52 protein-coding genes (2 of these 52 running past the window's edge) are annotated in these 57,671 nt (G+C 52.7%); 38 read left to right on the top strand and 14 right to left on the bottom strand.

Features of this window, described 5'->3' with window-relative positions; all coding sequences use genetic code 11:
• Both glgA and BJU60_RS05780 read left to right on the top strand, forming a co-directional pair.
• A protein-coding gene (gene glgA / locus BJU60_RS05785) for a glycogen synthase GlgA (protein ID WP_070327885.1) crosses the window boundary here: on the top strand, nucleotides 1-229 show its 3' portion. It extends 1,205 nt beyond the left edge of the window; the window shows 229 of its 1,434 coding nt (coding positions 1,206-1,434); the start codon falls outside the window, past its left edge; its stop codon occupies nucleotides 227-229.
• 22 nt (nucleotides 230-251) lie between these two features.
• The gene (locus BJU60_RS05780) at nucleotides 252-2,684 is read left to right on the top strand and encodes a glycogen/starch/alpha-glucan phosphorylase (RefSeq protein WP_070327884.1); all 2,433 of its coding nucleotides are present in this window, start codon (nucleotides 252-254) and stop codon (nucleotides 2,682-2,684) included.
• Between the two features lie 13 nt (nucleotides 2,685-2,697).
• On the opposite strand, the gene BJU60_RS05775 is transcribed toward BJU60_RS05780, so the two are convergent.
• Nucleotides 2,698-3,516 carry a sulfurtransferase gene (locus BJU60_RS05775; protein ID WP_254281651.1) on the bottom strand — a complete coding sequence of 273 codons (819 nt, stop codon included), beginning with the start codon at nucleotides 3,514-3,516 and terminating at the stop codon, nucleotides 2,698-2,700.
• A 97-nt stretch (nucleotides 3,517-3,613) separates the two neighbouring features.
• On the opposite strand from BJU60_RS05775, the gene BJU60_RS05770 reads away from it, so the two are divergent.
• The 3 genes from BJU60_RS05770 (at nucleotide 3,614) to BJU60_RS05760 (ending at nucleotide 6,873) form a co-directional block, all read left to right on the top strand.
• Nucleotides 3,614-5,341: a phospho-sugar mutase gene (locus BJU60_RS05770; protein WP_070327882.1), complete on the top strand. Its 1,728-nt coding sequence runs from the start codon at nucleotides 3,614-3,616 to the stop codon at nucleotides 5,339-5,341.
• 126 nt (nucleotides 5,342-5,467) lie between these two features.
• Nucleotides 5,468-6,226 carry a transporter substrate-binding domain-containing protein gene (locus BJU60_RS05765; RefSeq protein ID WP_070327881.1) on the top strand — a complete coding sequence of 253 codons (759 nt, stop codon included), beginning with the start codon at nucleotides 5,468-5,470 and terminating at the stop codon, nucleotides 6,224-6,226.
• Nucleotides 6,223-6,873, top strand: coding sequence for an amino acid ABC transporter permease (locus tag BJU60_RS05760; RefSeq protein ID WP_016510211.1), 651 nt, complete (start codon nucleotides 6,223-6,225; stop codon nucleotides 6,871-6,873). Before BJU60_RS05765 ends, BJU60_RS05760 begins: the two co-directional genes overlap by 4 nt.
• 42 nt (nucleotides 6,874-6,915) lie before the next feature.
• Here BJU60_RS05760 and BJU60_RS05755 read toward each other — a convergent pair whose 3' ends face one another.
• Together BJU60_RS05755 and BJU60_RS05750 are read right to left on the bottom strand one after the other, a co-directional pair.
• The gene (locus BJU60_RS05755) at nucleotides 6,916-8,016 is read right to left on the bottom strand and encodes an ABC transporter ATP-binding protein (protein WP_070327880.1); all 1,101 of its coding nucleotides are present in this window, start codon (nucleotides 8,014-8,016) and stop codon (nucleotides 6,916-6,918) included.
• Between the two features lie 104 nt (nucleotides 8,017-8,120).
• Nucleotides 8,121-8,972 (bottom strand): PucR family transcriptional regulator, encoded by an 852-nt coding sequence (locus BJU60_RS05750; protein ID WP_070327879.1) that lies wholly within the window; start codon nucleotides 8,970-8,972, stop codon nucleotides 8,121-8,123.
• A 75-nt stretch (nucleotides 8,973-9,047) separates the two neighbouring features.
• Between BJU60_RS05750 and BJU60_RS05745 the strand changes: the two genes are divergently transcribed.
• The 4 genes from BJU60_RS05745 (at nucleotide 9,048) to BJU60_RS05730 (ending at nucleotide 13,003) form a co-directional block, all read left to right on the top strand.
• A complete protein-coding gene (locus BJU60_RS05745) occupies nucleotides 9,048-10,139 on the top strand; it encodes a DUF445 domain-containing protein (protein ID WP_070327980.1) in 1,092 nt (363 codons plus the stop codon).
• Nucleotides 10,140-10,176: 37 nt separating this feature from the next.
• Complete coding sequence (locus BJU60_RS05740; RefSeq protein ID WP_016510204.1) at nucleotides 10,177-10,548, top strand: YlbF family regulator; 372 nt, start codon at nucleotides 10,177-10,179, stop codon at nucleotides 10,546-10,548.
• A gap of 129 nt (nucleotides 10,549-10,677) precedes the next feature.
• Entirely contained in the window at nucleotides 10,678-12,453 is a 1,776-nt protein-coding gene (locus tag BJU60_RS05735) for an SLC13 family permease (RefSeq protein WP_070327878.1), read from the top strand.
• 61 nt (nucleotides 12,454-12,514) lie between these two features.
• Complete coding sequence (locus BJU60_RS05730) at nucleotides 12,515-13,003, top strand: hypothetical protein (RefSeq protein WP_141737220.1); 489 nt, start codon at nucleotides 12,515-12,517, stop codon at nucleotides 13,001-13,003.
• A 35-nt stretch (nucleotides 13,004-13,038) separates the two neighbouring features.
• Here BJU60_RS05730 and BJU60_RS05725 read toward each other — a convergent pair whose 3' ends face one another.
• From BJU60_RS05725 to BJU60_RS05715, 3 genes are read right to left on the bottom strand one after another with little or no spacing between them, the layout of a single operon-like run.
• Nucleotides 13,039-13,251: a YhzD family protein gene (locus tag BJU60_RS05725; RefSeq protein ID WP_254281656.1), complete on the bottom strand. Its 213-nt coding sequence runs from the start codon at nucleotides 13,249-13,251 to the stop codon at nucleotides 13,039-13,041.
• A gap of 45 nt (nucleotides 13,252-13,296) precedes the next feature.
• Complete coding sequence (gene dinB / locus BJU60_RS05720) at nucleotides 13,297-14,394, bottom strand: DNA polymerase IV (protein ID WP_070327875.1); 1,098 nt, start codon at nucleotides 14,392-14,394, stop codon at nucleotides 13,297-13,299.
• Nucleotides 14,395-14,448: 54 nt separating this feature from the next.
• A complete protein-coding gene (locus BJU60_RS05715; RefSeq protein WP_070327874.1) occupies nucleotides 14,449-15,360 on the bottom strand; it encodes a magnesium transporter CorA family protein in 912 nt (303 codons plus the stop codon).
• Between the two features lie 83 nt (nucleotides 15,361-15,443).
• On the opposite strand from BJU60_RS05715, the gene BJU60_RS05710 reads away from it, so the two are divergent.
• Entirely contained in the window at nucleotides 15,444-16,403 is a 960-nt protein-coding gene (locus BJU60_RS05710) for an HD domain-containing protein (RefSeq protein ID WP_070327873.1), read from the top strand.
• A gap of 36 nt (nucleotides 16,404-16,439) precedes the next feature.
• On the opposite strand, the gene BJU60_RS05705 is transcribed toward BJU60_RS05710, so the two are convergent.
• Nucleotides 16,440-17,441, bottom strand: coding sequence for a peptidylprolyl isomerase (locus tag BJU60_RS05705; RefSeq protein WP_070327872.1), 1,002 nt, complete (start codon nucleotides 17,439-17,441; stop codon nucleotides 16,440-16,442).
• A gap of 142 nt (nucleotides 17,442-17,583) precedes the next feature.
• Between BJU60_RS05705 and BJU60_RS05700 the strand changes: the two genes are divergently transcribed.
• The gene (locus BJU60_RS05700) at nucleotides 17,584-17,928 is read left to right on the top strand and encodes a DUF1878 family protein (protein WP_083274001.1); all 345 of its coding nucleotides are present in this window, start codon (nucleotides 17,584-17,586) and stop codon (nucleotides 17,926-17,928) included.
• Here BJU60_RS05700 and BJU60_RS05695 read toward each other — a convergent pair.
• Both BJU60_RS05695 and BJU60_RS05690 read right to left on the bottom strand, forming a co-directional pair.
• Nucleotides 17,915-18,478 carry an HTH-type transcriptional regulator Hpr gene (locus tag BJU60_RS05695; protein WP_070327870.1) on the bottom strand — a complete coding sequence of 188 codons (564 nt, stop codon included), beginning with the start codon at nucleotides 18,476-18,478 and terminating at the stop codon, nucleotides 17,915-17,917. The genes BJU60_RS05700 and BJU60_RS05695 overlap by 14 nt on opposite strands.
• A gap of 60 nt (nucleotides 18,479-18,538) precedes the next feature.
• Complete coding sequence (locus BJU60_RS05690; RefSeq protein WP_254281649.1) at nucleotides 18,539-18,895, bottom strand: hypothetical protein; 357 nt, start codon at nucleotides 18,893-18,895, stop codon at nucleotides 18,539-18,541.
• A 168-nt stretch (nucleotides 18,896-19,063) separates the two neighbouring features.
• On the opposite strand from BJU60_RS05690, the gene BJU60_RS05685 reads away from it, so the two are divergent.
• Nucleotides 19,064-19,399: a hypothetical protein gene (locus BJU60_RS05685; protein ID WP_070327869.1), complete on the top strand. Its 336-nt coding sequence runs from the start codon at nucleotides 19,064-19,066 to the stop codon at nucleotides 19,397-19,399.
• A 52-nt stretch (nucleotides 19,400-19,451) separates the two neighbouring features.
• Here the strand turns inward: BJU60_RS05685 and BJU60_RS05680 are convergent, their stop codons facing one another.
• Nucleotides 19,452-19,880 carry an HIT family protein gene (locus tag BJU60_RS05680; RefSeq protein WP_070327868.1) on the bottom strand — a complete coding sequence of 143 codons (429 nt, stop codon included), beginning with the start codon at nucleotides 19,878-19,880 and terminating at the stop codon, nucleotides 19,452-19,454.
• 132 nt (nucleotides 19,881-20,012) lie between these two features.
• On the opposite strand from BJU60_RS05680, the gene BJU60_RS05675 reads away from it, so the two are divergent.
• Nucleotides 20,013-21,065: a hypothetical protein gene (locus BJU60_RS05675; RefSeq protein WP_070327867.1), complete on the top strand. Its 1,053-nt coding sequence runs from the start codon at nucleotides 20,013-20,015 to the stop codon at nucleotides 21,063-21,065.
• A gap of 50 nt (nucleotides 21,066-21,115) precedes the next feature.
• On the opposite strand, the gene BJU60_RS05670 is transcribed toward BJU60_RS05675, so the two are convergent.
• Complete coding sequence (locus BJU60_RS05670; protein ID WP_070327866.1) at nucleotides 21,116-21,370, bottom strand: GlsB/YeaQ/YmgE family stress response membrane protein; 255 nt, start codon at nucleotides 21,368-21,370, stop codon at nucleotides 21,116-21,118.
• Between the two features lie 168 nt (nucleotides 21,371-21,538).
• Between BJU60_RS05670 and BJU60_RS05665 the strand changes: the two genes are divergently transcribed.
• Both BJU60_RS05665 and BJU60_RS05660 read left to right on the top strand, forming a co-directional pair.
• Nucleotides 21,539-22,276 (top strand): ABC transporter ATP-binding protein, encoded by a 738-nt coding sequence (locus BJU60_RS05665; protein ID WP_070327865.1) that lies wholly within the window; start codon nucleotides 21,539-21,541, stop codon nucleotides 22,274-22,276.
• A complete protein-coding gene (locus tag BJU60_RS05660; RefSeq protein ID WP_083274000.1) occupies nucleotides 22,273-23,403 on the top strand; it encodes an ABC transporter permease in 1,131 nt (376 codons plus the stop codon). Before BJU60_RS05665 ends, BJU60_RS05660 begins: the two co-directional genes overlap by 4 nt.
• A 48-nt stretch (nucleotides 23,404-23,451) precedes the next feature.
• Here BJU60_RS05660 and BJU60_RS05655 read toward each other — a convergent pair whose 3' ends face one another.
• Nucleotides 23,452-24,750 carry an ammonium transporter gene (locus tag BJU60_RS05655; protein ID WP_070327863.1) on the bottom strand — a complete coding sequence of 433 codons (1,299 nt, stop codon included), beginning with the start codon at nucleotides 24,748-24,750 and terminating at the stop codon, nucleotides 23,452-23,454.
• A 128-nt stretch (nucleotides 24,751-24,878) separates the two neighbouring features.
• Between BJU60_RS05655 and BJU60_RS05650 the strand changes: the two genes are divergently transcribed.
• From BJU60_RS05650 to BJU60_RS05580, 15 genes are all read left to right on the top strand, one after another.
• The gene (locus tag BJU60_RS05650; RefSeq protein WP_070327862.1) at nucleotides 24,879-25,184 is read left to right on the top strand and encodes a MerR family transcriptional regulator; all 306 of its coding nucleotides are present in this window, start codon (nucleotides 24,879-24,881) and stop codon (nucleotides 25,182-25,184) included.
• 116 nt (nucleotides 25,185-25,300) lie between these two features.
• Entirely contained in the window at nucleotides 25,301-26,350 is a 1,050-nt protein-coding gene (gene hemE / locus BJU60_RS05645) for a uroporphyrinogen decarboxylase (protein WP_070327861.1), read from the top strand.
• Entirely contained in the window at nucleotides 26,347-27,276 is a 930-nt protein-coding gene (gene hemH, locus BJU60_RS05640) for a ferrochelatase (RefSeq protein WP_070327860.1), read from the top strand. Before hemE ends, hemH begins: the two co-directional genes overlap by 4 nt.
• Nucleotides 27,269-28,654, top strand: a complete 1,386-nt coding sequence (hemG, locus tag BJU60_RS05635; protein WP_070327859.1) for a protoporphyrinogen oxidase — start codon at nucleotides 27,269-27,271, stop codon at nucleotides 28,652-28,654. Before hemH ends, hemG begins: the two co-directional genes overlap by 8 nt.
• A gap of 84 nt (nucleotides 28,655-28,738) precedes the next feature.
• A complete protein-coding gene (locus BJU60_RS05630) occupies nucleotides 28,739-29,632 on the top strand; it encodes a Cof-type HAD-IIB family hydrolase (RefSeq protein ID WP_070327858.1) in 894 nt (297 codons plus the stop codon).
• A gap of 71 nt (nucleotides 29,633-29,703) precedes the next feature.
• Nucleotides 29,704-30,693, top strand: a complete 990-nt coding sequence (locus BJU60_RS05625) for a lipoate--protein ligase (protein ID WP_070327857.1) — start codon at nucleotides 29,704-29,706, stop codon at nucleotides 30,691-30,693.
• A gap of 155 nt (nucleotides 30,694-30,848) precedes the next feature.
• Nucleotides 30,849-31,322 (top strand): PTS sugar transporter subunit IIA, encoded by a 474-nt coding sequence (locus BJU60_RS05620; RefSeq protein WP_254281648.1) that lies wholly within the window; start codon nucleotides 30,849-30,851, stop codon nucleotides 31,320-31,322.
• A gap of 103 nt (nucleotides 31,323-31,425) precedes the next feature.
• Nucleotides 31,426-32,970 (top strand): long-chain-fatty-acid--CoA ligase, encoded by a 1,545-nt coding sequence (locus BJU60_RS05615; RefSeq protein ID WP_070327855.1) that lies wholly within the window; start codon nucleotides 31,426-31,428, stop codon nucleotides 32,968-32,970.
• Nucleotides 32,971-33,066: 96 nt separating this feature from the next.
• Nucleotides 33,067-33,369, top strand: coding sequence for a metal-sensitive transcriptional regulator (locus tag BJU60_RS05610; RefSeq protein ID WP_070327854.1), 303 nt, complete (start codon nucleotides 33,067-33,069; stop codon nucleotides 33,367-33,369).
• A 12-nt stretch (nucleotides 33,370-33,381) separates the two neighbouring features.
• On the top strand, nucleotides 33,382-35,403 hold the full coding sequence (locus BJU60_RS05605) for a heavy metal translocating P-type ATPase (RefSeq protein WP_254281647.1): 2,022 nt from the start codon (nucleotides 33,382-33,384) through the stop codon (nucleotides 35,401-35,403).
• 322 nt (nucleotides 35,404-35,725) lie between these two features.
• Nucleotides 35,726-36,388: a response regulator transcription factor gene (locus BJU60_RS05600; protein ID WP_070327853.1), complete on the top strand. Its 663-nt coding sequence runs from the start codon at nucleotides 35,726-35,728 to the stop codon at nucleotides 36,386-36,388.
• A complete protein-coding gene (locus BJU60_RS05595) occupies nucleotides 36,385-37,764 on the top strand; it encodes a sensor histidine kinase (RefSeq protein ID WP_070327852.1) in 1,380 nt (459 codons plus the stop codon). Before BJU60_RS05600 ends, BJU60_RS05595 begins: the two co-directional genes overlap by 4 nt.
• Before the next feature lie 121 nt (nucleotides 37,765-37,885).
• Nucleotides 37,886-38,356: a competence protein ComK gene (locus BJU60_RS05590; protein WP_070327851.1), complete on the top strand. Its 471-nt coding sequence runs from the start codon at nucleotides 37,886-37,888 to the stop codon at nucleotides 38,354-38,356.
• A gap of 27 nt (nucleotides 38,357-38,383) precedes the next feature.
• Complete coding sequence (locus BJU60_RS05585) at nucleotides 38,384-41,512, top strand: efflux RND transporter permease subunit (RefSeq protein ID WP_438802335.1); 3,129 nt, start codon at nucleotides 38,384-38,386, stop codon at nucleotides 41,510-41,512.
• Between the two features lie 135 nt (nucleotides 41,513-41,647).
• Nucleotides 41,648-42,058, top strand: a complete 411-nt coding sequence (locus BJU60_RS05580) for a hypothetical protein (RefSeq protein WP_070327850.1) — start codon at nucleotides 41,648-41,650, stop codon at nucleotides 42,056-42,058.
• Nucleotides 42,059-42,082: 24 nt separating this feature from the next.
• Here the strand turns inward: BJU60_RS05580 and BJU60_RS05575 are convergent, their stop codons facing one another.
• Together BJU60_RS05575 and BJU60_RS05570 are read right to left on the bottom strand one after the other, a co-directional pair.
• A complete protein-coding gene (locus BJU60_RS05575) occupies nucleotides 42,083-42,436 on the bottom strand; it encodes a hypothetical protein (RefSeq protein ID WP_070327849.1) in 354 nt (117 codons plus the stop codon).
• A 55-nt stretch (nucleotides 42,437-42,491) separates the two neighbouring features.
• Nucleotides 42,492-42,872, bottom strand: a complete 381-nt coding sequence (locus BJU60_RS05570) for a truncated hemoglobin (protein ID WP_070327848.1) — start codon at nucleotides 42,870-42,872, stop codon at nucleotides 42,492-42,494.
• A 157-nt stretch (nucleotides 42,873-43,029) separates the two neighbouring features.
• Between BJU60_RS05570 and addB the strand changes: the two genes are divergently transcribed.
• From addB to BJU60_RS05530, 8 genes are all read left to right on the top strand, one after another.
• Complete coding sequence (gene addB, locus BJU60_RS05565) at nucleotides 43,030-46,470, top strand: helicase-exonuclease AddAB subunit AddB (RefSeq protein WP_070327847.1); 3,441 nt, start codon at nucleotides 43,030-43,032, stop codon at nucleotides 46,468-46,470.
• The gene (gene addA, locus BJU60_RS05560) at nucleotides 46,454-50,056 is read left to right on the top strand and encodes a helicase-exonuclease AddAB subunit AddA (RefSeq protein WP_070327846.1); all 3,603 of its coding nucleotides are present in this window, start codon (nucleotides 46,454-46,456) and stop codon (nucleotides 50,054-50,056) included. Before addB ends, addA begins: the two co-directional genes overlap by 17 nt.
• 114 nt (nucleotides 50,057-50,170) lie before the next feature.
• Nucleotides 50,171-50,533, top strand: a complete 363-nt coding sequence (locus BJU60_RS05555; protein ID WP_070327845.1) for a response regulator — start codon at nucleotides 50,171-50,173, stop codon at nucleotides 50,531-50,533.
• On the top strand, nucleotides 50,530-53,088 hold the full coding sequence (locus BJU60_RS05550) for a sensor histidine kinase (protein ID WP_083273999.1): 2,559 nt from the start codon (nucleotides 50,530-50,532) through the stop codon (nucleotides 53,086-53,088). The genes BJU60_RS05555 and BJU60_RS05550 overlap by 4 nt, the downstream gene beginning before the upstream one ends.
• A gap of 135 nt (nucleotides 53,089-53,223) precedes the next feature.
• A complete protein-coding gene (locus BJU60_RS05545) occupies nucleotides 53,224-53,604 on the top strand; it encodes a YisL family protein (protein ID WP_070327844.1) in 381 nt (126 codons plus the stop codon).
• A gap of 101 nt (nucleotides 53,605-53,705) precedes the next feature.
• A complete protein-coding gene (locus BJU60_RS05540; protein ID WP_070327843.1) occupies nucleotides 53,706-54,707 on the top strand; it encodes a class I SAM-dependent methyltransferase in 1,002 nt (333 codons plus the stop codon).
• A 104-nt stretch (nucleotides 54,708-54,811) separates the two neighbouring features.
• Nucleotides 54,812-56,305: a phytoene desaturase family protein gene (locus BJU60_RS05535; RefSeq protein WP_070327842.1), complete on the top strand. Its 1,494-nt coding sequence runs from the start codon at nucleotides 54,812-54,814 to the stop codon at nucleotides 56,303-56,305.
• Nucleotides 56,302-57,671 carry the 5' portion of a phytoene desaturase family protein gene (locus BJU60_RS05530; RefSeq protein WP_070327841.1) on the top strand. It continues 109 nt past the right edge of the window, so only the first 1,370 of its 1,479 coding nucleotides appear in the window; its start codon is at nucleotides 56,302-56,304; the stop codon falls past the right edge of the window. Before BJU60_RS05535 ends, BJU60_RS05530 begins: the two co-directional genes overlap by 4 nt.

Below are 57,671 nucleotides of genomic sequence, written 5' to 3'. Positions count from 1 at the left end.
CGGACTTCGAGACACGGTCAAACCTTACAATGATTACACGCAAGAAGGGACTGGATTCGGTTTCTTGAACTACAACGCTCACGAGATGCTCGCGACGATTGAAAAATCAATTCGTGTCTTCTACGAGGATAACACTTGGAATGCGCTCGTCCATCAAGCGATGACTTCGGACTTCAGCTGGAAACAATCCGCTAAGCAATACCGTGAGTTATATCACCTATTCGCATGACTGGAAGGAGATTTACACATATATGTTTACAGATAAACAGAGCTTCGTCACTTCGTTTCAAGAAAGATTCGTCGCCTTAAACGGGAAATCGTTTGATGAAGGGACCGAGCAGGAAGTGTATCAAACGTTGGCAACGATGGTGCGTGAACAAGCGATTCCGAAATGGATCAACACACGCGACAAGCAAGAAGCCAAACAGAGCAAGCAAGTCATCTATTTCTCGCTCGAGTTTTTGTTAGGCCGTTTCCTCTATAACAACTTACTCAGTATGGACGTTTTAGAAGTTGTCCAAGAAGGGTTGGAAGAACTCGGCTTTGATTTCACGGAAATCACGGAGTTCGAGCCGGAACCAGGGCTCGGTAACGGCGGTCTCGGCCGTCTGGCCGCTTGTTTCCTCGATTCGCTTGCCGCGCTCAGTCTGCCCGGTCACGGTAACGGGATTCGTTATCGTTACGGTTTGTTCAAACAAAAAATCGTCGACGGCTATCAAGTCGAGTTGCCGGACAACTGGCTCCGAAATGGGAATATGTGGGAGACGCGCCGTGCCGATCGTGCGGTTGACGTGAATTTTGGGGGCTGGATCGAGATGAAGCAGATCGGAGACCGTCTCCGTGTCGTTCATCATCCAGACGAAGTCGTACGCGCCGTTCCATACGATATGCCGGTCATCGGTTACAAGAACGACGTCGTGAACACGCTCCGGCTTTGGAATGCGGAGTCGCCATTTGATGACGAAGAGTATATGGAACGCACGAAAGGGTCGTACAAAGACTTGTTGAAACACAAGCAGTCGATTGCGACGATCTCGGAGTTCCTCTATCCGGACGACACGACGTATGAAGGAAAAGTGCTCCGTTTGAAACAACAGTACTTCTTCGTGTCAGCGGGTGTCCAATCGATGATTGCGTCTTACTTGCGACACAACAAATCACTCAAACATTTAGGCGACTACTACGCTGTCCACATTAACGATACCCACCCGGTCGTCGCAATCCCTGAACTGATGCGGATTTTGATGGATGATCACGGATATGGCTGGGATGAGGCGTGGCGCGTGACGAAGAGTGTCATGTCGTTCACAAACCATACACTTCTCGCCGAGGCACTTGAAAAGTGGCCGGTCGAGATGTACGAGCGTCTATTACCACGAATCTATCAAATCATTAATGAGATTAATACCCGGTTCTGTAAAGACGTGCTCGTCAATTATCCACACCTTGAACCGCATATGGGTGAGATTGCGATCGTCTCGAACAATTACATTAATATGGCAAACCTTGCCGTTGTCGGATCACATTCGACGAACGGGGTCGCCCGTATTCATACAGATATTTTAAAACAACGCGAGATGCGCCACTTGTATGAAATGTTCCCGCTTCGTTTCAATAACAAGACGAACGGCATCACGCATCGCCGTTGGCTCTTGAAATCAAATCCGCGTCTGTCGAACTTGATCACTGACGCAATCGGTCCGTCATGGATCGAGCACCCGAACGATCTTGAGAAGTTGATGGACGTCTCGAAAGATACGAGCTTCCAGGAGCAAGTGATGGAAGTGAAACAACAAAATAAACTCGACTTAGCGGCTTACATTCAAGATGAGACGGGAATCAGTGTCGACCCGAACTCGATTTTCGATGTTCAAGTCAAACGTCTGCATGCGTATAAGCGTCAGCTCATGAACGCGATGCATATTCACGCGCTCTATCAAAAGATTCAAGCAGACCCGACGTTCACGATGGTTCCACGAACGTTCATCTTCGGAGCGAAAGCGGCGCCAGGTTATTATTACGCGAAAGAAGTCATTCGCTACATCAATGCCCTCGCGTCGATGATTAACAACGACAAACGGGCGAGTCAGTTCATCAAGATCGTTTTCCTTGAGAACTATCGCGTCTCGATGGCCGAACGAATCTTCCCGGGCTCGGACGTTAGTGAACAGATCTCGACGGCGAGCTATGAGGCGTCAGGAACCGGAAACATGAAGTTCATGATGAACGGAGCGCTCACAATCGGCACGCTTGACGGGGCGAACATCGAGATTCGAGATGCGGTCGGTGACGACCATATCTTCATTTTCGGATTGACGCCGCAAGAAGTCATGAACTATAAAAAATTCGGCGGGTATCATGCGGCCGACATTTATCATGCCAACACCGAAGTACGTAACGTCGTCGACAGTCTCGTCAACGGGACGTTCGATAAGGTCGGAGAATATCAGTTCCAAGCGATCTTTGATTCGCTTCTCGTCTATAACGATGACTTCCTCGTCTTGAAAGACTTTATGTCCTACATGCAGGCACAGCGACGCGTCGATGAAGTGTTCGCAGATAAGGCGCGTTGGGCGGAAAGTTCAATCGTCAATACGGCCAAGTCTGGTATTTTCTCGAGCGACCGCACAATCACGGAATATGCGAACGCGGTTTGGAACATCAAGCCGACGAGTGTGAAATAAAAAAATCCACCCGTTATGGGTGGACCTTATTTTCTGGATAACTGATCCAGTCAGAGTATGAACCGGGATAGAGGCGGACATCGTCTTTACCGAGCGCGTGCAATGCCAAAATGTTCACGCAAGCGGTGACACCGCTGCCGCAATAAAAGATCGGGTTCGGGACATCGAGCACGTTGGCGTAAAGTTCGCGCAAATCGTGAAAGTCTTGAAGCGTCCCGAGCTCCGTGACGGCGTCTACATATGGGCAGAGCAGGGCGTTCGGGATATGCCCGGCTTTTTTATCGATCGGTTCGTGGCTTCCGTCGTAACGGTCGGCCGTTCTTGAGTCATACAGGTCGCCTGTTGTCGTTGCGGCGCGCACGTCTTCGATCGTGGCGATCATATCGTCGTGGAAATCAGGGACGTATGTCGAAGCAGGGTACGTCGGAATCTCGGTCGTTGTCTCACCAGAGTAAGTGATGCCGGCCTGGATTCCGCCTTCGAGCACGATGACGCGCTCATGGCCGGCCCACTTGAATAACCACCAAGCACGTGCGGCGTATGGAAAACCGTCGTCGTAAATAATGATCAAGTCGTCCTTTTGGATGCCGATGCGTCGGAGCGTCTCCGTCCACGCTTCTTTTGACGGGAGCGGGTGACGTCCGCCGTGAACGGACACAGGGCCTGACAAGTCTTCCATCAAGTCGAGATGGACGGCATTCGGGAGATGTCCTTGACGGTACACGTATTTTCCGTATGAAGCGTCGTTCAATGAATAGCGACAATCAATAAATCGGATTGAGTCCGTATGGACGATTTGTTTCAATTCTTGGGCACGCATAGTTGGAAACATAGTATCACCTCGAAGTTTCGTTACTCCCATCGTATACAAGATGGAACAAATTGGCGAGTACTTCGATTGAATTTGAACGTCGAAAGGGGAATTGACCATGGCATGGCAACAAACATATGAGCGTTGGAATCAATATGAGGAACTTGAACCTTATCTTCGGACCGAATTAGACGAGATGGCACAAAATGAGACGACACTCGAAGAGGCGTTTTATAAGACGCTTGAATTCGGAACGGGTGGTATGCGCGGTGAAATCGGACCAGGTGCCAATCGAATGAACGTCTATACGATTCGTAAAGCGGCGCAAGGGTTTGCCGACTTTATTTCGGCGTCAGGCGAGGAAGCGAAACGGCACGGAGTCGTCATCGCCCATGATCCACGTCACTACTCACCTGAATTCGCGCTCGAGGCGGCACGGACGTTTGCATCGAACGGGATCAAGACTTACTTGTTCCCGAGCTTACGGGCAACGCCAGAACTGTCATTCGCCGTCAGACACCTAGGCGCGTTTGGAGGAGTCGTCATCACGGCGAGTCATAACCCGCCTGAGTATAACGGCTTCAAAGTATATGGCGCCGACGGCGGGCAACTACCGCCGGCCGAGGCGGACGAGCTCGTGTCTTACGTCAACGCGATCGAGGACGAGTTAAGCATCCCGGTCCAAGACGAAGCAACGCTCCGCGCCGACGGGACACTCGTCAACGTCGATGCGTCTGTCGATGCGGCTTACATGGAAGCTCTTCAATCGATTCGAATCCATAAGGACGTCCCAACAGACGCCCTCCAAATCGTCTTCTCGCCCCTTCACGGGACGGGTCGCCGACCGGTCATGGAAGGACTCAAGGCGTATGGGTTTGACCATGTCACGATCGTCGAAGAACAAGCCGAACCAGACGGCGCGTTCCCGACGGTCAGTTCTCCGAACCCGGAAGAGCGGGCGGCGTTCAAGCTGGCGATGGAATATGGTGACCGTGTCAGCGCTGATTTGCTCATGGCGACCGACCCGGACGCCGACCGCGTCGGCTTCACCGTGCGTGACCGCGACGGGGAATGGTTCGTCTTGACAGGGAACCAGACCGGAGCGCTCTTGATGGATTACATTCTATCGCAAAAAGTCGAGACCGGTACGCTGCCAGCGAACGGATTCGTCGCGAAAACGATCGTCACGTCCGAACTTGGGGCGGCCATCGCCAAAGCGTATGGCGTGCATCTTGAGAACACGCTCACCGGCTTTAAGTTCATCGGTGAGAAGATTAAACAGTACGAGGAGTCAGGCGAGTACGAGTTCTTGTTCGGCTACGAAGAGAGCTACGGCTATTTGATCGGTGACTTCTGCCGTGATAAAGACGCTGTCCAGGCGTGCGTGCTCGGCGCCGAGATGGCAGCTTTCCATAAGGAGCAGGGACGAACGTTGTATGACGCGCTCCAAGCGATTTATGAGAAGTATGGCTTTTATGAGGAATCGCTTCAATCGATGACGTTGAAAGGGAAAGCCGGGCTTGAACAGATCGGCCGGATGATGGAATCGTTCCGTGCCAACCCGCCGCAAGAAGTTGCCGGCTATGAAGTCGTCCGCTTTGAGGATTACAAGCTGCAAGTCGCGACCGACCTTCGTCAAAATACGACCGAGGACATCGACTTGCCATCTTCGAACGTGCTCAAATTCGTCTTCGAGGACGGGTCGTGGTTCTGCCTTCGCCCGTCTGGCACAGAGCCAAAGATCAAGTTCTATTTCAGTGTTCACGCGGATAGTGCCGAGATGACGACGGCGAAACGTGAAGCGATTGAACGAGACGTTATGAAGCAAGCAAAAGCAATCGACTGACTAGTGTACCACCGCTCAACTTGGAGCGGTGGTTTTTGTTTGACTTCTTTTAACCTCGTCAGTATGATGAGTATATTGCTCAAAACCATGTAATCATATAAGGATTATCAGGAAGGCGGAAATAACATGAAAAAATCATTAACGGCAGTTCTCGCAATCGGCGCATCGCTCGGGGTGCTCGCAGCTTGCGGTACAGAGACGGACAGTGGATCTGAAGAAACAGTCATCACAGTCGGGACGGAAGCGACATACCCGCCATTCACGTACAAAGATAAAGGTGAAATCACAGGGTATGACATCGACGTGTTGAACGAAGCGGCAGAACGTGCCGGCTATACGGTCGAATATGAGCCGATGGACTTCAAAGGACTCGTCCCGGCACTCGATGCGGAACGCATCGATATGATCGCGAACCAGATGAGCATCACACCGGAGCGTGAAGAGAAGTATGCGTTCTCGGATACGTACGCGGTGTCAGGTGCACAAGTCATCGTTGCTTCAGATAATGAAGACATCCAAGGCATCGACGACCTTGACGGCAAAGTTGTCGGTTCGACACAAGGGTCGGTCTACGCCCAGATGGCTGAAGAAGCTGGTGCTGAAGTGAAGTTTTATAAAGGTGCGAACCAAGTGCTGCAAGACCTTCAAGTCGGACGTCTCGACGCAGCGCTCAACGACCGTCTCTTCATCTTTTCAGAGCTCGAGAAGACAGGTTATGACGTGAAAGCGGTCGGTGACGTCTTCAACAAGAGCGAGGCGGGGTATATGACACGCCAAGACAGCGACGTGCTCGATCAGTTGAACGAGGCGCTTGCTGAAATGAAAGAAGACGGAACGATGGCTGAAATCGGTGATAAGTACTTCGGTGAGGACATCAGTCAATGAATGAACTGATCACGACCGTCATCGAGAACCGTTCGGCCTATATCGAAGCCGTACAATTGACGTTGATCGCCAGTATCCTGTCGATTATCCTCGCCTTGGTGCTCGGTCTGATCATCGCGTTACTTTACAGCAGCCCAATCAAAGTGTTGCGGTTGTTCACTCGGACGTACACCTCGTTCTTCCGGGGCACGCCGCTGCTCTTACAACTGCTCATCTTGTACGTCGGGTTGACCGGGTTCGTCCAACTGAGCGGGATGCAGGCGCTCATCTTCGGATTGGGTCTGCACTTTGCGGCTTATATCTCGGAGGCGTTCCGGGCAGCCATCAATTCGGTCGATCGCGGACAAGTCGAGGCGAGTGTCGCCCTCGGGATCCCGCGGGCGAAACGTTTTAAAGACATTATCTTCCCACAAGCGTTATCACGGGCCATCCCACCGGTGTCGAACTCGGTGATTGATATCATCAAGTCGACGTCGCTCGGGTCGGTCATCGCCGTGCAGGAGTTGACGTACGTCTCAGACCAGATTGCAGCGACGACCTATTTGGTCATGCCGCTCCTCTTGTTCTCGGCCTCGATCTATTGGATCTTGTCGACACTCATTCAAGCGGGGCAGCATCGGCTCGAACGTCGCTATGCGACCCGCTAAACGAAAAATCCCCTCGATTCCAAGAATCGAGGGGATTTTGTATTAACGGATGACGAGCTCTGTCTCAGAGTCGAAGAAGTGTGCTTTCGTCATGTCGAGCGCGAGTTCTACGTCGTCACCCATGCGGATGTTCGAGCGGCCGTCGATGCGGGCCGTGAACTGGTGTCCACCGAGCTCGGCGTAAAGGTAAGACTCGGCACCCATGAGTTCAGATACATCGATGTGTGTTTGGAACGTGTGTGTTGTCGGAGAGTCGATGTAGATCGGCTCATCGTGGATCGATTCTGGACGAATCCCGAGGATGAGCTCTTTACCGATGTAACCGCGGTCGCGAAGACCTTTCATCTTGCCTTCAGGCACGTTGATTTCTTCGCCGTTCACGACGAACTTGCCGTCTGCGAGTGTTCCGCGGAAGAAGTTCATCGAAGGCGAACCGATGAAGCCGGCAACGAAGATGTTATCTGGGTTGTCGTATACTTCTTTCGGCGAACCGACTTGTTGGATGATCCCGTCTTTCATGATGACGATACGAGTCGCGAGTGTCATCGCTTCCGTTTGGTCATGGGTAACGTAGATCGTCGTCGTATCGAGACGGTTGTGCAACTGGATGATCTCTTTACGCATTTGTACGCGAAGTTTTGCATCCAAGTTTGAGAGCGGCTCATCCATCAAGAACACTTTTGCGTCACGGACGATGGCACGACCGATGGCGACACGTTGGCGCTGACCACCTGAGAGTGCCTTCGGTTTACGTTGGAGGTATTCTTCAAGTCCGAGGATGCGAGCCGCATCTTGGACGCGACGGTCGATCTCTTCTTTCGGGAACTTCCGAAGCTTCAAACCGAATGCCATGTTGTCATAGACGCTCATGTGCGGGTAGAGGGCATAGTTTTGGAAGACCATCGCGATGTCGCGGTCTTTCGGCGCCACGTCGTTCATGCGTTTGCCGTCGATGATGAAGTCGCCGCTCGAGATTTCTTCGAGTCCTGCGATCATGCGAAGTGTTGTCGATTTACCGCAACCAGACGGTCCGACGAAAACGATGAACTCCCGGTCTTTAATGTGCAAGTTGAAGTCGCTGACGGCTTTCCCGTCACCACCGTCGTATATTTTATCAATGTGATTCAATTGAATTTCTGCCATTGTCGTTAGCCTCCTGAGAATGTGTTCTTGTATAATAGCGCTTACAAGATTGATTATACGATGAAACCGCTTGCACGAGATATGTACACGTTGCACAAAAACAGTTACTCAGATTTGTGCAACGTGACAATCAGTTGGAGTAAACTCGCATCATAAAACTGACGAGCGTCATATCCTGTCAGTTCATAGAGCCGATCGAGCCGGTAATTGAGCGTGTTCCGATGCATGAACAGCGCTTTCGCCGTATGGGACACGTTCAGCGAGTGGGCGAACAGCGCCTCTAACAATTCGACGCTCGTCTTATCGAGTATCGAATACGCCGCCTCGGTCAATTGGAGACGTGTGGCAAAAGTCTCATGGTCTTGTAGCAAGTAATGGTATAATAATTGACTAGCAGGGTAAGTTTTAGTAGGGAGTTTCGCGAACGGGCGCAACGTCATGTGTTGATGGTAAAGCGTCCCCAACACACCGAGCGGCCGCTCACTAAAGATGACGTGCGCTTCGACGTAGCAGTCGCTCGCGCCGGCACGCAATACATCCTCGAAATCAGACAAGTCGACGAGTTGGTTCATCTCAATGATTTCAACGTGATGTCGCGTCATGACGACAATCTCCGCTTCTGGCATGAAGTCGTGTAATATCTCTAAAAATTGCTCGAGCGATTCCCTCTCTTGATAGTGGAGCGATAGCGACAACAGACGGAACGGTTGCGCGATCCGATACGAATCGGTGAGCAGGCGGTTTTGCCATTTTTCTTGACGGGGGTCGGCGGTCGTCAAAAACGGTGTCGCCGACCATTCGAGCAGTTGCCGTTCACGCTCGTTCAACTCGGTTTTTGGCAAGCCGAACACGGTCCCATCCTGTGCTTGATACCAAGCATAGTCTCCGGATGCGTCTTCCGACCGATGGACAACGGTCGGGAAAATCGATTTAATACGATCAAACGTAGTCAACACAATCACCTCTTCAACAATGTATCATATTTCAGAACGGGGGCAGGCAGTTTGGATAGTCTACTAAAAATATTCATCATGATCGCCATTGGGGCGACAATCGGGGGAGTGACGAACTTCCTCGCCATCAAAATGTTATTTCGGCCCCACGAGCCAAAGTATATCGGAAAAGTCCGAGTACCGTTCACACCGGGGTTGATTCCGAAACGCCGCGATGAGCTGGCGACGAGTCTCGGCAAGACGGTCGTGAAACACTTGTTGACGCCTGAAGGGATGCGGAAGCGCCTGCTCGACGAACAAGTGAGCGGCCACATCACCTATTTCGTCCAAGAGGAAGTCCGGACGATGCTCCGTTCGGACAAGACGATCCGTACACTAGTCGAACCGCTTTACCCGGACGCCGAGTCGCGTGTGTTGACGGAAGCGGACACGAAACTCCGTCAAGAGCTCCGGCTCGTGCTTGCTGACGTCAAGTCACGCAAGCTGTACGAACTGCTCGGTGAGGACGGGATGGACCGTGTCCGTGACGTGATCCCGGAAATCGTCGACGCGATGCTCGTCAAATCAGAAGAGTATTTCTATTCGGCGGAAGGAGAGGCTCAGCTGCGGTATATGGTCGACTCGTTCGTCCAACGCCGGCTCGGTTTTATCGCCGGGTTCATTCAAAATATGAACTTCGTCGAGATGATTCGCCCGGAGATTGTCAACATTTTACGTGGCGGGTCGACTCGGTCCGGAATGGCGACGATGATCACGCGCGAGTTCGAACGGTTCAGTGAGCGTACGGTCGACACACTCCTAGATGAGCGGTTAGAAGACCGATTGATCGATGGGGTGACGTCAGAAGTCATCACCCGTCTCCCGGTCGGCGAATTGCTCGACCGGACCGTCTATTCGTATACACGAGACGTCGAGACGCGCATCGTCGACGATCTCGTCCCGAACGGGGTTCGGCTCGTCATCGAGCGGTTCACCAATCAAATGGAGACGGTGATGGACCGTCTGAAAATCGATCAAATCGTGCAAGAGCAAGTCCGATCGCTCGATACGTCGTACCTCGAGGAGATCGTCTTATCGATCTCGAAACGGGAGTTCCGGGCAATAACATGGCTTGGAGCGCTGTTAGGTGGTATGATTGGGTTGATTCAAGGGTTGATTGCCATCGTTTGATCGGCCACGGCCCTAATAGTATTTAGGAGGACGTCACATGTCACAAACAAACTTGTACGATCATGCTAACCAATTGGAAAAAGCACTTCGCGAATCTGAGGAGTTCACAAATCTCTCTTCATTATACGATCGTGTCAATGCGGATGCAGAAGCGAACCAGTTGTTCGCTGACTTCCGTGATATCCAAATGACGCTTCAGCAAAAGCAAATGCAAGGCGAAGAAATCTCAGAACAAGAGATGATGGATGCTCAAACGAAAATGATGAGCGTTCAACAGAACGAATTGATCATGGAGCTCATGCAAGAAGAGCAACGCATGCATCAACTGGTCACAGAAGTGACAAAAATTATCATGAAACCACTTGAAGAGCTATACGCTCCGATGGTTAATGAAAACGAAGTTCAATAACACCTGTGCGGATGGCTTTCGAGCCATCCGTTTTTTTGTTGACCGACTTGTTAAATTCGTTATGATAGCGCTTACATATTATAGGGTATAATAACCTTGTATATCAATTCACAAGAGAGGGTGGGCGTCATGGTCACCTTGTTCATATTAGCGGTCATGATCATCTTTTTCATCGGGGGCTGGTTGCGGGCCGATCTCGTCGCACTCGTCGGGCTGGTCGCGCTCGTATTGACGCAGCAACTGTCGCCTGTCGAGGCGATGGCAGGTTTTTCGAATCCGGTCGTCTTGATGATCGCCGGATTATTCATCGTCGGAGCGGGCCTGTTTCATACAGGACTCGCCGAACGGCTTGGCGCTGGGCTCATTCCTTATGCGAAAGGGAGTGAGGTGCGTCTATTTCTCGTTCTGATGGTCACCGTGACGTTTCTATCGAGTCTCATGTCGAACACGGGGACGGTCGCGCTCTTGATCCCGGTCGTTCTCGCCATGTCGAGACAAACCGGTACGAATCCGGCAAAACTGTTAATGCCGCTCGCGTTCTTTTCAAGCATCGGCGGGACGATGACACTCATCGGCACCCCACCGAACCTTGTCGCCGCCGAGGCGCTCCGTGGTGCCTCAGTCGGAACGCTCGGTTTCTTCTCGCTACTGCCGATCGGGTTCGCCGCCGCCGTCGTCGGGCTGCTCTACTTTTATGTCATCGGGAACCGGCTACTCGATGCGGGCGAGGTTCGTTCGGTCGTCGTAGCTCGTCTGCCGATGCCCGAGTTGAACATCTACGCGCTCACGCTCACGAAAGGTCATCCGCTCGTCGGGAAAACGCTCCGAGATGTGAAGTGGTCACGTGACGGTTTGATCGTTCTCGGCGAAAAGCGAAAAGGGCTCGCGCATCGACTCGTCACGGCCCGAGCCGATACGGTGCTCTATGAGGGACGTGTCCTCGTTAGCGGGGCAGAAGCGGATGTTCGACGCGTCGCCCGTCAAGAGGGGGTGGTCGTTGAATCGATGGAGCTGAAAGATATCTACGGGAAAGAGTCAGGCGTCGCCATTTTCACCGTCCCGTCTGATAGCCCGCTCATCGGTCACTGTCTCTCGGAAAGTCGGCTGCGGAATGACTACCGCTTGAACGTGCTTCAAGTCATCCGCCCGAACGAAGAAATTGCGATGACGCGGCTGAAAGACGTCCCGTTAGAGCGAGGTGATATGCTCGTGGCCCAAGGCGAGTGGGGCGATTTAGAAAAAGCGGGTGACGAGACACACTTGTTGCTCGCGAACGAGCGCGTGACCGATGTCGCCAACCGAGCTGTGTCCGAGCGCCATCAACTCGCGGCCGGTCTCATTATGCTAGTCATGGTCGTGCTCCTCGTCTTCGAATGGGTCGACCCGACCGTTGCCGTTTGGCTTGCGGCCATCGCGATGGTGCTGACGGGAGCGATCCGGCATATGGACGTTGCCTACGAGTCGGTCCAATGGTCGTCGCTCCTGTTGATCGCCGCCATGATTCCAGTCGGGACCGCACTCGAAAACGCGGGTGTCATGGCCTGGCTCGTCACATGGATCAGTGAGTCGTTCGGGCGCGCTGGTCCGGTCTGGGTGCTTGTCGCCATCTTCGTCGCAACGATGGTGCTCAGTCAAATCATCTCCAATACGGCGACGGCCGTCTTATTCGCACCGCTCGCCTTATCGCTCGCCGCGTCACTCGAAGTCAGTCCGGTACCGCTCGTCGTCGCCGTCGCCGTCGCGGCATCACTCGCGTTTATGACGCCGTTCGGCTCACCGACGAACGCAATGGTGTTCAGTATCGGCGGCTATCGCTTTTTCGATTTCGTTAAAGTCGGTTTGCCGCTACAAATGATTGTCGCGGTCGTCGCAATTTTTTCGATTTTATTCCTCTTTCCATTCTGAAAGAGGAAATTTTTGTTAGTTGACGAATAAGTTGAAAACAACGAACTGATGAGGTGGAGAGATGATGTGGAAACGAATCGGGATCCTCCTGTGCGTCTTCTTCCTGGCGGCTTGCTCGAACGCCAACGAAAAACCGATGCTCGGAGAGGACGCCAAGCTGGCGAAGCGTTACCTCGAGGAGAAAGGATATGAGATTGTTTCTTACAAGGGAGGGGACACGTCACGTTTCGAGAAGGAAGACCTTCTCGATTCACCTGTGCGAGATACTTGGAGCGTCCAGACGACGCCACCGGACGACTATATCGGGCGTGACATTAAGCGAGAGCATTTCGTCGTCCGTAACCATCTGCTCGATGATCAGTACGAGCTCGGACAGACGAACGTCTTAGTCCTAATTGATGACGGGGACATCATCGGCGGGACCTCATTCCCTGATTCAAAGGAACCGCTGATGGGGGCACCTTATTCACTGGATGGGAAGACGGCGGAAGAGCTACATCCCGATTATATGGACTGGCGCGAACAATGGGAGACTAAATATAGCGAATGAACAAAGCGCCTCGGGGTTCCCGAGGCGCTTCGCTGTTATGAGGCCGTGCCTTTTAGTTTGCCTGGTAGCTTGCACCGCTCGAAATAGATGAGTTGTCCTTGGCGGACGATGCGCGCCCCTTTATGATCATGACCGGCTTCATGAAGCATCGCTAACCCTGTCGCTTTGCCGTCTTCGTCGTTCGTTGCCTCGAATGAATCGTTAAGTAAAATCGTGCCGTCATTCTCGAACGCGGTGACTGTGTACATGTTCAAGCGGATCCCCCCTTTCCTTTCATTGTACTGAATCACTATTCATTCTTCAAGCGATGGTTTCGTTAGTTCGTCGAACGTGAGCTGACGGCCCGTCTCCGTTCGGGGGATCAAATCGGAGACGGTCATGCCGATCAGACGGACCGGTTCATTGATGGCCATCTCGTCGAACAAGCGCCGGGCGAGCCGTTTGATCTCGTCATGGTCATGGGTCGGGTGGTTCAGCTTGATCTGGTGACTGCGCGCTTGGAACTCGCTCGTCTTGATTTTGATCGTCACGGTTTGACAACTCAATTCGCGGCGGTCGAGCTGCTGCAACACGTCTTCGATCTCAGGGATGACGCGCTCATACACTTCCTCCGGATCGTCGAGGTCAAAGGCGAACGTCGTCTCCGAGCCGATCGACTTGCGTTCACGGGTCGGGACGACGGGACGGCTGTCACGTCCGTGGGCGAGTTCATATAACTGGACACCACGGTCATGGCCGAGGATGGCCTTCAACTGTTCAGGTCGCGATTGCTGGATGTCGGCAATCGTTTCAAACCCGTGCTTGAACAAAGTCTGGGCGGTCACTTTTCCGACACCGTGCATCGTCGTGATCGACAGCGGGGCGAGGAACGACTCGACTTCGTCCGCGGCGACGATAGTCAGGCCGTTCGGTTTGTCGAACCCGGAGGCGATTTTGGCGACGAACTTGGACGGGGCGACGCCGGCGGAAGCGGTCAGTCCGGTCCGGCGTTTGATCTCGCCGAGAATGTAGCGCGCCACGTAAGGCGCCGACGTGCTCATGAGTGAATTCTCGGTGACGTCGAGATACGCTTCATCGAGCGATAGCGGCTCGACAAATGGCGTCACAGACTTGAAGATCTCCATCACGTCTTGGCTCACTTGCCGATACGCCTGAAAGCGCGGCTTGACGAACGTCGCTTGCGGACAGAGTGCGAACGCCCGACGTGACGACATGGCGCTATGCACGCCGTATTTTCTAGCCTCATACGAACAGGTGGCGACCACTCCACGACTGTGAGGGGCGCCACCGACGATGACGGGCTTATTTCGCAAATGAGGGCGGTCCCGTTGTTCGACGGATGCATAGAACGCATCCATATCGACGTGTATGATTAAACGTTTCATCGGCATCTCCTTTCCGTTTCAATCGACTCCTTTCATTATAGCGAACTTTTGTTCGTTTTTTTACTGTTTTGTTTTCTTTCGTTGTTTCTCCATTTGGTTTTGGTTACGGATTTGATTCGGAAATTGTAACAGAGAACCGATCCATTTTTTTTGTTTCAACCATGCATAAATAAAGCCCGTGAACAGGACGATCATGAACCAAGCGAATAGATAACCGAGCGGCCATTCGAGCTCCGGCATCTGTTTGAAGTTCATGCCCCAGACGGCACCGAAGGCGACGACAGGCGTCGTCAGCGCCGTGAAGACGGTCAACGCCTTCATGATTTCGTTGCCGCGAAAGTTTGATAGCGTCGAGGCGAGATCGGTCAAGGCGATTACGTCGCCTTGGTAGTGTTCAATTAACGTTAACAGCCGGTCGACACGGTACTCGGCAAGGCGATAAGACTTCAGCTCATTCAACTTTATGTCGAGGAACGCCTCTCGTCCCGCCATCAGTAGCTCGCGGTACGGGACGACCGTATCTGACCAACGTTCGATTTCACTCCGCAGCCCAAATATTTCGTTCATGAATTCAGGCGGAACTTGACCGCTCATTTCACGCTGTGACATCATCAGGCGTTCCTCGTATTCATCGATCCCATGGAAGTAATAGTCCATCTTTTCAGCGAGTAGGTCATAGAACGCTTCAATCGGTGTGGCATATTGTTTCGCTGCGACGCTATCGCAATACAGATCATCAAACCCGATCGTCCATAAAAAGTCACGCGTCACGAAATAATGACCGATTTTCTGCGGTTCGCGTTCGATCTGCTCATAGTCGAGCGTGAGCGAACCGTACATATAGTCCTGCTCGACGATGATTTTCGTCACTTTGGCCGTCGTCAGTTGTTCGAGCCAATACGTGTACGCCTCCGCATAGTGGTCGTCAACGTGTACGATTTCCTCAGGTCGTGTGTACCAAGTCCAATTCATCCTTCATTCCCCCAATGTTCGTCTCTCCTCAAGTATTCCCGGTTTACCGAGAAAGTTGGCATCTAGAGCGAACTTTCGTTAAGATGGAAGTACTGACAAGAAGAGAGGTGCTTTCATTGACGACTAAAATCGGTCAGCTCAAAGTGGGCGACACGTTAAACCAATATGTAATGATCAAACAATCATATCGAGGGCTCGCCGGGAACGGGAAGCCTTATCTGACGCTCGTTTTATGCGATGAGAGCGGCGAGATCGAGACGAAGGTGTGGGATAGCGCCGATACCGAGAAGTACGGGACGAAAAAGATCGTCCACGCCTCAGGAGAAGTCATGGACTATCGGGGCCGGACGCAGCTCAAACTGAAGCAGATCTCGATCATCGAAGGGGAGACGGACATCGCACCGTACGTCCGCTCTGCGCCGATCCCGAAGTCGGAGCTCGAGACGACGATCCGGGCGTATATCGACGCGATCAGTCACGAGGGTATGCGGGAACTCGTGACGACGATTGTCGACCGAAACGAAGAGGCATATTTCACGTATCCGGCGGCGGTACGCCATCATCATGCGGTCTATTCAGGGCTCGCGTTCCACGTCATGTCGATGCTCAAACTGGCCGGAACGATGTGTGACTTGTATCCACAGTTGAACCGGGACTTGCTCGTCTCAGGTGTCGTCTTGCACGATTTGGCGAAAGTCATCGAGCTGTCGGACGCGATCACCCCGGAATATACGCTCGAAGGCAAACTGCTCGGTCATTTGTCGCTCATGGCGTCCGAGATCGAAGTCACGGCCCGCGAGCTCGGGACCGATCGTGAAGTCACGACGCTGTTACAACATCTCGTCTTGAGTCACCACGGGAAGCCGGAGTGGGGCTCGGCGAACGCGCCGCAACTTCCGGAGGCGGAAATGCTGTTCTTCATCGACAACATCGATGCGCGGATGAATATGTTCGATAAGGCGTTCGAAGGTGTCGAGCCAGGAACGTTCACAGAACGGCTCATGGCGCTTGATAACCGGGCGTTCTACAAACCGAAGCTATAAAAAAGGCAGGCATCCCGCGGGACGCCTGCCTGTTGCTTATTGTTCTGTCGACTCTTCGGCCGGTGCTTCTTCTGATGTTCCTTCTTCTTCCGCTTTGAGTGCGTCTTTTACTGCGTCGAACTGTGTTGAGGCTTTCGCGTCTTTCACGTCAACGTTGTATTTTTCGATCAACTCAGCGTAGATTTTGTTGGCGTCGACTGAAGCTGCTTTTTCAGTCGCCAATTCTTCACGGATGCGATCTTTCTCGTCCTCGAGCTTGAGGTCTTTTTCTTTACGGTCTACGACTTTGATGACGTGGAATCCGAATTGTGATTGGACCGGCTCTGAGACTTTACCGACGACATCTTCTTGGAACGCGTATGCTTCGAATTCAGGAACCATGGCGCCGGCTGAGAAGTAACCGAGGTCGCCGCCTTTTTCGCCTGAACCAGTGTCTGTTGATTTTTCTTTCGCGACGTCTGCGAAATCAGCGCCATCGTTCAACTCTTTGATGATGGCTTGCGCTTCTTCTTCCGTCTCGACGAGGATATGGCTCGCCTGGACTTCAACGTTCTCTTTGGCGAATTGTGCTTCGATTTCTTCGTCCGTCACGTCGACGAGTTCAGACTTCGCAGCATCGACGAGCATTTGGCCGCGGAGTGCCTCTTTGAACTCATCCGTGTCTGCCATGCCAGCCTGTTGGATCGCTTGTTCGAACTCTTCTTTCGAATTGAACTGCTCTTCCGTCTTGCTGAATTCTTCGTCGACTTTCTCTTGCTCGACTTTGTCGCCATACTCTTTTTCAAGAAGTGCGTTCATCGTTTCTTGGAAAGCGAGTTGTGGGACCATACGGTCGTAGCTCATGTCCGCGATTTCACCGCGCGTGATTTCGCCACCTTCGAATGAGACAACAGCTGAGTTGTCAGAAGATCCGCCGCTCGTTGCAGCGTACGTACCGCCTACACCGATGAGAAGCGCGATTGCCGATGCGCCGACAAGGGCACCAGTTGAAAACTTTTTGTTTTGTTTGTTTGGTTCATTCGTCATTCCGTTTGACATATATTCCACCCCTAAAAATCTATAAGTTTCTATGTTCGACTATACCACATTTTGTTAATCATGACAGCTGTTCGATTACCTGTGTAGTATCATAGCACAGAAACGTGTCGTATAATGATGAAAGAGAATGTGAAATGATGGGGTGGGAAACGTGTCGCTAGAGGAGAAAGTTAATCAGTTGTCTTTTCAGATGGAGCTGTTGCTCGGACTAGTCGATTGGTCGAGTCGGCCGTTTGAATATGAAGTCATCAAAGCAAACTTGACGAAAGAAGAAGTTGCGGACTTCTATAAACTGCTCGACGAAATCAACAATCAACAAAACGAGCAAAGGCGTTACGGCTTGTCGTCCGTAGAGCCTCTGCTCGTCAGTTTCGTCGGGATGTTGCATCCGTCGTTAGACCCTGGGGTCATCTTGGCGGCGTGCGTTAAACAAGGGATCGCTCTCGAAATCACAGAGCCCCTTTACGCGCACGTCAAGCTTCTTTAGTCAGCTCGTCATCTTCGGGACGACGGCCTGCCTCTTCAGAAATCATTTTTGATGTTTCAGCGAAGATGTCCATAAAGTTGTCGCCGTAAAGGCGGCGGACGATGGCCGTGATGTCCGTCAAGTCCGGGAACTTCCCGTATAACTCCTGCAACGGGAGCGAGGCACGGAACACACCGTTCTCTTCAGGGTCGAACGCATGAATCGTTTCGAGCAAGAGCGCTTCGCCTTCAGGCGTCAACTGTACATAAGTATTACGTTTGTCCGTTTCTTTTTTAGAGAACGTGAGGAGACCACGATCTTCTAATTTTTTCGAAAAGTTGAACGCGGTCGATACGTGCATCACGCCATATTTCGCAATCTCAGAGATTGAGGCGCCACCGAGCGCGTGGGCGATCCATAAAATATGATGCTCGTTTATGTTCAAATCGAAAGGCTTGATCCAGTTCTGCCAGTCTTTTTCGACCGTCTTCCACAATGCTTTACTGAGCTGAATGATTTTATGACTATAGAGCATGGCCTCAGGGCCAGAGAATTCTTTTTCATGTTCCATCTCAATTCATCCTTTCCGGATACAAAGTGACTAAAACGACGGACGATGCCTAAAGACCGGTCAGTCGGTCTTCTTCGCTTTCGCTTTGGTCATATCTGACTGTACGTTTGAAAGCTCGTTTAGGTTTCCTTGGATCTGCTCGATTGAAGGCTGAATGTCTTGTTGATAGTGTTCGACCTCGGCTTTCACTTGATCCGTCAATTCTTTGCCTTGCAACTTACCAGCCGCCACCACTTGTGAAGCATCTTTGGCAACTTTTTGGAATTGTTCTTTCAACGTAGTGATTGTAGACGCCCGATGCTGATTCGATGCGGCATCGTTGGCTGTTCCACGAGCAATCTTTTTCACTGTCGCCACGCCTAAAAACGCTACGACAAAGCCAAAAGCAACCCACTCGCGACGATTGTGACTCGACAATACATTCCCCTCCTCAAGCACGATAATGCTAGAATACATTCTTTTCATATTATTTTACCAAAAAAGAGAGATTAAAAACCTATATCTCAAATAAAATTTTTCAGAACATTCAATTTTGACCGAAAAATCATTTTATTTTAAAATGAGGTCAAAGGAAGGTGACCTCCAGTGGACAAGCAAAAGCGTTGGTTCGATGACATGCTAGACTTGTACAACGCGGCGAAACAACTGGGAGATGACCCTTGGGCACATAAAATAATGGAAGCACTCGAGGCGGGATACGAAGCGTCAGAACAGAACGAACAGACGCGTAAACAAACTTTGCTTGAAAAGCGACTTTTTGAAATCGACACCCGTCTAAATGTATTAAGAAAAGAGTTCGAACAAGCGGAGTCTGTCAAATCTCGTCAGCAACTGTATGAACAGGCGATCAAATTGCAAATAGAACGGGCTCAAATCGAAGAAGAGCGGAAGCGGCACTTCAATTCGATCAACTCGTCATGACACACATGAAAGCGGACCAGGCTCTCGGAGGAGTCTGGTCCGCTTGTTTCGTTCAAACACGTTGTTTGATTTGAGCCGCGAGCGTGTTCATTTCTTCTGGCGTGTACGCATCGTTATGGGTTTCCCATTTCGCGTCGAAGCCGTCTTCTTGGCCGTAGCGCGGGAGCAAGTGAATATGGAAATGGTACACCGTCTGACCGGCGATTTGTTCGGCGTTCGAGAGGACGTTCATCCCGATTGCGCCCGTTTCGCGTTGAATCGCGCTCGCGATTCCCGGGACTGCTTTAAAGACGTCACTTGCGACGTCACTCGGTAGTTCGTAAATGTTTTTGGCATGATGTTTCGGGATGACGAGGGTATGGCCTTTCGTCACTTGGGAAATGTCGAGAAAAGCGACGACGTCATCATCTTCGTACACCTTGTAAGAAGGGATGTCGTTGTTGACGATTTTACAAAAGATACAATTGGCATCGGTATGCATCGTATTTCCTCCATTCATGAAATGACTGATCGATTTCATCATAACACGGAAGTTCAGGCGAAAGAATGATTGTCCTCGTTCTCACGTCATCCTACAATAGAAGGACAAGAGAAAGTGATAGGAGTGGAGAGAATGGCTTATGAACGATCGAAGAAGACGACAAGGCAGCGCAAGATTCGCCTCGTCATCGTCCTAGCCGTTTTGCTCGTCTTAGCGACGGGGGCAATCTATATATGGGGCTATAAGCCGGCGGAGGCGAACGCGCAAATCCACGTTCGTTTTAAAGAGGCTCTGTTGACGGAAGACGTCGCTTTCTTTGAGCAGACGGTTGAATATGAGACTGAGCCGCTTACGCGCGCCGAGGCACTCCGGTTCATGCGTTGGCTGAACGAAGAGAAGTCGATTCGAGGTGAGGCGATCTCTGAGGTGGCGGCGGACCGCGCCGATGAACGTCAAGGTATGGAGTCAGTCGGATTGTTCCGCTTGCTTGATACGGGAGACGGCCGGTTCGGCTTTGCGGATTATCGGATTGAGCTGTTACCGCAAACGTTCGTTGCGACGTCAGACGTGCCGTTGACGAACATATGGGTCGATGGGACACAAGTAGGCCGGATTGATGCGGCGGGCGACAGCTTGACGGTCGAGCGGATGCCAGGCCGGTACGACGTCAAAGCCGTCGCGGTCGTGAACGGGGAGACCGTCACGCGAACGGAGACGGTGACGCTCGTTCGAGAGGAACAGCTCGCTTTCGCGCTACAGCCCGAAGCGAACGAGACGATTGCCGGTCAGTTCGATATCGAGCGGGTCGAGCTGATCGAGATTGAAGTCGAGGCGAGGACCGGGCATTCGCTTGAAACGATTGAGTCGGTTATGAACAAGCGGGAGAAAGCGGTCGTCGAACAGCTCGGTGAACCGCTTGAACGGGACGGCGACGTGTGGCGGTATGCCGGCATGGATGTGACATTTGTTAAAAAGAAAGTGAACCAAATTGACATCGATTTGGACAAACGGACGGACGATATGGTCGCCCTCCTCGGTGAACCGAATGAACGAATCGAGACAGAGCTTGGGATCGAGTGGCGTTACGATCGCTCGCTGTTCGAATCGATTTTCACGTTGCTCGGTCTAGAAACGGATAAACGCTTCATCGAACGCGACGGGGCGATGTATTTACTGTTAAGTTGAACGGAAAAACGGGACCCTCGTGTCGAGGGTCCCGTTTTTGTAGCACTAGATTAGCGCTTTTTGTTCATTGATTTCATAACGAACGATACGATCAAGATCAAGATAATCGCACCAAGAAGTGCTGGAATAATCGCGATGTCAGCGATGATTGGTCCGAAATCAGGGAAGATCAATCCACCAAGCCAAGCACCAATGATACCAGCGATGATGTTACCGATAACGCCGCCTGGTACGTCTTTACCTAAAATAAGACCTGCTAACCAACCGATGATACCTCCGACGATCAAATAAAGAATAAAACCCATGCAAACATTCTCCTCTCTGTTTTGTCCATTGTTCTCACTAACAATTTTATGGAACAATGGAAGTGATGAATAAGTTTTTAAAATGCCTTACAGTAGAGAATATTCCCATGTGACAATTTTTAAAACATATATCACAAAAAAAAGTTGAAAATAAGGGGTGGAGTTTTCATGTTACATGTCGAACACTTGAACGGCGGTTATATAGGTAAACAAGTGCTGCATGATGTTTCGTTTGAAGTAAAAAAAGGTGAACTCGTCGGGCTGATAGGGCTAAACGGTGCCGGAAAGTCGACGACGATCAAACATATTTTAGGATTGCTTGAACCGATCTCGGGGTCGGTCGAAGTCGACGGCGAAACGTTGCAATCGTCTGAAAAAAATTATCGCAAGAAAATAAGTTACATACCTGAGACGCCGATTTTGTATGACACGTTGACGTTACGTGAACATTTGTTGTTGATGGGGAAAGCGTACGAGATCGACAGCCGTGACCTCGAGATGCGGACGGAACGATTGGCCCGCGACATGCGTATGGAGAAACAGTTGGACTGGTTCCCATCCGTCTTCTCGAAAGGGATGCGCCAAAAAGCGATGATCCTGAGCGCGCTCGTGACGAAGACGCCGCTCTTGATCGTCGACGAACCGTTCGTCGGTCTCGATCCGCTCGCAATCCGTCAACTGCTCCGCCTGTTTGATGAGTATAAACAAGAGTGTGCGATTCTCATGTCGACGCATATCCTCGAGACGGCGGAACGTCACTGTGACCGGTTCGTGTTCCTTCATCAAGGAGTCGTGATCGCGACCGGTACGGCAGCGCAGTTGCGTGAAAAATATGCGCTCCGTCCTGACGCGACGCTCGATGACATTTATGTCGAGGCGATCGAGGCCGAGGAGCGGGCGCAATGAGGGTGTTCAACGCGCGGTTTAGTAGTTGGATGGAAGAAGTCGTGAAGTATAGCCGCTATGTGGCGAACGGGGGTCTCTTGTTCACGCTCTACTTCACGCTCATTTACGGGGGATTCGTCTATAATCAATTTTTAAACGGACTCGACCCGGCGTTTCCGAGCGAATGGGTAGTTGCGCTCGTGTTCTTGCTCTTGCCGCTCGGGCATCGGCCACGGACGTTGCTTCAAGAAGCGGACCAAGTGTTTTTGTTGCCGGAGCTCGGTGATATCCGTTCGTATATGAACGGGGTTCGTCTGTTCAACGTCGTGTTCGCGAGCGTTCGGGCGCTCGTCGTCATGCTCGTCGTCTTGCCGCTCATCGTCCGGACGCAAGCGCTCACGCCGGCAGAAGTAGGCGCCATCGTCGCAGCGAGCGTGTTGCTTTCGGTGGCGGGTCGCCTCGCAAAGCTCGAACTGGTCTCAAACGTGGTGCTCTTCAGTGCGCTCGCGAGTGGAGTCATCATGATTTTCGGTGTCCCGTTATTGACGCCGGTGCCGGCGCTTGTCGCGCTTGTCTTGCTTCATCTAAGACGACACGACCGCATCCCGCTCCTTGATTGGCTCACGCTCGAGCAGAAGAGCAAGGCGCAGTTCGACCGTGTCATCAGTTGGTTCGTCGACTTGCCGGCGATGCGGGAGGAAGTGAAGGAGAGAAGTGTCATCGTACGAGCGCTCGAGCGTTCGGTGCTCAGACGCGCGGATGCCGCACGTTATGTCTATGGCTTACGTGTCATCCGTTCGAAAGACTCGCTCGACCTCGTGTTCCGCCTTTCTGTCGTGGCGTTCATCGTCATGTGGCTGTCGGGTGGCTGGTATGTCGGCTTAGTCGTCCCGCTGTTCGTCGGTTTGACCGCACTCCAACTCGTGCCGCTCTTCAAACGGCTCGATACGATGTCGATCGCTTCATGGTTGCCGATCACGCGTCTTGAACGGTTGTCGGGTTACAAATGGTGGATGAACCGCTTGCTGATTGGTCAGTTGGTCGTCCTGACGGTTGGGTCGGTCGCTTTCGGCGCTAGAGTTGACGCGGTCGCGGGAGTCGTGCTCGGCTATCTCGTCATCCGTTACTATTTAGGGCGGTTGAAATGAATAAGGGACACCCTTCCACGCGCGTGAAGGGTGTCCCTTTGACTGCTGTTATTTTTTTGGTGACATGACCGACACGCTCGAGCCGAGAATCTTCGGCAGACGAGCCGGAGTGTCAGTTTCCGCATCGATTTCACCGTATGCCGATACACCGTGCTCGGCGATATCGAGCCCGACGTCTTCTTGCTCTTCAGTGACACGGAGACCGATCGTCACGTCGAGTAGTTTTAAGAAGGCGTAGCTTCCGCCTCCGGCGATGACCATTGCGATCAAGACACCAAGCGCCTGGACGCCGAGTTGTGACAAGCCGCCACCGTAGAAGAGTCCGGCCGAACCGATGCCGGTGATCTCGACGAGACGCGGTGATGCGAAGAACCCGAGTGCGAGTGTTCCGATGATGCCAGCGACACCGTGGACCGAGAAGGCACAGAGTGGGTCATCGATATATTTCGCCATGAGGATGCTCGTGCCGTATGTTGCGATGGAAGCGAGGGCGCCGATGACGACAGCGGCCCATGGTTCGACAAAGGCACAAGCGGCTGTGATGGCGACGAGCGCCCCGAGGACACCGTTGACGACTGAAGGGATGTCGGCCGTCTTCTTGTGGATCATGACGATGGCGAGCGCGCCGAGCGCACCGGCAGCCGTAGCGAGCATCGTCGTAAGTGCGACATAACCGAAGAATCCGTCAGCGACCGACATCGTCGATCCGGCGTTGAATCCGAACCAACAGAGCCAAAGGACGAGTCCGCCGACGACCGTCAAGACGTGGTTATGACCGGCGAGTGATTCTGTTTTCCGTCGTGGTTTCAAGATGATCGTCGCCATGAGGGCGGCCATCCCACCTTGGAGATGGACGACGGCTGAACCTGCGAAGTCCTGCATCCCCATTGAGCCGAGGAGTCCACCCGCCCAAACCGAGCGAGCGACGATCGGGTAGAGAATGGCGACGAAGAAGATACCGAATAAGACGTAAGCCGACAGTTTAGCCCGTTCCGCAAATCCGCCCCAAGCGATTGCGAGCGCAACGGCGACGAATGACAATTGGAACAAGAATTTAATGTCGAGCGAGACGTTGGCCCAGTCGAGGCTCGTGAACGATCCGTTCAAAAAGAATCCTTCAGTCCCGAACCAGCGGGTACCATCCCCGAATGAGAGGCCGAACCCGACGGCCCAAAAGGCGAGTGCCGCCACAGAGAGGCTGATGATTTGTTTGACAGCGACATGCCCGGCGTTTTTAGCCCGGAGCGTCCCGGTCTCGAGTAAGCCGAAACCAAGTTGCATCGTCAAGACGAGCAGTGCAGCGATGAGTACGAACAGCGTGTCCATATAATACATAATTTCTTCCATGTTGCGATTCCTCCTTTTAGCAGGTGTGATTTCAAAAGTTGGTTTCAGTTTAAGACGAAATGAACGGGTTGGATTGCAATTTGTCAGATTATCTGACATAGTTTTTTTGAGAAGGGAGATGGCGGACGATGGACTACAAGTCGAAGAAAGTGATTGGAATGGGCGTTATTACCGAACTGACCGGACTTTCTGAACGACAAGTGCGCTATTATGAGGCGAAAGGACTCGTCTTCCCGGAGCGGACAAAGGGAGGCTCGCGTAAATATTCTTTCCATGACGTCGAGCGGTTGATCGACGTGGCGTCAAAGCTTGAGGACGGATGGCGGATTCAAGACATTAAAGAGCGCGAGAAACGTCTATCGACGAGACAGCGTGACGATTTGATCCGGGGTCAGCTCAATTCGGCGTTCCGCACGTATCCGACGAAGAAATGACACAATGAAAACACAATGAAAATGCTTCACATTAGCATTATTCTAATTAATTTCTGTATAATGTTTTTGAGTTCACATACCTATAGAAGAAGAGTGTAGGAGAATTATAGAGGGGAATGACGCGACGTATGAACGATACTATTTTGAAGGCGTTTCGAGGAGAGGCGACAGACTATGTGCCGGTCTGGTATATGCGCCAAGCCGGACGCTACCAACCAGAATATCGTGAGATCAAGAAAACGAGGACGTTGTTCGAAATCACACACGATTCAGAACTATGCGCCTACGTGACAGAACTCCCGGTCAAGCAACTCGGAGTCGACGCGGCCATTCTGTACAAAGATATCATGACGCCACTCCCGTCGATGGGCGTCAACGTAGAAATTAAGAGCGGGATTGGCCCGGTCATCGATAATCCGTATCGGACGATGGAGGACGTCGAGCGCTTAAAACCGCTGAATGTCGACGACATCTCGTACGTGCTCGAGACGATCCGTTTGCTTCGAGAGCGTCTTGAAGTGCCGCTCATCGGATTCTCGGGAGCACCGTTCACGCTTGCGAGCTATATGATTGAAGGCGGTCCATCGAAAAGCTATCATCGGACGAAAGCACTCATGTATGCTGAGCCGGACGTTTGGAACGCGCTCATGGACAAACTTGGAGACATGGTCATCACGTACGCCAAAGCGCAAGCCGAGGCCGGTATCCAAGCGTTCCAATTGTTCGATTCATGGGTCGGGACGCTCAGCCGCAAAGATTATGTCCGTTACATTAAACCGACGACTGAGCGCATCTTCACTGAATTGCGCACACTCGACATCCCGCTCATCATGCACGGTGTCGGAGCGAGCCATCTTGTAGAAGAATGGCAAGATCAGCCAATCGACGTCGTCGGGCTCGACTGGCGCTTGTCGGTTCAAGAAGCGCGCGATCGCGGCATTACGAAAGCGGTGCAAGGAAACTTGGACCCGTCGTTCTTGCTGGCACCATGGCCGGTCATCGAGGAGAAAGTGAAAGAAATCCTCGATGAAGGGATGAAACAACCGGGCTACGTCTTCAACTTGGGACATGGGGTGTTCCCAGAAGTCGACCCGGCCGTACTCGTCAAATTGACGGCATTTATACATGACTATTCACGTGAAAAAATGGGAGGCAAATCATCATGAAAACAGTCGGATTACTCGTAATGGCTTATGGAACACCATATAAACCGGAAGACATTGAACGATATTATACGCACATCCGTTACGGACGCAAGCCGGCACCGGAAGCGCTCCAAGACTTGACGGAACGCTATGAGGCGATCGGGGGCGTATCTCCGCTCGCGAAGATCACGATCGACCAAGCGGAGACGCTTCGAGACATTTTGAACGAGCGTCACGCTGGTGAAATCGACTTCAAATTATATATCGGTCTCAAGCATATCGAACCGTTCGTCGAGGATGCGGTCGCGCAAATGGCGAACGACGGCATTAAAGAAGCGGTCTCAGTCGTTCTTGCCCCTCATTATTCGTCATATAGCGTCAAGTCTTACAACGGACGCGCCCATGAAGAAGCGGCGAAATACGACATCGAGATCCGTTCGGTCGAGTCGTGGTACGATGAGCCGAAATTTATCAATTGGTGGGCTGAAGCGATCAAAGAGACGTTCGCGAACTTGCCGGTCCCAGCCGAAAAGGCGTGCTTGATCGTGTCGGCGCATAGCTTGCCAGAGAAGATTTTGGCTGGTGGCGACCCGTACCCGGATCAGTTGAAAGAGACGGCAGACAAGATCGCGCAAGCTGCCGGTGTCATCAACTATGAGGTCGGTTGGCAGTCTGAAGGCAACACGCCGGATCCTTGGATCGGGCCGGACGTCCAAGATTTGACGGCTGAACTTCACGAAAAACATGGCTACGAGGCGTTCGTCTATACGCCGGTCGGTTTCGTCGCTGACCACCTCGAAGTGCTCTTCGACAACGATGTGGAATGTAAAGTCGTTTGTGACCGCCTTGGCGTTCACTATGCACGTCCAAACATGCCAAACGCAGAGCGGAGCTTCATCGAAGCCGTCGCAGATCGGATGGAAAGCGTGATCGTGCATCATGCGTAATTTGACGATTGTCGGTGGTGGGATCACAGGTCTCACCGCCGCTTTTTATGCCGAGCGTTATTTGCCGGAAGACGTGTCGATCACGCTGTTGGAGGCCAATGACCGGTTGGGCGGAAAAATCGATACGTTTGAGACCGGTGAATTCGCGGTCGAGCGCGGTCCTGACTCTTACGTGTTCAGGAAGACGGCGATGACCGAGTTGATCCATGACGTCGGTCTCGGGGACGAGCTCGTCCGGAACGGGGTCGGCCAAGCGTACGTCTTGCATCATGACGGGTTACATCCGATCCCGAAACAGACGGTGATGGGCATCCCGCTCGACGTCGACGCGTTCAAGCAGACGTCGCTCTTGTCAGAAGACGAGCACGCGGCATTGCGGGCCATGCTGTTGTCGCCTCCGGATATCACACCCCCGGAGACGGACGTCTCACTCGGCCTCTATCTTCGAGAACGGGTCGGGGATCCGATTGTCGACCGATTGATCGAGCCGCTATTGTCGGGCATTTATGCCGGCGATATCGACAAGATGAGTGCGCTGTCGACGTTCCCGCAGTTTATCGAAGGTGAGAAGAAGTACGGAAGTCTATATGAAGGGATGCGCCATCTTCGTCCCGAACAGCGTGTCGCTGAAGTCGGCGCGAAGAAAGTCGGGCAGTTCGCTTCGCTCCGGCGAGGTTTGAAGTCGCTGACGGACCGTCTCGCGGAACGGCTCGAGCGGACAGAGGTCATCTTGAACTGTTCGGTCGAACAAGTCGAGGAGATCGAGACAGGCTATCGTCTGCTCACGAATCGTGGCGATATGGATTCAGAGCGTCTCGTACTGACGGTCCCGCCGCGTCTCATTCGTCAGTTCTTACCGAAAGTCGACAGTGATTTCTTGGCCGATATGAAGCCGCATGCGACCGCGACGTGCTCACTCGTCTTTAAAGAGACAGACATCGAGCTCCCGTTCGTCGGTACGGGCTTCGTCACGAGCCAAGAAGCGGACGTGATGATCACGGCGTGTACGTTCATCGATCAAAAATGGCCACACGCCGTGCCGGACGGCTATCACGTTCTCCGTGTCTTCCTCGGTCGTCCGGGTGCTGACGAGATCGTCGATGCACCGGATGAGGACATCGTGGCGACAGCGCTCCGTGACTTGGGCGGTTTGATGAACATCAAAGCCGCACCGCTCCAGGCGGTCGTCAGCCGGCTGCGGGACGGATTGCCGCCGTACGCGGTCTTCCACGCCGACCGGGTGCGAGCGCTTCGGGCCGAGATGAGCCGAGTTTATCCTGGCGTGCTGCTCGCGGGGATCGCCTACGACGGGATCGGCATGCCGGACTGTATTAAGAGCGTCCACGAGCAGATCAAACAGTTAGCAGAACTTGGTTAAGGATTTGTGAAGAGAGGTGTCGGATTTTTCCGTCGGCCTCTCTTTTTGTTATAGTTAGAAGCGAAAGAGAAAAAGAGGGAGTGGATGTTGATGACAACGTATAAACTGTTCGTATCCGATATGGATGGCACGATTCTGCACAACCACACAAAAATCGCACCGGAGACGGCGGAAATCGTCCGCGCCGCCGAAGCGCAAGGGATTCGCTTTGCGATTGCGACGGGACGCAATTACTTCAACGCGAAAGGAATTCTCGATGAAGCCGGTCTCACGTGCCCGATCGTCTCGTCAAACGGGGGCCGCGTCTTGACTGAAACGGGAGAGGTGCTCCATGAAATCGATTTGACGGTTGAAGAAGCGCTCGAAGTCGTGTCGGTGCTTCATCAAGACCATAAGTATTCGGATATCTTTTATGAGATGTATTCGGAAGCGGGACTTGTCGCAAGTCGCCTCGATTTGATTGAAGCGACGATGGAAAACTTGAAGCAAAACGGTGACGACCTGTCGCTCGAGATGTATGAGTTCTTCCGGAAGCGTTATTACGTCAACGAAGACGTCCGTCTCGTCGAGGATATCGAGGACTTCATCAAAAACGAGGCTGGTCGCGTCTATAAATTCATCGCGTTCTCAAGTCATTTTGAGAAGATGTCATCACTATGGACTGAAATCGATGAGCGTGTCGACGGGGTATACGTCACGTCATCAGGGAACGACAACATCGAAGTGATGGCGAACGGGGCCGACAAAGGTCACGGCGTCAAAAAATTAGCCGAGCACTTCGGTGTCGATTTGTCAGAAGTCGTCGTCATCGGTGACAACTTGAACGACGTGCCGATGTTTGAAGTTGCCGGCAAAGCGATCGCGATGGGCAACAGTCACGACGACTTGATCGCGATCAGCCACCACGTCACGGAACGTCATGATGAGTACGGCGTCGCGAACGCGCTGAAGCGCATTATGAGCGGTGAGTGGAAGTAAACAAGTTGTAGAGCGGGTGATTCGTCTCGTATAATACAACTAACGAACATCCGATTAGGAGGAAACCGACTGTGAAATTTATCTTTAACCCGGACATCCGGGACCCAAAACTCAACTTGGCGGTCGAGGAGTATATCCTCAAGCATTTGAACGTCGAGCATGAGGACTACTTCTTGTTCTATATTAACGGCCCGTCGATCATCATCGGCAAAAACCAGAACACGTCAGAAGAAGTCAACTTGAAGTATATCGAAGAGAACGGGATCGACGTCGTCCGTCGCTTGTCTGGCGGCGGTGCCGTCTATCACGACGAAGGTAACTTGAACTTCAGCTTTATCACGAAAGATGACGGCAATTCGTTCAACAACTACAAGAAGTTCACACAGCCGATCGTCGATGCGCTCAAACAACTCGGTGTCGAAGCAGAATTGACCGGTCGTAACGATATTCAAGTCGGCGAACGGAAAATCAGCGGGAACGCCCAATTCACGACGCGCGGTCGCATGTTCAGCCACGGGACGCTCATGTTCAACTCGAACATCGAGGAAGTCGTCAACTCACTCAACGTTTCGGAAGAGAAGATGCGCTCAAAAGGCATCAAGTCGGTCCGGAGCCGGGTCGCCAACATCACGGAATTTTTAGAGGAAGAGATGGAGATGAAACGGTTCGTCGAGGCGCTCCTCCACTCGATCTATGATGGTCAAGATCCGGAACGTTACGTGCTCCGTGACGAGGACTGGGAAATCGTTCAAGACATCTCGAAAGAACGCTACGCGAACTGGGACTGGAACTTCGGGAAGTCACCGAAGTTCGACGTCGAATCGAAGCGTCGTTTCCCGATCGGTACAATTGACGTTCGTTTGAACGTCAATAAAGGGACGATCACAGAAGCGAAAATCTACGGCGACTTCTTCGGCGTCGGTGATATCCACGACGTCGAGCAAGCACTCGTCGGGACGCGATTCGAACGAGCCGCGATTCGGGAACAATTGTCACACCTCGACGTCAAGCATTACTTCGGTAACGTCGACTTAGAAGAACTGGTCGATCTCATTAGCTGAGGCGATTTTGCAGGAGGATGGTCTGTTTCAGAGACCATCCTTTTTGGCGTTTTCGTGAAACCTTGTGTGTAGCGTTGCGAGTCGTTGCGGGAAGGCGTATCATAATCAGTGCAAGCGCTTTCGTTAATGGAGATGAGCCAATAGGAGGAATGAAGATGTGCCGTTTCATCACAGAATGGATGGACACGAACTGGATGTGGGTGACCGATCAACCGACGTTCGAGCGAGCCATGCTCGCGATTGGTCTTGAGCTAGAAGGAAAAGGGATAGTCGATGATACGTTTGCGCAAGTCATCATCGAGCAGGAGCGCACGATCCCGTCCGGAGTGACGGACGTCGCCATCCCGGTCGCTGTCATCGACGTGCCGAACCAGGTCTCAAAGCGCGATGGCATCACGCTGCTCCACTTGAACCGTCCGTTCGACGTGCGGACGATCGCCGGAGAATTGGTCTGTGCAGAAATGATCTTTATCATCACAGCGACGACTGACGAGAAGAAGCAGACGTTCCATAAGTTGATCGACGATCTGCTCATGGATGACGAGTCGCTGCAAGCGCTCGTACATGTGCAAAGTCGGACTGGGTTGTATCATTTGCAGACGATGGATTTGAAAGCGTTTTCTTCATGAGGCGTTTCATGTACAATAGAGATAACTGAAAAAGGGCGCGGTTGCCGTGCTCTTTTTTACGGCTCAAGAGTGAATCGTCATTCATTTCTAAAGGGGGATTACTATGGCAAACTTAGTAACAGCGTTACAAGGGGTTGTGGCCGCGCATCCAAATAAGGCGGCCTACGTGTTCGGGGAGGACACGGTCAGCTACGAACAGTTTTTCGGACAAGTCCAAGCGATGGCATCGACGCTTGAACAGAAAGGGATCGATAGAGGGGACCACGTCGCGCTCGTCCTCGGGAATAGCCCAGCGTTCTTGATTTCTTATTTTGCGGTCCTCGCGCGAGGGGGAATCGTCATTCCGATCAACCCTACATATACGCCGGACGAGATGGCTTACATTTTACTCGATGGAGACGTGAAAGCGATCGTCGCCTTGTCGCCGCTCGTCGCGCAAGCCGAAACGGCGCTCACGAATTTGCCGCAGTTGAAGCTTGTCATCTCGGTACCGTATGCGGAGGTGCCCGCAATCGAGCGCACAGGGGATATCGAATTTATGCCGTTTTCAAAAGCGTTCGCCTCGGGCGTGACGGCGCTAGTCAAGGTCGATGAACAAGACGTCGCCGTCATCTTATATACGAGCGGGACGACAGGTAAACCTAAGGGGGCGCTGTTGACCCACCTCAACTTGTTCTCAAACGCGCACTCAATCGGAGAATATCTCGAGATCACACCGGACGATAAGGCGCTCGCGGCGCTGCCGATGTTCCACGTCTTCTGTTTGACGGTCATCGTCAACGCGCCGCTCCTGCGCGGGGCGACGATCATCATCTTGCCGAAGTTCTCGCCGCAAGACGTATTCGATCTCATTCCGAAGCATCAGGTCAGCATTTTTGCCGGTGTGCCGACGATGTACAACTTCTTGTTACAAACGGCGCTGAAAGTACCGACTTACACGTCGGCGCTCAAGCACGTCCGCGTCTTCGTCTCGGGCGGGGCGAGCTTACCGGTCCAACTGCTCGAATCGTTTGAACAAAAGTTCGAGTGTAAGATCCTCGAAGGGTATGGCCTGTCAGAGGCGTCGCCGGTCACTTGTTTCAACCCGCTCCACGGAGAACGGAAAGCGGGATCGATCGGTCCATCGATCATCCACGTCGAGAACAAAATCGTCGACGAGCTCGGTGAAGAAGTCGGTGTCGGCGAAGTCGGGGAACTGATCGTCCGCGGTCCGAACGTCATGAAAGGCTATTACAAACTGCCTGAGGAGACGTCGATGACGCTTCGGGACGGATGGCTCTATACGGGCGACTTGGCGAAACGTGACGAGGACGGATATTTTTACATCGTCGACCGGAAAAAGGATATGGTCATCGTCGGTGGTTATAACGTCTACCCGCGGGAAGTCGAAGAAGTGTTATACCAACACCCGGGCATCGTCGAGGCTGCCGTCATCGGCGTGCCCGATGCCGAGCAAGGTGAAGCGGTGAAGGCGTTTATCGTCACCCGCGATGAGCTTTCGGTCGACGAGATCCGCGCGTTCGCGGCGACGAAACTTGCCAAGTATAAACAGCCGAGCCACATCGAGATCATCGATGAGTTACCGCGAAACACGACCGGTAAGATTTTGCGGACGGTTTTGAAAAGCGAGGCGTTTCAACGCAACTGAATCAAGCAAGGGCGACACACAATTGTCGCTCTTTTTTTATTTCATACGTTTGACACCATTACGGGGTAGGGGTATATTAGACGTGAGGTGATAACAATGGATGAATTCTTGCACGAACAGCCGCTCGTCCCGCGCGAAGACGCCGAGCGAGTTGCGCTCAGTAAGCGGCTGCGCCGGATCGAAGGCCAAGTCCGTGGGATTCAAAAGATGGTCGAGAGCGACCGATATTGCGTCGATATCTTGACGCAGACGTCGGCTATTCAAGCCGCGTTAAAGCAAGTCGAGATGCAGCTGCTTGAGCGTCATATGCGTAAATGCTTGGTCCATGCGAGTGAAACGGAAGATATGGATCCATACATTGACGAATTGATGACAATTGTCAGCCGCATTAAAAAGTAAGGAGGTGCTCGTATGAAGACTGTCGAACTGTCGATTCAAGGAATGACATGCGCCGCATGCTCAGCCCGAATCGAGAAAGTATTGAATAAGATGGACGGGGTCGATGCGACCGTCAATTTGCCGCTCGAGACGGCGACAATTCGCGTCGAGGACGGCATCACCGAAGAGGAGCTGATCGCCCGGATCGAGAAGATCGGCTACGGGGCGGAACGAAAAGTCGAGCTCACACCGAAACATGACCTCCGCCCACTAGAACGGAAAGTGCTCATTTCGGCGCTTCTTTCGGCGCCGCTCTTACTCGTCATGATTACCCATATCCCTGGGTTAATGTTCCATGCCGATTGGCTCATGAACCCGTGGTGGCAATTCGCGCTCGCGACACCGGTCCAGTTTTGGATCGGGGCCCAGTTTTATCAAGGGGCGTATAAGAGCCTGAAGAGCGGGGCGGCCAATATGGACGTCCTCGTCGCGACGGGGACGTCCGCCGCCTACTTCTATTCCGTGTTCGAAATGCTCATCCATCCGATGAATCCGTCCCTTTATTTCGAGACGAGCGCTGTGTTGATCACGCTCGTATTGCTCGGGAAATGGTTGGAGGCACGGGCGAAAGAAAAAACGACAGATGCGCTCAAATCGCTTCTGTCGCTGCAGGCGAAAGAAGCAATCTTACTCGTCGACGGGGAAGAACGGTCGGTGGCGATCGACCTTGTCAACGTCGGCGACGTGATCGTCGTCCGTCCAGGTGAGAAAGTGCCGGTCGACGGTAAGATCGTTGAAGGTGAGACGGTCATCGATGAATCGATGCTGACCGGCGAATCGATCCCGTCTGAAAAAGGCATCGGTTTTGATGTCGTCGGTGGGACGATCAATCGAACACACCGCTTCTTGATGGCGGCAGAGCGTGTCGGCAGCGAGACGATGCTTGCGCAAATCGTCCGTGTCGTCGAACAGGCACAAACGGATAAAGCACCGATTCAACGCCAGGCCGACCGAATCTCCGGCGTGTTCGTACCGATCGTCGTCGCCATCAGTGCCGTCACGTTCGCCGTTTGGTTGTTCGGGTTTAATGATCTCGATATGGCGATTCGGTCTTCAATCGCCGTCCTCGTCATCGCTTGTCCGTGTGCGCTCGGACTTGCGACCCCGACCTCGATCATGGTCGGGACCGGCCGTGCGGCTGAACAAGGCGTCCTCTTTAAAGGGGGCGGTCAACTCGAATCATTGAACGGTGTCGATATCGTCGTGTTCGATAAGACGGGGACGCTCACGAACGGGACGCCTGAAGTCGTGGCGACGTTCGGGGACGAGTCGTTCTTACAACGGGCGGTCATGGCCGAGCGTCAGTCGACGCATCCACTCGCGGAAGCGATCGGTCGCGGCGTCGGCGTCGGGCACGTGGAACAGGTCGAAGAATTATCGGGCCGAGGATTGAAAGCGGTCGTTGATGGGAAAGAGCACCTTATCGGTTCGGTCCGGATGATGCGCGAGGCCGGATTCACGTTGCCTGATTGGGACATGCAAGCGATGACGCCGGTTTACGTGGCGAGTGAATCTAAAGTCGTGGCAGCGTTCGGTCTTCAAGACCGGTTGAAAGAAGGTAGCCGGGCTGTCGTGCAACGACTTGCGACGACGAGACAAGTGTATGTCTTGACGGGAGACCGAAAAGAAGTCGCGCTCGACGTGGCGCGTGAACTAGGCATCGCTGAAGCGAACGTCATTGCCGAGGTGTTGCCCGTCGAGAAGGCAGACCACATCGAGGCACTGAAACAACGTGGCCGCGTCGCCATGGTCGGTGACGGGATGAACGATGCGCCTGCGCTCGCCGTCGCGGACGTCGGTATCGCCTTCGGCAGCGGGACGGACGTCGCTTTAGAAGCGGCGGACGTGACGATCATGGGTCGGGATATCGAAGGCGTGGATCGGGCGATCGAGATGAGTGCGCTCACGATGCGAAACATCCGTCAAAACGATGATCGAAGCTATCGAAGAACAAGGTTACGACGTCAACGCATAACGACCGAATCCCGCCTGTGAGGCGGGATTTTTTTTGTGATGTTCTCATGCTAAAAACTATGATATAGTATAGATGATAATGAGAATCAGTATCAGTGGGAAGGTGGGGTTACGATGGAACTCGTCATGATCAGCGGCGTGTTGGCGTTACTTAGCGGGGGGACGGCCTTCCTCGCTCAACAATTGCGGACACGGCCGACACGGTAAGGAGGGGAAACCCTTCTTTTTTTTCGTCAACTTAAGAGATTGACGGTACATCCAGACGGTTCAAAACGAGTGATTTCCCATCATTCGTCGACAATTGTTTGATATGATGTTAAAAAATGCTGCAGAGGTGACTAAAATGTACACGATCTATTTAGTCGATGATGAGGTCAATTTAAACAAAATGCTCGTCACGTATTTAGAGCAAGAAGGCTACCAAGTCCGTTCGTTCACGGATGGTGTATCAGCCCAAGCCGCGATTCAAGACGAACCTGACTTATGGGTGCTCGATATTATGCTGCCGGACCTCGATGGCTTTCAGTTGTTGAAGCAAATCAAGGCGACGAACGCCAATACACCGACGATCTTCATTTCGGCCCGTGATGAGGACATCGATAAAATCATCGGACTGGAGATGGGTTCGGATGACTACATCGCCAAACCGTTCTTACCGCGTGAGCTCGTCATCCGGGTCAAAAAATTGATCGATCGGGTGTACGGGTCGAAATCGAACGAACATATCGAGTATGGGGAATACACGATTTATCCGGACAAACGACTGATCAAGCATGCTGCGGATGATATCGATTTGACGTCCAAAGAGTTCGATTTATTGTTGCTCTTCCTCGAACATCCGGGCTCGGCGCTGTCGCGTGAGCAAATATTAGAAGGTGTTTGGGGTCGCGACTATTTCGGCTCAGACCGTGTCGTCGATGACTTGGTCCGACGCTTACGGAAGAAGTTGCACCGACTCGAACTTGAGACGCTGTATGGGATCGGTTATCGACTCGTTAAGCCATGAGACTTCACGATCTTAAGCCGAAACGGCTCATGTGGAAAATCTGGGTATTGATTTTGCTCATCATCGTCACCTTGGCGTTGATGATCTTGTTGACGGTCCGCTCCTCGATCACGCAGTTCATCGATGAACAAGTGTATGAGACGCTTCAAGATGTCGATTATTACCTCGGAAATACGAACGAGCTCGAAAATATTCCGAGCAACCCAATCGAGTACGATCGGCGTCAACAAGAATCACGTTCGGTCAATCAGCTTATCTTTTTGCCGAACGGACGCATCATTTACGGCTCGGCCCCGCTCGAGCTGACGAATCGGATGTATCAAGAGGCGCTCGAACAGACGAGCGAGGTCGCCAAATATCAGACGACGATCGATGGGGAAGACGTCTACTATACGATTCGTCAAAACGAATATGACGGTGCCCTCATCTACCAGGCGTCGTACGCCTGGGACGCTTATCGCCGTGAGCTCGTCTCGACATTGTTCTGGCGTATCTCGATTTTAATTGGTGTCATCAGCCTCCTATCACTCATCCCGGCCCTTTGGATGTCGAGAGAGTTGACGAAGCCGATCGTCGAGATGGAACGGGCCGTCGAGAAAATATCGAACCGCCAATGGGAGACGGTGTTACCACTCGCCAGGAAAGACGAGCTCGGACAATTGGCACGATCGATCGACGCGATGCGCCAAGAACTGCAAGAGCAAGACTTGGCGCAACAGGCGCTCTTACAAAACATCTCTCACGATTTGAAGACGCCGATCATGGTCATTCGCGGCTATGCCCAGTCGATCGGGGACGGTATCTATCCGACCGGAGACTTGACAGGCTCGGCCGAAGTCATTGATGAAGAAGCATCGCGTCTCGAGAAAAAAGTGGTCGACTTGTTATACGTCACCAAGTTGGAGTATTTCAAAGGGCAGGAGATGAAGCTCGATCCGATCAACCTCGATAAGTTGGTCGAACTGCTCATCGACCGCTTCAAGCTCCGAGGTAACCTCGAGTGGACGTTGACCGGACACGCGGGCGAGATGCTCGGTGACGGGGAACAGGTTCGGGTCGCGCTCGAAAACGTGCTCGACAATGCGATTCGTTACGCCGAGTCGACGATTCAGGTCGGGCTCGAACGAACGGATGCAGGAATCGACATCGTCATTAAAAACGATGGCCCGTCGGTCGATGAAAACCTTGATCTGTTCCATCAATTCTCCCGTGGGAAACAAGGCAAGTTCGGTCTCGGCTTGTTTATCGTCCAACGCATCGTGACCCTCCATGGCGGGACCGTTACCTTGGGTAATACAAACGACGGAGTTGCTGTCCAATTCCACTTCCCCCACCTGAAAGACACACAAAAATTAAAAACGGATGACAGATTTTAAAAACCAGCCTGCGAACGGCTGGTTTTTTTAGTGGGAAATGTCGACGAGCTGTTTGCACACGTTTAAGGAACTTGTTATGAATAACGTGTAAGTCATATCATACGTTTTGGAGGAATAACAGATGACACAGTTGACGAATGATACAAGAGCGTTGGTTCCGGTATTTAATGAGTACGGTGAGGCCGAGACACTCGTCTATCAGCCCGATGGCGTGCACCGTCTGAAAGGTTCGCCGATTCACTTGCTCGAATCGGCTTGTCTCTATTATGGATCGAGTATCCAAGGGCGAATTGAAGCGGCCCGTCACGTGCTTGGTCCTCATCGAAAAACCCCTGTCGTCATGGATTGGCACGCCGATGCCGTCTTTTTCCCGACGATCGCCAAAGAGAGTCCTGATTGTGCGTGGATCAATTTTCAACATGTCACGGGCATCAAAAAGTTTGGCAACGGGACCCGGATTCAATTTCTGACCGGGGAATCGATTCAAGTCCCTGTCTCCGATCATACGGTCCAACGGCAGAAGCAGCGGTCGATTGAATTATCTTATGCGTTTCAAAAACGTTTCCATAGTAGCACATTGCATCACGTTTAAGGATTGAAAACCGATTCAAACCCCTCTATGATAAAGGAGAATAGTTCATATGTGTATTTGCACATCATCCGAAAGCGAGGGGTCAATATGTTTTTTCAGAAAATGATTGAGCGAGGAAAATTGATGATTGTATTTTTACTCGTTGCAATCGTCGTCGGGGTACTCACGTTTTTCCAGCTCCCGAAACGTGAAATCCCAGAGACTAGCGTCAATATCATTCTCATTCAGACCCCATATCCAGGGGCGACCGCTGAGACGGTCGAACGGAACGTCACGAACATCCTTGAAACCGAGTTAAGAGGGCTTGAAGGGGTGGAGAACGTATCGTCGCTGTCGGCGTCGGAATTCTCGAATATCACCGTCGAGTATGAAGACGGATTTGATCAAGGCGAGCTGCAAGCGAACGTGAGGCAGGCGATCTCGGACGCGGCGCCTCGCTTACCTGACAACGCCTTAGCACCGACGGTCAACGATTCGGTCGGTCAGCTTCCGGTCGCATCGTACTTACTGACGTCGAGCGACCGCGAGTCGCTTGAAGCGGTTCGAGAACAGGTCGAACGGCTAGAAGACCGTTTGTTACGAACAGATGGTGTGACCGGGTTCACGATCAAAGGGCTCCCGGAAACAGAATTCGTCGTCTCACTCGATTCCGAAGCGCTTGGGGAACGCCAACTCGCATTCCCAGACGTCTTGACGGCAATCAACGAAGAATATAAGACGACACCGCTCGGTCGCCAATCGACGGACGACGGTATTTATCAATTGGCGATCGATAACTTGACGAACGTCAACGACATGGATCAAGTCATCGTCGGTTCTGTCGACGGCGATCCCGTCCGCCTTGCCGATGTCGGTACGGTCGAAGAGACGACAAAAGCCGTCACCGACCTCGTCTCACTCGACGGCGAACCGGCAATCTCGCTCACGGTGACAATCGAGCCAGGTCAAGACATCCCGACGCTGCAACAACGCGTCGATGAAGTCGTCGCTTCTGAAGTGGGAGACTTAGACGGGGTCGAACTCGTCACTTATTACGATCAAGCGAAAGCGGTCGATGCGATCTTCTCGTCACTTACGAAAGAATTCATCATCGCCATGATCGCAGTTATCGTCGTCACGACGATCGGGTTGACGTTCACAGGGTCACTCATCGTCAGCTTGGCGATTCCGTTGTCCTTCTTGATCGCACTCATCCCGCTACGCTTCACGGGAGTCGATTTGAACCAAATCTCGATCATCGGGGCGATCATCGCGCTCGGTATTCTCGTCGATGACGCGATCGTCGTCAACGACAACATTTTGCGTCGCTACCGGAAAGGCGATACAGCCATGGTCGGTGCCGTTCGCGGAACGAAAGAAGTCTGGGGCTCGATCGTCACGTCGACGCTCGCCGTCGTCTTCGCGTTCTTACCGCTGACACTCTTGTCAGGCGCGAACGGGAACTTTATCCGAGCGTTACCGACAGTACTCGCCTTGTCGGTGCTCGCATCGATGGTCATCAGTTTGACACTCGTGCCGATCGCACAGTATTGGTTGAACCGGAAGAAAGTGAAAGTGTCGAAGCGGGAGCCAGGCTGGCTCGGCGGACCGCTCAACCGTCTCAGTAATTTTTATGCGGATCGGTTGCTCCCGGTCGTCGCTAAACGGCCGTGGACGTTCGGATTGGTCGGATTTGTCATCACGACAGCACTATACGGGCTGATTCTGTTGACACCGTTCGAGTTCTTCCCGGCTGCGAATCGGCCAGAAGTCGTGACGAGCGTCACGTTCCCGGTTCAAACCGACTTAGAGGAAACAGAACGTCGTCTCCAACAGATCGAGGCCGAATTCCAACAGATTGACGGTGTTACCGAGACCGCCATTTTCGCTGGCGGTGGGCTTCCGAGCTTGTTCACCGGTGGACTCAATCAGTCGGGTGACAATGCAGGACAAGTCGTCGTCCGAGTCGACAACGAACAAATCGATGCGATTCAGTTGATTGATGAGTACACGTCGCAAATACGTGAAAACTATCCGGACGCTGAAATCTTCTTAGATACGCAGCAGCAGGGACCACCAACGTCTGCCCCGGTAGAGTTCACAATGCGCGGTGAAACGATCGAAGAACTTGTCGCGGCACGCGATACGGTCAAGGCCGACCTCGAAGACATCGATGGCGCGCTCGTGCTCGACAACATTAAAGAACCGTTCCAGACACTCACGTACGAATTGAACCGAGAAGCGATGGCTGCTTCTGGAGTGACCGCGAAAGCAATTAGCGATCAGATCCGGTTAGTCACGGACGGCATCCCGATCGGTACGTTCGACGATGGTGTCGAACAACGCGATGTGAAAATCGTCGTCGATGCGGCCGCCAACCGCGAGGCGCTCGCCCTTGACGAGATTCTCGTCCCGGTCGACACGGAAGCCGGTCCGCCGGTCGCCCCGCTCAGTACGTTCGTCACCGAAACGACGACTGAACAGATCCAACAGATTCCGCGTGAGAACGGGGAGCGGATCGTCACGCTTCAAATCTATGCGACTGAAGGGATGGACGAAGATGCGTTCAAACAAGACGTTGAACGGATTCTCGATGACGCAAAATCAGACTTGACGAGCGATGGCATCTCGTTCGAACAGTCGGGAGCGAGCGATACGCAAAATGAGTTCTTCGTTGAACTCGCGACGTTGTTCATCGTCGTCTTGTTCTTGATTTTCTTAATCATCGCATTCCAGTTCAATTCACTTTCATTACCGCTTCTCGTCTTGTTCACGATTTACTTGGCGATTGCCGGTGCGGTCGTCGGGCTGTTCATCACGCAGACGCCGTTTAGCTTCATGGCCTCGATGGGGATGGTCTCACTTGCCGGAATCGTCGTTCGAAACGCGGTCGTCTTGTTCGAATTCATCGAGCAAGGGATTCGCAGTGGAATGTCCGTCACGACGGCGGTATACGAGGCGGGACGTGCACGGATTCGTCCGATTCTCCTGACGGCGTTGACGGCGGTCGTCGCGTTACTGCCGGTCGCGTTCGGTGAAGACCCGCTCTTCAAACCGCTCGCCATCTGTATCGTGTCGGGAATTCTGTTCTCGACCGTACTGACACTCGTCCTTGTTCCGGCTTATTACTTGATCTTGGCGAAACGTCGCCATCGGGATAAACCGTTCACGGATTGATCAGCAAGCGAATCGGCGCCCGGTCCAAATTAGGACCGGGCGCCTGTTTGTTTGTCTCGTCAAGACTGATGTTTTCGTCAGATGTTGTATGGGTATAATATGAAGAGATACTTCAGCATATTGGAGGGAATATAGATGAACGATTCATACACTTGGTTAAATCGTCGTAAGATTCGTCCGGCCTATAGCGCGACCGGTGCCCGCACATGGACGAGCGAACGTGTCGTCCGACCGGATGCCGCTCGTGGAAAGACGGTGACAGACGTCAAGCGGGTTCGCCGGCCTTACACGGATGAATATGGAAACCGCCGCTATACGACAGGACGTGTCGTCGTGACGGACGCGGCCCGCAAAGCACGGGCGAACGGTCACGGTGAGACGGCCGTTCAACTTGAATTGTCGGTTCCGACACCGTACGAACGTGTCAAAAAGATGCTTCCGACGAAGAAAATCCTCGTGCCTGCGATGGCTGGGATCGCCGTCGCCGGAGGAATCGCCGGAGTGATTTACGCGCTTCGCAAGAAAAAACGAAACAAGAAACAATAAAAAAATCGCCCGCGGGCGATTTTTTTATTTGAGTCGATCGGCAAGGATCCGCTTGAGCTGTTTCTCGCCGAGTTTCTGCATCTCTGCTTCGTTCTCTTCATCGTAGGCATCATCTGTGAAACGCCCGACAAATTCGACTTTCCCGTTTCCAAGTTCACGGAACACGAGGTTTTTACGGTCGTGATAAAAGACGACACGATATTCCCGTCCGTTCTTTTGTGTATAGTTGAACACACCTTTGATGTGGTCCATGTTCTTTTCTTCGGGTAAAGCTTCTTCCTCATCCTCTTCAAGGACTTCGGCGAGGACTGCCGTAGGTTCTACTTCTTCCGTTTCCTCTTTAGCTGAAACGGCCTCTTTTTTCTCTTCTTCTGTCATGAAAACCGACCTCCTTTGCTTACTTTCCTATCATACCCGCTTTTTTAAATGATGACTACTCAAAATGGTGCGAGCAGACGCGGATGACGTTTGACGACGACATGATCAGACGTTGAAACAACTGTCGCTTGATCGCTTCCGGTGCATCGACCGTCTTGAGCGCTTGTTCCATGCACCCGAGCCAATGACCGGCGTGTGTTTCTGAGATCGGGTGATCGCGGTGGATCATCGCCAGGTTGCCGCCGCCACGGCGTTCCGTATACAGTTTTGGTCCTCCGAGCAGCTGCGTCAGAAATTCGAACTGATGTTGTTTTACCCGGTCTTTGTCGTCTGGAAACAGTGGCAACAGCACGGGATCAGCGTAAACGAGTTCGTAAAAAGCGTCGACGAGCTGCTGGACGCCGCGTTCGCCTCCGAATTGTTCATATGCACTCATGGTATTCCCCCCTCATACGTTCAGTCTAATCGATTTTCGAAGGAATGGGATACGAGAAGGTTGTGTTTTTTTCTTGCAAGGTAGCCGGCAGGTTTCCCTCTACAAACAGCAAGCGATACGTCATAATAAAAGAAAAAGGGAAGGGGTGTTCGCCTAAATGACGGTCACTTTTCATGTCGGACGATCGGGTAGCGGTAAGAGCGAGCGGATGATCAATCAGGTCATTCAAGAGCTGAAGCGCGATCCGAGCGGCCCGACCATCTATATGCTTGTCCCAGACCAAATGTCGTTTGAAATGGAACGGAAGATGGCGATGACAGACGGTTTAAACGGATCGACGCGGATTCAAGTGCTGTCGATGCGTCGTCTCGCATTCTTGATCATGCGCGATCACGGTGTCGCGACCGAGCAGTTTTTAGACCAGACAGGGACCCATCTTTTGTTACGGCGTGTCGTCGAGATGAACGAGGAACGGCTGACGCTGTTCCGACGCACGATGAACCAGTACGGGTTTTACGAAGAGCTGAACGAGTTGATCACGATGTTGAAACGCGGCCTCGTCGAGCCGGAGCAGTTGCTTCGCCTGAGCGAGCAAGACCAACATCGGGCCTTGAAACTGCAAGACCTCTCCATCCTCTATGAAGGCTTTTTGACGATGACGGCCGGCAAAACGCTTCACGCCGAAGACTACTTCAAAGTGATGTTGCAGTTGTTACCGGAAGTCGATTTAACAGGGACTCACTTTTATGTGGACGGGTTCAACGAGTTTTCGGAACAAGAGCTCGCGGTACTCGTCGCTTTAGCCGAGAAGGCGCCGCTGGACGTCTTGTTGACGGTCGACCCGGACTCGCTCTATCGTCCGCACCCGTTGTTCGGACCGACACAGCGGACGCTGATGCGCTTTAAAGAGCTGCTCTCAGAACGTCAACTTTCATCGACGGATGAACTGTATCATGGGGTGCATCGCTTTAAACATCCGAGTCTCGCTTATCTCGAGGCGACGTTCGGGCAAGTGACGGCAACGCCATATACGCGGCCGGATAACCAAGTCGCCTTGAATGCAGCCGTCGACCGGACCGTAGAAGTAGCGGCCGCTGTACGCGAGGTCACACGACTTGTCCGCGAAGACGGCTACCGCTTCCGAGACATCGTGTTCATCTCAAGGTCACTTGAAGAATATGGAGATTTGGCGTCACAAGCGCTTCAAAAAATGAACTTGCCGTTCTTCCTGGATGAACGGCAGCCGATGCTCGATCATCCGGTCGTCGAGTTGTTGAAGGCGACGATCGAAGTCGCGCTCCGCGGCTACCGGGAAGAAGCTATATTCCGCGCGTTGAAGACCGAGTTGATCGTGCTCGACCGAGATCATCGGCGTACGTCTGTCGATCGGCTCGAGGCGTTCGTGATTGAGCGGGGCATCAAACATTATCACTGGCATGACGAGTGGCAATTGAAACGCCGGGCCGAAGATGAGGCCAAGTTGACGGGGGAAGAACTCGATACGGAGACGGCACTCAACGCCTATCGTCAAACCGTCGTCGAAACGTTCGATCCGCTCCTCACCGATTTGAAAGCGGCCAAGACGATGCAGGCCTACACGCACGCCATATACGCTTTTCTAGACCGAATCGACGTCTCGTCATGCCTTGCCCATTGGCGCGAAGAAGCGCTTGAGGCATCACGCCTGATTGAAGCAAGAGAGCATACACAAGTATGGGACGCCGTCCTCCACCTTCTCGAGCAACTCGAGGCGGCTGCGCCGGAAGAGACGCTCTCGACGGAACTGTTCCTGCAAATGATGGACACCGGCCTCGATAGCCTCCGCTATGCACTCGTCCCGCCGTCACTCGATCAATTGACGGTGACCGATTACGTGCGGGGGCGTTTGATTGATAAAAAAATCGTCTTCTTGCTCGGTGCCAACGAAGATCAAATCCCGCTCGTCGCGACGCAATCGAAACTGTTGACGGACCACGATATGGACTTCATGCATGAGAACGGTGTCCGGGCGGGGAAAGCGACCGAGCACTTGTTTGACGATGAGACGTACTACTTGTATAAAGCGTTGACGGCGCCAAGCGACCGGTTGTACGTCAGTTACGCACTCGTCGACCGGAGCGGGAAAGCGATTCAACCGGCGAGTTTCATCGCCGACGTCAAGGCACGGCTCGGTAACGGCAAGGCCATCAAGACCCACTTCGCAGAAGCGGGAGAGCATCGCCCGACAGATCAGCTCGCCTTCATCACGAACGTGAACCAGACAGCGGCCGTGACGGCGCTCGAGTTGCAACGGCTCAGCCGTCACTACCCGATTCAAGAGACGTGGTTCACGGTGTACAACGAACTGTTGAAGCACCCGGAAGGACGCGAACGAATCCGACTGTTGACGAGCGCGCTGTTTTATCAAAACGTTCCCGAATCCTTGCCGGAGTCGGTCGCGAAGTCACTTTACACGAACTCGATTCGGGCGAGTGTGTCCCGCCTCGAGACGTTCCAAGCCTGCCCGTTTCGTCATTTTGCGAACTACGGCTTGCGTCTGAAAGAACGACGGCTCTATCGGCTCGAGGCACCGGACATCGGTAACTTGTACCACCGGACGATCGAGCATATGTCTCAAACCGTCAAGATGGACGGGAAAGAATGGCGTGACGTGTCGCCCGACCAATGTGCGACACTCGCGGAGTCGGCTGTCGAACTCGTCACACCGGAGATTCAAAATGCGATTTTGATGAGTTCGAACCGCTACGGTTACTTGAAGAAAAAGCTGACGGACGTCGTCAGTAAGACGGCCGAAGTATTGATCGAGCAGTCGAAACGTGACGGGTTCGATCCCGTCGCGTTCGAACTAGCGTTCGGGAGTGGCATCTTCCCGCCGGTGTCGTTCACGCTCAGCAACGGGGCGACGTGTGAACTTGTCGGCCGGATCGACCGGGTCGATACGGCACAGATCCATGATCAGCTGTACGTCCGCATCGTCGATTACAAGTCGAGCAAACGGGAGATCGACTTCGCTGAGATTTATTATGGTTTGGCGATGCAGATGCTCATCTATTTGAAAGTGTTGATCGAGCAGGCAGATGCTTGGGCGAAAGGTTCCGTGGCACCTGCAGCCGCGCTTTATTTCCACGTCCACCGACCGCTCGTCACGCCGGCCGAGACAGATGCCGAAACCGAGCGGAAAGTGCTCGAGTCGTATCAGATGCAAGGGTTGCTCGTCGACGATCCAGCCATCCTAGAGGTGATGGACAAGACGGCGAGAGGGGATCAGAAAAAGTCGATCGTCATTCCGGTCAAATATAAGAAAGACGGGACGCTCGATGCGAACACGACGAAAAAAGTCGTCTCACCTCCTCAGCTCGAGCAGTTGATGGACCATGCGCTCGACCTTGCCGAGACGAGTGTGGAGGCGATGTATGATGGGGAAATCGGTGTCGAGCCTTATGAATATAAAGAGCGGCGTCCGTGCCAGACGTGTCCGTATCAAAGTGTCTGTCATTTTGACGAGGCGCTCGCCAACGAGCCCCGTCAGCTGAAAAAGTTAGATAAAGAAGAAGTTTTGTTTAAATTAGGAGGTGACGCCGATGAAGTGGACGAGTGATCAACAAGCAGCCATCGACGCACGGGGGTCTCATGTACTCGTCTCGGCGGCAGCCGGTTCAGGGAAGACGGCCGTGCTCGTCGAACGGCTCGCGAGCCGTTTGCTCGATGAAGCGGACGAGTTGACGGCGGACCGTATGCTCGTCGTGACGTTCACGAACGCCGCAGCGGCCGAGATGAAACGACGGATCGCCAAAGCGCTCGATCAGGCGCTGCGGGAACATCCGGAAAACGACTATATACGAAAACAACGGCAAATGCTGAACCGGGCGCTCATCACGACGATTCATTCATTCTGCTTAGAAGTCATTCGTGAGAATTACTATTTGCTCGACCTCGATCCAGCCTTCAAGATTGCCGAGGAGCGAGACTTGGTGCTCTTGCAAGACGATGTGCTCGAAGACGTGCTCGAAGAACAGTACGGTCAAGAAGATAGCTCGTTTTTCGCACTCGTCGATGCCTATACGTCGGACCGTGGTGACAGTGAAATCGAAGAGCTGATCCTAGGTTTGTATCAATACGCGCGAACCCTTCCGGATCCGGAATCGTATTTAGATGAGCTGGTCTCCCTTTATCAGTTTGAAGGCGACCCTGACGAGGAACGGCTGCTCGTCGAATTCGGGCAGTTGCTCTGGGTCGATATTGAAAAGGCACTTCGGCAACTCCGGCGTGTAGCGATCGAACTCCGGCTTGCCGGTTACGAGGCGCAATCGGAAAATGTATCCAAAGCGATTTTCCCGTTCCAAAACATCGACGAAGACACGCTCAAATGGAGCGAACTCGAGACGGCGTCCCGAGCGGTCAAATTCGGGACGATGAAATCGGTCCAGAAAAAAGACGAGCATCACATCTATCACACGGTGTTGAAGCCGGCCTATGACCAAGCGAAAAAACGGCTTGTCGATGCGGTCGGTCAAGCGAGTGTCAGCGGAGCTGATCATTTAGACGTCTTGCTGTCGCAGCGTCCGCTCGTCGAGACGCTCGTACGTACCGTCCGGACGTTCGGGGCCGCTTACGAGCAAGCCAAGCGGGACCGCGCTTTCGTCGACTTCAGCGATCTCGAGCATTACGCGCTCGCCATACTACGGGACGGGGATGCCCCGTCCTCGGTCGCATCGCTCTACAAACAGCGATTCGCCGAAGTATTGGTCGATGAGTATCAGGATACGAACGAGATCCAAGAGACGATCATCGGACTCGTCAGCAATGAGAGTGAACAGCTCGGCAACTTGTTCATGGTCGGGGACATCAAGCAATCGATCTACCGGTTCCGGCACGCCGAGCCGAGGTTGTTCATCGAGAAAGCGACGCGGTTCAAACAAGCCGGTTCGGGGCAACGGATCGACTTGTCTCAAAACTTTAGAAGTCGCTCCGAAGTGCTGCACGGAATCAATGACCTATTCATTCAGTTGATGGACGAAGAAGTGAGTGAGATCGAGTATGACGAGGCGGCACGTCTCGTACCGGGTCGGGCGTATGAAGAACTCGAGGCAAGTCCTGAACTCTTGATCGTCAACGGAGAAAGCCGGGACTTATCGAAACAGGAGCTTGAAGGCCGTGCCATCGCCACACGTATATTAGAGCTCGTCTCTGGTGATGAGCCGTTCAAAGTGACGGACGAGGCGACCGGATTGCTTCGTTCCTGTGAGTACCGTGACATCGTCATCTTGGTCCGTTCGAAAAAAGAGCGGGTCGAGCAGTTGATGGACATTTTGACACAGTATAATATCCCGGCTTATACCGATTCGGACGGTGGCTACTTCCAAGCGACGGAAATTCGAATGATGTTGTCGCTCTTGAAGTTGATCGACAACCCGCTCCAAGACATCCCGCTCGCCGGGGCGCTCCGGTCACCGATGTTTGGTTTCACCGATCAAGAGCTGGCTAAGATTCGCTTAGAGTCGGAAGCGTCGTTTTTCGATGCACTCAAGGCGAAAGCAGACGATGACGACGAGCTTGGATTGAAATGTGGGGACGTGCTCGATCAGTTGTCGGAATGGCGTACGTTCGCCCGCAACCACAGCTTGTCGGAGTTGATTCAGCAAGTGTTCAACGACACCGGGTTTTACGATTTTGCCGGCGGACTGCCGGGCGGGAAAGGGCGTCAAGAGAACTTGAAGGCGCTCTATGACCGGGCCCTCTCCTATGAACGGAGCGGCTACCGTGGGTTGTATCGCTTCTTGCGGGTCATGGACCGGCTTCAAGATAACGGTGAAGATTTATCGGAAGCACGTTCACTCGGAGAAGAAGAGAACGTCGTCCGCATCATGACGGTCCATAAATCGAAGGGGCTCGAGTTTCCGGTAACGATCGTCGCCCAACTCGGCAAACAGTTTAATAAACGTGATCAAATGCAACGTATCATCTTCCATAAACGATACGGCATCTCCCTCGACGCAATCGATGTCGTCACACGGACGAGAACCGAGACGTTCGTGAAAGAGATGATCCGTCGCGATCTCGATGCGACGATGAAAGCCGAAGAGATGCGCGTCTTGTACGTCGCGCTGACCCGGGCAAAAGAAAAATTGATCTTAGTCGGTACGGTCGCAGAACCGGCTAAACAGATCAACCAATGGCTGCAGGTCGAAGCGACGGGTGAGACGTTGTCCGCTGACGCACGACGCGAGGCGAAGACGTATCTGGACTGGGTCGCGCCGGCGCTCCTCAAACTAGAAGGCGCGGTACCGTTCATCGAGGAGATGGGCTTACCGATCTTTTCGCCGATACGGGAAGCGACGAACTGGACGTATCGCATCATCGGACAAGACGATTTGGCGGAAGTGGCCACACTCCAAGCGATGATGGCCCAGCTTCATCATGTGCAACAGTTCGAGGCGATTGATTTTCCAGTCAAAGACGAAGAAGCGACGATTCAAGTCGTCAATCGAGCCTTTTCGTACAGCTATCCGGCCCAAGCCGCGACCGAGACGGCAGCGAAACAGACGGTGACGGAATTGAAACGAGCGATGCAACTCGAGCAAGCGGCGTTCGAAGACACGTTCCGCCCGAGCGATACCCCGTATCGGGAGCCGAAATGGAAGCAGACGAAGCAGACAGGTGCCGAGCGCGGGACGACGCTACATCTCATCTTCCAATTATTTGAGCCGACTGAACCGCTCGACATACAAATCGACCGGTGGGAAAATAATGGGATGCTCGGTCCGATCGAGGCGGAGACGGCACGGCTAGCGCTGCCTGAAATCGAGTCGTTCTTCAACTCGGAGATCGGTCGGGCGCTGTCTGAAGCGCTACAAGCCGGGCGAGGATGGCGCGAGCTGCCGTTCACGTATACGGTGCCTGCGGAGCGAGTGAATCCGTCGGCGACGTTCACGGACGAGCACGTGTTGATTCAAGGGATCATCGATTGCCTGTTCTTCGATGGTGAGACGTATGTCCTGCTCGACTATAAATCGGACTCGGTCTTGTTCACGAGTGCATCGCGAGAAGAGGCAAGACAGTTGCTTCGTGACCGCTACGCTGTTCAGCTGTCGCTCTATCGCGAAGCGATCGAGTCGATTTGGAATATCCAAGTCGGGACGACGGTCATTTATTCTTTGGAATTGCAGGAAACTGTTGTACTATAATGTAGACGATATGATTGTAAAGGTGTACGGTTATAAACCGTGCATCTTTTATTTTTGTGATTACAAAATAGATTAGGTAAAATAGTGAAATGAGATAATAATGGAGGAAACGTCATGGTGAAAATTCTACTAGCAGAAGATGAAGAAGTATTGCGCATGCTCGTATTAGATACGTTAGAAGACGAAGGATATGACATTGATGAAGCGCCAGACGGTCTTGAAGCCTATCGGCTGATCGAACAGAACGAGTACGATCTCGTGATTGTCGACCATATGATGCCAGGAATGACAGGTCTTGAAGTCATTGAGAAAGTGAGGAAGTTGCCGGGACGTCAACATACGAAAGTGATGATGTTGACGGCGAAGAGCCAACAATCTGACCGTGATTGCGCGAATGAGATTGGGGTCGATTATTTCATTTCGAAGCCGTTTAGTCCGCTTGAACTTGTGAAGATCATAGGAGGCATCGTGAAGTGAATAAATGGTTTAAACAAAAACTAGGACGTGACATCATGACCGTCCTATATTCGTTCCTCGCGCTCGCGCTCGTCGGATCGATGATCATGTACGTGCAGATGGAAACACGGGTCAGAGAGAATGAAGCCCGTCTCCAACAAGTCGATGAACGAATCAACCGATTGAATACGCTTTGGGACGAATGGCAGAGCGCGCAGTATGACTCACGGGGCTACTTGCTGTTCGGTGATGCGGAGGCGCTCGAGCGGGCCCAAAGTAAAGAAAATGAGTTCCAACAAGAAATCAACTGGTTCAAGGGTGCTGTCGAATCAAAACAAGGTGAGATCTTCGCAGCCGACCTACAAACCTTTCACGATTTTTACTTCGATGTGATCATGCCGGTCACGGCGGAATATGGTCAACTACGAGCGTCCGGGGAAATCACCGAGAATACGATTGACCCTGAAACCATATTGGCGTTGCCGACGGCCGAACGGTTGATTGAACAAGGTACCGTGCCGTACAATCCGGAACGCGGCATCGATACACTCGGTCCGATCCAACAGATCGAATCGTCACTCATGGACTACAAGGCGTTGATGAACAGTGAGAAAAACAGAGTGTACGCCGACTGGAAAGTGAACAATGATGTCTTACAGTTCTTATGGATTGCGAGCATCTTCTCGTTCGCGGCGTTGATTTTACTATTCGTCCAACCGTTCTTGCGTCGTCAGTCCCGTCTGATTTCTCGCTTGTCGGTCGCATCTGACCGCTTACTGAAAGGTGAGATCGTCGACTTGAGCGATCAAATGGAGCGCGAAGACGAGATCGGGACGATGTCCCGTTCGTTCAATAAGATGGCGGAGACGCTCCGTGAAAATGAACGTCACTTGATTGAGAAGAACCATGAGTTGCAGGCACAACAAGAAGAATTGATCGCCCAGCAAGAAGAGCTGCAAGCGCAGCAACAAGAGCTTGAAGAGATCTTGGAGCAGACACAACAGAACGAACAGCACTTGGCGTACCGAAACGAATTGACCGAGACGCTCGCGGCTCGCGATTCGTTGACGGCTTACCCGGAGATCATCGAGAAACTTGTCGCCATTACCGATTCAGAAGTCGGGGCGCTCGTCTTCCTCGATGCGACAGGCTCGTTCTCTATCACGAGCCACGGGCTGAACGAGACGTTGTCGCGTAAATTGCTCGATAGCGAGAACTCCGTGTTGACGCGGGCGATGACGTTGCGGACGACGGTCCATTCGTCGAAACAAGTCGCAAGCGACCATCCGCTACCGTATCCGTACTACATGTATGAGACGGCCGTACCGGTCCACGACCCGACCGATGATTCAATCATCGCCTTCATCTATCTCGTCCGTTACAAAGACCGCTTCACGCAGACGCAAATGGGCGATATCATGTCGTTCGCACGTCAGCTGTCATTGTCGTTACTTCGGATGCGTCTGTTTGAAGAGATGACCCGTGAAAAAGGCAAGACCGAACGGATCCTCGATTCAATCCGAGAAGCTGTCATTTACGTCGAACATTCGACCGATGATGTGTTCGTCAACCGACCGCTTTACGAGATGTTCCCAGAGCTCGATGCGATCACATCGAGTCAGCTCGCGGAATTGTCTTGGAACGAGTGGCGGGAGACGATCGCGACGACGGTCGACCAAGACGATGACTTCATGACATATACAGACCGTCTGTTCACAGACGACTTCCCGCACGACAGTGTCAGTTTCTCGATCCGTAAAGGGGAGATGAACTTACAGATGTATGCCGAGCGGATTGTCGTCGGCGGTTTGTCGAAAGGGACGCTGCTCGTCTTCCGTGATATTACGAGTGAGACCGAGGCCGAGCGCTTGAAGAGCGAGTTCATCTCGACGATCTCGCATGAGTTGCGGACACCGTTGTCTTCGATTTATGGGTTCACCGAGCTCATGGTCAAGAAACAGTTGCCGAACGAGAAACAGGCGAAATATTTGCAGACAATCCACGCTGAGACGGAGCGGTTGACGCATCTCGTCAACGACTTCCTCGACGTACAGCGCATGGAATCAGGTAGCCAAATGTATGACCGGGAACAGCTCGATATCGAGCCGATCATCCATGACATGATGACGTTCTACGAAGCGTCGTCATTGAAACACAAGTTCGAGCTTGTCACGGTCGACGACCGACCGTACGAACTGTTCGCAGACTGTCAGAAGTTCAAACAGCTGATGAGCAACTTGCTCTCGAACGCCGTGAAGTACTCACCGCGTGGCGGGAAGATCACGGTCGAGCTCGCCCATCACGACCAATCGATTTCGATTAAAGTGAAGGATCAAGGGATCGGCATTCCGAGCGACGCCCTCGATCGTCTGTTCGATAAGTTCTATCGGGTCGACAACTCAGATAGTCGTGAAATCGGCGGCACGGGACTGGGTCTCCCGATCTGCCAAGAGATCGTGCGCGGTCACGCCGGTCAAATCCATGTCGAGTCCGTCCAACATAAAGGCTCGACGTTCACCGTTGTGATTCCGAGCTTCGAACACGCTATTCGGGAAGAAGAACAAACGACGGCTTGATCAAAACAAGAGGAGGAGACGTGCCGTTCAATCGTGACCGGCACGTCTCTTTTTATCGTTTGTTTACCGCTTGACCGGAAAGTGGCTTGTTCGTGTACAATAGTAGTTGTACATAATCAAAAGGGGGATTTTTGAATGCCATTGACAGCATTTCTACACACGCACGTGACGAGTTGGATTTTATTACTCGTCTTGTTCGCTGTCGCCTACATCGGCTACAAGAACGGAAACAAGAGCGGCAAGATCGCGCATATGGCGTTTCGGCTCATGTTGCTCATCGCGTTCGGCACAGGACTTTATTTGTACTTGCAACTGAACGGAGGCGGCATGTTCTACCACGTGAAAATCACGGTCGGATTGCTCGCACTCATCTTCGGTGAGATGACGCTCATTCGTTTGAAAAAAAGAAAACCGTCGGGCGCTATGTTTGGCGGCTTCGTGGCACTGTCACTCGTGACGATCTTTATCGGTTACGCGTTACCGTACGGTCAGTCGTTCTTCAGCAACTTTATTTGAGTCACATCCCACTTCACACATCGAAGTGGGAATTTTTTGTTTGTCCGCAAATTATTAGGGGAAAATAAAAAAATCAGTGATAACGATGATGAGGTGAAACAATGGATCAACAAACGAATGAATGGTCGCGTGTATTACATGCGCGTAGATGGATGAAGCAAACCGAATCGTTCTTGCCGTTATGGCACGGCTATATCGGCTACAAATACGGATTGTTCGACGCGCTTCAAGGCGGGGCGAGCTTCGCTGAAATGACGCTGCGCTTGAAGCAACCGCTCACGAAACTCGCACTCGAGCGTTGGCTAGAAGTCGGGGTCGCCGTGCGCCATTTGAAGAAGAAAGGGTGGCGCTATTTTCCGACGCGTAGCTTGAAGTATCAGCTCTCGCTCAAAGACGAGCGCAGCATCGGATTCATGCTTCAAGAGATGATGGAACTTCATATCCCGGCACTCATCGCCTACCCAGACTTTTTAGAGTCCGGCAAACAGAAGACGTTCGACGGTGCGACACACGGGAAAGTCGTCGCTCAAACGTCGACGCTCGTCGAAACGGTCGCTTTCCCGGTCGTCCAACAGCTGCTCCGCCAAGCGGACGTCAAGACGATGCTTGATATCGGATGCGGACACGGGGGCTATTTGCGAAAACTCCACGGTCTTGAGCCGGATTGGAAGTTGACCGGAATCGACCTCGAACAAAAAGTGATCGAAGAGGCACGTGAGCAAGATGAGACGGGGGAGATTCGTTACGAAGTGGCCGATTTCATGGAATGGGATCACGACGAGCGGTTCGATGTCGTCATGATGAACAATATGCTTTACTATTTCTCGCCCGAGCAGCGGATTGGACTGCTAGAACGGATGCTCAGTAATCTCGATACGGCAGGTGTCGCCGTCCTCGTCACGCCGCTCGCGGAGTCACCGCTCGGCGCCCGCTTCGCTTCGGCGTTCAACGCGTTCATGACGCTTCACGATAACCTTCATCCGCTCCCGACGACTCGTCAGTTGCGCCGGCAATTGGAACAGGTCGGCTTCGAGAAAGTACGTTTCATCCCGTTTATTCCGGAAGGATCTTGGTATATCGTCATCGCCGAACGTGGAGATTGAAACGTCTAGCGCACAGCGAACCGATTCAGATTTGAACTTGTGTCCAGTCATTTCTATAATAGAATAGAAGCATAAGAGACTTTTCACATAGGGAGTTGTTCAACGTGTCGGAAAAAAGAGTCGCAGTGATTGGTGCTGGGCCAGGTGGGCTTGCTGCCGCAATGATCTTGTCGAGCCGTGGTGTGGATGTAACCGTATTTGAGAAACAACCGTTTGTCGGTGGACGGACGTCACGTCTGCAAGTCGGGGAGTTCGCGTTCGATCGTGGCCCGACTTTTTTGAATATGCCGTATATTCTTGAAGAAATGTTCGAAGAGACGGGGCGGGATTTGGCTGATTATGTCGATATGAAGCGATTAGAACCGATGTACGATCTTTATTTTGATCGCGGACAAAGCGTGCTATCGATGACGACCGACCGCGACCAGATGCGCCAATCGATTGAAGAGATGTTCCCCGGCAACGGTGAAGGGTATGACCGGTTCATGGCAGACCAGGCGGTCAAACTATCGAAGCTCATGCCGGTGCTCCAGACCGCCCATGATAAGCTGACGGATTACGTGTCGACACGCGTCTTGAAGGCGCTGCCGTTCCTCTCGATCGGAAAATCGCTATACGACGTGCTGTCTGAGTACTTTACAAGTGAAGAACTTAAATACTCGTTCACGTTCCAAGCGAAGTACCTCGGGATGTCGGCTTGGGACTGTCCGGGCGGGTTCTCGATCTTGTCGTATATGGAACACGCGTACGGCGTCCATCACCCGATCGGCGGAGTGAACCAACTTTGTTCGGCGATGGCCCGTGTCATCGAGGAAGAAGGCGGGACGATCCGGTTAGGTGAAGCGGTCGACCGTCTATTGCTCGACGGGAAACGTGTCAACGGACTCGTGGCGGACAACGTCCATTACGCGTTTGACGAAGTCATCGTCGGGGCGGATTTTGCCCATGCGATGACGACGCTCGTACCGAGCGATACGCTTACGCGCTGGAGTCCGAAACAGTTGAAGAAGAAGCGCTATTCTTGCTCGACGTTCATGCTCTACCTCGGACTCGATCGCGTCTATGATGAGGTCGGTCACCATTCGATTCACTTTGCGGATGATTATGAGCGCAACGTCAAAGAGATGACGCAAGACTTGAAGCTGAGCGAGGACTTCTCGTTTTACGTCCAAAACGCGTCACGTATCGACCCGACGCTCGCGCCAGCCGGCAAGTCGTCGCTCTACGTACTCGTACCGGTGCCGAATAATTTGTCAAACCTCCCATGGGAGACGCTTCAGGCGAAGATGACGGAGAGTGTGTTGGACGCACTCGAGACACGTTCGCCTTATCGGAACGTCCGCGATCATATCGAAGTGATGCAGGCGCTCACCCCGAACGATTGGGAAGCGTTTGGAGTCTATGAAGGGGCAACGTTCAACCTGGGACATAACTTGTCGCAAATGATGTACTTCCGTCCACACAATCAGTTCGAAGAGCTCGACCATGTCTGGCTCGTCGGTGGAGGGACGCATCCAGGCAGCGGACTGCCGACGATTTTTGAATCGGCACGAATCACGGCCAACTTGCTTCGGGACCGGGCGGGTGTCGGACGATGAACATCAGTTTCGTTGGTGCCGGTATCGGGTCGCTTTACGCCGCCTTGCTATGGACTCATAAGCATCCATCGACCCAAGTGACGATTTATGAGAAAGAGGACCGGGTCGGTGGGCGCCTCAATTATGTCGAGTTTGAGAACGGTGCTCGCATCGACGAAGGACCGACAATCGTCTTGCTGCCGAGCAAGCTGAAGAGCCAACTGCAAGAAGCAGGGTTTCCCGAACAGGAACTCGAACTGCTCGAAGTCGATCCGCTCTATCGCCTCCGTTACGAAGATGGGACGACGTTTCATAAATATCACGACATCGATCGTCAAGCCGAAGAGATTGAACGATTTTTCGGCGAAGGCGAATCGTTCCGTCGCTACATGGGGCAAAAGCGCGAGGAATACAAAATCGGTTTTGACACGTTTTTAAACCGAGGCTATAAAGGTAAGACCGACTTGTTCGAGCCGAGACTGCTCATGTTGCTCATGCGCCTGAAAGCGTATGAATCGGCTCATGAGAACATGAAGCGGTTCTTTAAAGATGAGCGGCTCCGGGTCGCCTATAGTCTGCAGACGCTCTACATCGGCGGCAATCCTTATGAGACGCCGTCCCTGTACGGCTTGATTCCATATCGCGAGCAAGAAGAGGGAATCTGGTACGTACGAGGAGGATATTTCTCGCTTGCGACGAAGTTAGAACAAGAACTGAAGAAGCGGGGCGTCACGTTCAAGCTGAACACGCCCGTAGACCGCGTCCGCGTCCAAGACGGCCGTGCCAACGCCGTCGTCGTCGATGGCGTCCCTCATCCGTATGATGCGGTCATCGTCAATGGAGACTTCCCGCTCATGGAACGTCTGATCGATGGAATCAAGCCGAAAGCGTACGAACCGTCGAGCGGCACACTGCTCCTCTATTTCACGGTGGACGGCGAGATCGAACTCCCAGTCCATCAGTTCGATTTGCCAAACGACTTTGCCGGGTCGATGCGTACGATCTTTGAAGATGGTAAACTGAGCAAGTATCCGGCGATGTATACGTTCAATCCGTCGCTCATCGATTCGACGCTCGCACCAGTCGGGACGAGTGTGCTTTATGTCCTTGTGCCGGTACCGCGCAAGTTAGAGCGACAAGATTTTGAACAGAGCGGGGCGATTGAACATCTCGTGTCCCGGATCGAAGGGATGGTCCCTAAATTTAGAGACCGTGTCATCGAGATGAAAGTCCGGACACCGATGGACGCGGAACGGTTCGGGTTGTTCGAAGGCGGGAGCTTTGGGATCGCCCCGAAACTTTCGCAGTCGGCCGCATTCAAGCCGCAAGCCCGTCCATACGCTCAAATCGAGCGGCTCTATGCCGTCGGTGCCTCCGTGCATCCATG

Origin of the sequence: Exiguobacterium aurantiacum, from assembly GCF_001766415.1 — a bacterium.
GTDB lineage: Bacteria > Bacillota > Bacilli > Exiguobacteriales > Exiguobacteriaceae > Exiguobacterium > Exiguobacterium aurantiacum_A.
This window is presented reverse-complemented; position numbering and strand designations above follow the sequence as displayed.

Bases quoted from the DNA above. Each gene is read 5' to 3' on its own strand.
- BJU60_RS05780 (WP_070327884.1), top strand. From the start codon at position 252: ATGTTTACAGATAAACAGAGCTTCGTCACTTCGTTTCAAGAAAGATTC.
- BJU60_RS05775 (WP_254281651.1), bottom strand. From the start codon at position 3,516: ATGTTTCCAACTATGCGTGCCCAAGAATTGAAACAAATCGTCCATACG.
- BJU60_RS05770 (WP_070327882.1), top strand. From the start codon at position 3,614: ATGGCATGGCAACAAACATATGAGCGTTGGAATCAATATGAGGAACTT.
- BJU60_RS05765 (WP_070327881.1), top strand. From the start codon at position 5,468: ATGAAAAAATCATTAACGGCAGTTCTCGCAATCGGCGCATCGCTCGGG.
- BJU60_RS05760 (WP_016510211.1), top strand. From the start codon at position 6,223: ATGAATGAACTGATCACGACCGTCATCGAGAACCGTTCGGCCTATATC.
- BJU60_RS05755 (WP_070327880.1), bottom strand. From the start codon at position 8,016: ATGGCAGAAATTCAATTGAATCACATTGATAAAATATACGACGGTGGT.
- BJU60_RS05745 (WP_070327980.1), top strand. From the start codon at position 9,048: ATGATCGCCATTGGGGCGACAATCGGGGGAGTGACGAACTTCCTCGCC.
- BJU60_RS05740 (WP_016510204.1), top strand. From the start codon at position 10,177: ATGTCACAAACAAACTTGTACGATCATGCTAACCAATTGGAAAAAGCA.
- BJU60_RS05735 (WP_070327878.1), top strand. From the start codon at position 10,678: ATGGTCACCTTGTTCATATTAGCGGTCATGATCATCTTTTTCATCGGG.
- BJU60_RS05730 (WP_141737220.1), top strand. From the start codon at position 12,515: ATGATGTGGAAACGAATCGGGATCCTCCTGTGCGTCTTCTTCCTGGCG.
- BJU60_RS05725 (WP_254281656.1), bottom strand. From the start codon at position 13,251: ATGTACACAGTCACCGCGTTCGAGAATGACGGCACGATTTTACTTAAC.
- dinB (WP_070327875.1), bottom strand. From the start codon at position 14,394: ATGCCGATGAAACGTTTAATCATACACGTCGATATGGATGCGTTCTAT.
- BJU60_RS05715 (WP_070327874.1), bottom strand. From the start codon at position 15,360: ATGAATTGGACTTGGTACACACGACCTGAGGAAATCGTACACGTTGAC.
- BJU60_RS05710 (WP_070327873.1), top strand. From the start codon at position 15,444: ATGGAAGTACTGACAAGAAGAGAGGTGCTTTCATTGACGACTAAAATC.
- BJU60_RS05705 (WP_070327872.1), bottom strand. From the start codon at position 17,441: ATGTCAAACGGAATGACGAATGAACCAAACAAACAAAACAAAAAGTTT.
- BJU60_RS05695 (WP_070327870.1), bottom strand. From the start codon at position 18,478: ATGGAACATGAAAAAGAATTCTCTGGCCCTGAGGCCATGCTCTATAGT.
- BJU60_RS05680 (WP_070327868.1), bottom strand. From the start codon at position 19,880: ATGCATACCGATGCCAATTGTATCTTTTGTAAAATCGTCAACAACGAC.
- BJU60_RS05675 (WP_070327867.1), top strand. From the start codon at position 20,013: ATGGCTTATGAACGATCGAAGAAGACGACAAGGCAGCGCAAGATTCGC.
- BJU60_RS05670 (WP_070327866.1), bottom strand. From the start codon at position 21,370: ATGGGTTTTATTCTTTATTTGATCGTCGGAGGTATCATCGGTTGGTTA.
- BJU60_RS05665 (WP_070327865.1), top strand. From the start codon at position 21,539: ATGTTACATGTCGAACACTTGAACGGCGGTTATATAGGTAAACAAGTG.
- BJU60_RS05660 (WP_083274000.1), top strand. From the start codon at position 22,273: ATGAGGGTGTTCAACGCGCGGTTTAGTAGTTGGATGGAAGAAGTCGTG.
- BJU60_RS05655 (WP_070327863.1), bottom strand. From the start codon at position 24,750: ATGGAAGAAATTATGTATTATATGGACACGCTGTTCGTACTCATCGCT.
- BJU60_RS05650 (WP_070327862.1), top strand. From the start codon at position 24,879: ATGGACTACAAGTCGAAGAAAGTGATTGGAATGGGCGTTATTACCGAA.
- hemE (WP_070327861.1), top strand. From the start codon at position 25,301: ATGACGCGACGTATGAACGATACTATTTTGAAGGCGTTTCGAGGAGAG.
- hemH (WP_070327860.1), top strand. From the start codon at position 26,347: ATGAAAACAGTCGGATTACTCGTAATGGCTTATGGAACACCATATAAA.
- hemG (WP_070327859.1), top strand. From the start codon at position 27,269: ATGCGTAATTTGACGATTGTCGGTGGTGGGATCACAGGTCTCACCGCC.
- BJU60_RS05630 (WP_070327858.1), top strand. From the start codon at position 28,739: ATGTTGATGACAACGTATAAACTGTTCGTATCCGATATGGATGGCACG.
- BJU60_RS05620 (WP_254281648.1), top strand. From the start codon at position 30,849: ATGTGCCGTTTCATCACAGAATGGATGGACACGAACTGGATGTGGGTG.
- BJU60_RS05615 (WP_070327855.1), top strand. From the start codon at position 31,426: ATGGCAAACTTAGTAACAGCGTTACAAGGGGTTGTGGCCGCGCATCCA.
- BJU60_RS05610 (WP_070327854.1), top strand. From the start codon at position 33,067: ATGGATGAATTCTTGCACGAACAGCCGCTCGTCCCGCGCGAAGACGCC.
- BJU60_RS05605 (WP_254281647.1), top strand. From the start codon at position 33,382: ATGAAGACTGTCGAACTGTCGATTCAAGGAATGACATGCGCCGCATGC.
- BJU60_RS05600 (WP_070327853.1), top strand. From the start codon at position 35,726: ATGTACACGATCTATTTAGTCGATGATGAGGTCAATTTAAACAAAATG.
- BJU60_RS05595 (WP_070327852.1), top strand. From the start codon at position 36,385: ATGAGACTTCACGATCTTAAGCCGAAACGGCTCATGTGGAAAATCTGG.
- BJU60_RS05590 (WP_070327851.1), top strand. From the start codon at position 37,886: ATGACACAGTTGACGAATGATACAAGAGCGTTGGTTCCGGTATTTAAT.
- BJU60_RS05585 (WP_438802335.1), top strand. From the start codon at position 38,384: ATGATAAAGGAGAATAGTTCATATGTGTATTTGCACATCATCCGAAAG.
- BJU60_RS05580 (WP_070327850.1), top strand. From the start codon at position 41,648: ATGAACGATTCATACACTTGGTTAAATCGTCGTAAGATTCGTCCGGCC.
- BJU60_RS05575 (WP_070327849.1), bottom strand. From the start codon at position 42,436: ATGACAGAAGAAGAGAAAAAAGAGGCCGTTTCAGCTAAAGAGGAAACG.
- BJU60_RS05570 (WP_070327848.1), bottom strand. From the start codon at position 42,872: ATGAGTGCATATGAACAATTCGGAGGCGAACGCGGCGTCCAGCAGCTC.
- addB (WP_070327847.1), top strand. From the start codon at position 43,030: ATGACGGTCACTTTTCATGTCGGACGATCGGGTAGCGGTAAGAGCGAG.
- addA (WP_070327846.1), top strand. From the start codon at position 46,454: ATGAAGTGGACGAGTGATCAACAAGCAGCCATCGACGCACGGGGGTCT.
- BJU60_RS05555 (WP_070327845.1), top strand. From the start codon at position 50,171: ATGGTGAAAATTCTACTAGCAGAAGATGAAGAAGTATTGCGCATGCTC.
- BJU60_RS05545 (WP_070327844.1), top strand. From the start codon at position 53,224: ATGCCATTGACAGCATTTCTACACACGCACGTGACGAGTTGGATTTTA.
- BJU60_RS05540 (WP_070327843.1), top strand. From the start codon at position 53,706: ATGGATCAACAAACGAATGAATGGTCGCGTGTATTACATGCGCGTAGA.